The sequence below is a fragment of the Planococcus beigongshangi genome, assembly GCF_016820495.1.
GTDB lineage: Bacteria > Bacillota > Bacilli > Bacillales_A > Planococcaceae > Planococcus > Planococcus beigongshangi.
This window is the reverse complement of the sequence record NZ_JADHDU010000004.1, coordinates 1-56,778: the sequence shown is the minus strand read 5'-3', so window position 1 is coordinate 56,778 and position 56,778 is coordinate 1. Positions and strand designations below refer to the sequence as shown.

58 protein-coding genes, 7 tRNA genes and 1 riboswitch (1 of these 66 only partly in view) are annotated in these 56,778 nt (G+C 48.9%); of the genes, 13 read left to right on the top strand and 52 right to left on the bottom strand.

Annotation, left to right across the window (positions count from 1 at the left end; translation table 11 throughout):
- A protein-coding gene (locus IQ294_RS10300) for a phosphotransferase family protein (RefSeq protein WP_203333964.1) crosses the window boundary here: on the bottom strand, positions 1–847 show its 5' portion. Its footprint begins 107 nt before the window's first position; the window shows 847 of its 954 coding nt (coding positions 1–847); the start codon lies at positions 845–847; the stop codon falls past the left edge of the window.
- Positions 848–1,006: 159 nt separating this feature from the next.
- Here IQ294_RS10300 and IQ294_RS10295 point away from each other — a divergent pair, with 159 nt between their 5' ends.
- The 3 genes from IQ294_RS10295 to IQ294_RS10285 all read left to right on the top strand — a co-directional run bounded on the left by IQ294_RS10295 (position 1,007) and on the right by IQ294_RS10285 (position 3,661).
- Positions 1,007–2,311: a cytochrome P450 gene (locus IQ294_RS10295; protein ID WP_203333963.1), complete on the top strand. Its 1,305-nt coding sequence runs from the start codon at positions 1,007–1,009 to the stop codon at positions 2,309–2,311.
- 75 nt (positions 2,312–2,386) lie between these two features.
- Positions 2,387–2,434, top strand: a riboswitch (PreQ1 riboswitch).
- Positions 2,435–2,524: 90 nt separating this feature from the next.
- Positions 2,525–3,019, top strand: a complete 495-nt coding sequence (gene queF / locus IQ294_RS10290) for a preQ(1) synthase (RefSeq protein WP_203333962.1) — start codon at positions 2,525–2,527, stop codon at positions 3,017–3,019.
- Positions 3,020–3,031: 12 nt separating this feature from the next.
- The gene (locus IQ294_RS10285; RefSeq protein WP_203333961.1) at positions 3,032–3,661 is read left to right on the top strand and encodes a queuosine precursor transporter; all 630 of its coding nucleotides are present in this window, start codon (positions 3,032–3,034) and stop codon (positions 3,659–3,661) included.
- Positions 3,662–4,197: 536 nt separating this feature from the next.
- On the opposite strand, the gene IQ294_RS10280 is transcribed toward IQ294_RS10285, so the two are convergent.
- From IQ294_RS10280 to IQ294_RS10230, 11 genes are all read right to left on the bottom strand, one after another.
- Positions 4,198–5,031 carry an endonuclease/exonuclease/phosphatase family protein gene (locus IQ294_RS10280; protein ID WP_203333960.1) on the bottom strand — a complete coding sequence of 278 codons (834 nt, stop codon included), beginning with the start codon at positions 5,029–5,031 and terminating at the stop codon, positions 4,198–4,200.
- Positions 5,032–5,146: 115 nt separating this feature from the next.
- The gene (locus IQ294_RS10275) at positions 5,147–5,902 is read right to left on the bottom strand and encodes an endonuclease/exonuclease/phosphatase family protein (protein WP_203333959.1); all 756 of its coding nucleotides are present in this window, start codon (positions 5,900–5,902) and stop codon (positions 5,147–5,149) included.
- 114 nt (positions 5,903–6,016) lie between these two features.
- Positions 6,017–6,781: a MerR family transcriptional regulator gene (locus tag IQ294_RS10270; RefSeq protein ID WP_203333958.1), complete on the bottom strand. Its 765-nt coding sequence runs from the start codon at positions 6,779–6,781 to the stop codon at positions 6,017–6,019.
- Between the two features lie 179 nt (positions 6,782–6,960).
- Entirely contained in the window at positions 6,961–8,700 is a 1,740-nt protein-coding gene (locus IQ294_RS10265; protein ID WP_203333957.1) for an ABC transporter ATP-binding protein, read from the bottom strand.
- Between the two features lie 67 nt (positions 8,701–8,767).
- Complete coding sequence (locus tag IQ294_RS10260; protein ID WP_203333956.1) at positions 8,768–9,334, bottom strand: GNAT family N-acetyltransferase; 567 nt, start codon at positions 9,332–9,334, stop codon at positions 8,768–8,770.
- Between the two features lie 22 nt (positions 9,335–9,356).
- Positions 9,357–10,568, bottom strand: a complete 1,212-nt coding sequence (locus IQ294_RS10255) for an MFS transporter (RefSeq protein ID WP_203333955.1) — start codon at positions 10,566–10,568, stop codon at positions 9,357–9,359.
- 104 nt (positions 10,569–10,672) lie between these two features.
- The gene (locus IQ294_RS10250) at positions 10,673–10,978 is read right to left on the bottom strand and encodes a DUF3817 domain-containing protein (RefSeq protein ID WP_203334223.1); all 306 of its coding nucleotides are present in this window, start codon (positions 10,976–10,978) and stop codon (positions 10,673–10,675) included.
- A 152-nt stretch (positions 10,979–11,130) separates the two neighbouring features.
- On the bottom strand, positions 11,131–12,333 hold the full coding sequence (locus IQ294_RS10245; RefSeq protein WP_203333954.1) for a class I SAM-dependent rRNA methyltransferase: 1,203 nt from the start codon (positions 12,331–12,333) through the stop codon (positions 11,131–11,133).
- Between the two features lie 411 nt (positions 12,334–12,744).
- A complete protein-coding gene (locus IQ294_RS10240; RefSeq protein WP_203333953.1) occupies positions 12,745–13,116 on the bottom strand; it encodes a SpoIIAA family protein in 372 nt (123 codons plus the stop codon).
- Positions 13,117–13,258: 142 nt separating this feature from the next.
- On the bottom strand, positions 13,259–14,632 hold the full coding sequence (gene brnQ / locus IQ294_RS10235; protein ID WP_203333952.1) for a branched-chain amino acid transport system II carrier protein: 1,374 nt from the start codon (positions 14,630–14,632) through the stop codon (positions 13,259–13,261).
- 271 nt (positions 14,633–14,903) lie between these two features.
- Positions 14,904–15,602: an AIM24 family protein gene (locus IQ294_RS10230; RefSeq protein ID WP_203333951.1), complete on the bottom strand. Its 699-nt coding sequence runs from the start codon at positions 15,600–15,602 to the stop codon at positions 14,904–14,906.
- Between the two features lie 154 nt (positions 15,603–15,756).
- Here IQ294_RS10230 and IQ294_RS10225 point away from each other — a divergent pair, with 154 nt between their 5' ends.
- The 3 genes from IQ294_RS10225 (at position 15,757) to IQ294_RS10215 (ending at position 17,586) form a co-directional block, all read left to right on the top strand.
- Positions 15,757–16,131: a CidA/LrgA family protein gene (locus tag IQ294_RS10225; protein WP_203333950.1), complete on the top strand. Its 375-nt coding sequence runs from the start codon at positions 15,757–15,759 to the stop codon at positions 16,129–16,131.
- Positions 16,131–16,826, top strand: coding sequence for an LrgB family protein (locus IQ294_RS10220; RefSeq protein WP_203333949.1), 696 nt, complete (start codon positions 16,131–16,133; stop codon positions 16,824–16,826). The genes IQ294_RS10225 and IQ294_RS10220 overlap by 1 nt, the downstream gene beginning before the upstream one ends.
- A 103-nt stretch (positions 16,827–16,929) precedes the next feature.
- Positions 16,930–17,586 (top strand): GntR family transcriptional regulator, encoded by a 657-nt coding sequence (locus IQ294_RS10215; RefSeq protein WP_203333948.1) that lies wholly within the window; start codon positions 16,930–16,932, stop codon positions 17,584–17,586.
- A 63-nt stretch (positions 17,587–17,649) separates the two neighbouring features.
- Here IQ294_RS10215 and brnQ (IQ294_RS10210) read toward each other — a convergent pair whose 3' ends face one another.
- From brnQ (IQ294_RS10210) to IQ294_RS10190, 5 genes are all read right to left on the bottom strand, one after another.
- A complete protein-coding gene (brnQ, locus tag IQ294_RS10210; protein ID WP_203333947.1) occupies positions 17,650–19,014 on the bottom strand; it encodes a branched-chain amino acid transport system II carrier protein in 1,365 nt (454 codons plus the stop codon).
- A gap of 288 nt (positions 19,015–19,302) precedes the next feature.
- Positions 19,303–20,082 (bottom strand): glucose 1-dehydrogenase, encoded by a 780-nt coding sequence (locus IQ294_RS10205; protein ID WP_203333946.1) that lies wholly within the window; start codon positions 20,080–20,082, stop codon positions 19,303–19,305.
- A 197-nt stretch (positions 20,083–20,279) separates the two neighbouring features.
- Positions 20,280–21,884, bottom strand: a complete 1,605-nt coding sequence (locus IQ294_RS10200; protein WP_203333945.1) for an ABC transporter permease — start codon at positions 21,882–21,884, stop codon at positions 20,280–20,282.
- Positions 21,884–22,783 (bottom strand): ABC transporter ATP-binding protein, encoded by a 900-nt coding sequence (locus IQ294_RS10195; RefSeq protein ID WP_203333944.1) that lies wholly within the window; start codon positions 22,781–22,783, stop codon positions 21,884–21,886. Before IQ294_RS10195 ends, IQ294_RS10200 begins: the two co-directional genes overlap by 1 nt.
- On the bottom strand, positions 22,780–23,418 hold the full coding sequence (locus tag IQ294_RS10190; protein WP_203333943.1) for a TetR/AcrR family transcriptional regulator: 639 nt from the start codon (positions 23,416–23,418) through the stop codon (positions 22,780–22,782). Before IQ294_RS10190 ends, IQ294_RS10195 begins: the two co-directional genes overlap by 4 nt.
- Positions 23,419–23,750: 332 nt before the next feature.
- Here IQ294_RS10190 and pxpB point away from each other — a divergent pair, with 332 nt between their 5' ends.
- Genes pxpB through IQ294_RS10175 form a run of 3 tightly spaced genes read left to right on the top strand, consistent with a single transcriptional unit; the run spans position 23,751 to position 26,165 of the window.
- Positions 23,751–24,449: a 5-oxoprolinase subunit PxpB gene (pxpB, locus tag IQ294_RS10185; RefSeq protein ID WP_203333942.1), complete on the top strand. Its 699-nt coding sequence runs from the start codon at positions 23,751–23,753 to the stop codon at positions 24,447–24,449.
- Positions 24,433–25,398 carry a 5-oxoprolinase subunit C family protein gene (locus tag IQ294_RS10180; RefSeq protein ID WP_203333941.1) on the top strand — a complete coding sequence of 322 codons (966 nt, stop codon included), beginning with the start codon at positions 24,433–24,435 and terminating at the stop codon, positions 25,396–25,398. Before pxpB ends, IQ294_RS10180 begins: the two co-directional genes overlap by 17 nt.
- On the top strand, positions 25,395–26,165 hold the full coding sequence (locus IQ294_RS10175) for a LamB/YcsF family protein (RefSeq protein WP_203333940.1): 771 nt from the start codon (positions 25,395–25,397) through the stop codon (positions 26,163–26,165). Before IQ294_RS10180 ends, IQ294_RS10175 begins: the two co-directional genes overlap by 4 nt.
- Positions 26,166–26,223: 58 nt before the next feature.
- Here the strand turns inward: IQ294_RS10175 and IQ294_RS10170 are convergent, their stop codons facing one another.
- Genes IQ294_RS10170 through IQ294_RS10160 form a run of 3 tightly spaced genes read right to left on the bottom strand, consistent with a single transcriptional unit; the run spans position 26,224 to position 28,208 of the window.
- A complete protein-coding gene (locus tag IQ294_RS10170) occupies positions 26,224–26,850 on the bottom strand; it encodes an NUDIX hydrolase (protein WP_203333939.1) in 627 nt (208 codons plus the stop codon).
- Between the two features lie 37 nt (positions 26,851–26,887).
- A complete protein-coding gene (locus IQ294_RS10165) occupies positions 26,888–27,658 on the bottom strand; it encodes a hypothetical protein (RefSeq protein ID WP_203334222.1) in 771 nt (256 codons plus the stop codon).
- A 46-nt stretch (positions 27,659–27,704) separates the two neighbouring features.
- Positions 27,705–28,208 (bottom strand): SRPBCC family protein, encoded by a 504-nt coding sequence (locus IQ294_RS10160; RefSeq protein WP_203333938.1) that lies wholly within the window; start codon positions 28,206–28,208, stop codon positions 27,705–27,707.
- A 496-nt stretch (positions 28,209–28,704) separates the two neighbouring features.
- Here IQ294_RS10160 and IQ294_RS10155 point away from each other — a divergent pair, with 496 nt between their 5' ends.
- On the top strand, positions 28,705–30,972 hold the full coding sequence (locus IQ294_RS10155; protein WP_238942771.1) for a bifunctional diguanylate cyclase/phosphodiesterase: 2,268 nt from the start codon (positions 28,705–28,707) through the stop codon (positions 30,970–30,972).
- Positions 30,973–31,020: 48 nt separating this feature from the next.
- On the opposite strand, the gene IQ294_RS10150 is transcribed toward IQ294_RS10155, so the two are convergent.
- The 10 genes from IQ294_RS10150 to IQ294_RS10105 all read right to left on the bottom strand — a co-directional run bounded on the left by IQ294_RS10150 (position 31,021) and on the right by IQ294_RS10105 (position 37,888).
- Positions 31,021–31,185, bottom strand: a complete 165-nt coding sequence (locus IQ294_RS10150; RefSeq protein WP_203333936.1) for a hypothetical protein — start codon at positions 31,183–31,185, stop codon at positions 31,021–31,023.
- The gene (locus IQ294_RS10145; protein ID WP_203333935.1) at positions 31,186–31,524 is read right to left on the bottom strand and encodes a zinc ribbon domain-containing protein YjdM; all 339 of its coding nucleotides are present in this window, start codon (positions 31,522–31,524) and stop codon (positions 31,186–31,188) included.
- Positions 31,525–31,617: 93 nt separating this feature from the next.
- Positions 31,618–32,139, bottom strand: a complete 522-nt coding sequence (locus tag IQ294_RS10140; RefSeq protein ID WP_203333934.1) for a hypothetical protein — start codon at positions 32,137–32,139, stop codon at positions 31,618–31,620.
- A gap of 65 nt (positions 32,140–32,204) precedes the next feature.
- Complete coding sequence (locus IQ294_RS10135; RefSeq protein WP_203333933.1) at positions 32,205–33,413, bottom strand: ABC transporter permease; 1,209 nt, start codon at positions 33,411–33,413, stop codon at positions 32,205–32,207.
- Positions 33,406–34,338, bottom strand: coding sequence for an ABC transporter ATP-binding protein (locus IQ294_RS10130; RefSeq protein WP_203333932.1), 933 nt, complete (start codon positions 34,336–34,338; stop codon positions 33,406–33,408). Before IQ294_RS10130 ends, IQ294_RS10135 begins: the two co-directional genes overlap by 8 nt.
- Positions 34,339–34,359: 21 nt before the next feature.
- Positions 34,360–35,205: an ATP-binding cassette domain-containing protein gene (locus IQ294_RS10125; protein ID WP_203333931.1), complete on the bottom strand. Its 846-nt coding sequence runs from the start codon at positions 35,203–35,205 to the stop codon at positions 34,360–34,362.
- A 3-nt stretch (positions 35,206–35,208) separates the two neighbouring features.
- Positions 35,209–35,598, bottom strand: a complete 390-nt coding sequence (locus IQ294_RS10120; protein ID WP_203333930.1) for a GntR family transcriptional regulator — start codon at positions 35,596–35,598, stop codon at positions 35,209–35,211.
- Between the two features lie 15 nt (positions 35,599–35,613).
- On the bottom strand, positions 35,614–36,336 hold the full coding sequence (locus IQ294_RS10115; RefSeq protein WP_203333929.1) for a hypothetical protein: 723 nt from the start codon (positions 36,334–36,336) through the stop codon (positions 35,614–35,616).
- 165 nt (positions 36,337–36,501) lie between these two features.
- Positions 36,502–37,371, bottom strand: coding sequence for a hypothetical protein (locus IQ294_RS10110; protein WP_203333928.1), 870 nt, complete (start codon positions 37,369–37,371; stop codon positions 36,502–36,504).
- A complete protein-coding gene (locus tag IQ294_RS10105) occupies positions 37,364–37,888 on the bottom strand; it encodes a sigma-70 family RNA polymerase sigma factor (RefSeq protein WP_203333927.1) in 525 nt (174 codons plus the stop codon). Before IQ294_RS10105 ends, IQ294_RS10110 begins: the two co-directional genes overlap by 8 nt.
- Before the next feature lie 140 nt (positions 37,889–38,028).
- Between IQ294_RS10105 and IQ294_RS10100 the strand changes: the two genes are divergently transcribed.
- On the top strand, positions 38,029–38,184 hold the full coding sequence (locus tag IQ294_RS10100; protein WP_203333926.1) for a hypothetical protein: 156 nt from the start codon (positions 38,029–38,031) through the stop codon (positions 38,182–38,184).
- A complete protein-coding gene (locus IQ294_RS10095) occupies positions 38,181–38,828 on the top strand; it encodes a DsbA family oxidoreductase (protein ID WP_203333925.1) in 648 nt (215 codons plus the stop codon). Before IQ294_RS10100 ends, IQ294_RS10095 begins: the two co-directional genes overlap by 4 nt.
- 65 nt (positions 38,829–38,893) lie before the next feature.
- On the opposite strand, the gene IQ294_RS10090 is transcribed toward IQ294_RS10095, so the two are convergent.
- The 15 genes from IQ294_RS10090 to IQ294_RS10020 all read right to left on the bottom strand — a co-directional run bounded on the left by IQ294_RS10090 (position 38,894) and on the right by IQ294_RS10020 (position 54,686).
- The gene (locus IQ294_RS10090) at positions 38,894–39,145 is read right to left on the bottom strand and encodes a hypothetical protein (RefSeq protein ID WP_203333924.1); all 252 of its coding nucleotides are present in this window, start codon (positions 39,143–39,145) and stop codon (positions 38,894–38,896) included.
- Positions 39,146–39,173: 28 nt separating this feature from the next.
- Entirely contained in the window at positions 39,174–39,563 is a 390-nt protein-coding gene (locus IQ294_RS10085) for a VOC family protein (RefSeq protein ID WP_203333923.1), read from the bottom strand.
- Between the two features lie 128 nt (positions 39,564–39,691).
- Entirely contained in the window at positions 39,692–41,128 is a 1,437-nt protein-coding gene (locus IQ294_RS10080) for a purine-cytosine permease family protein (protein ID WP_203333922.1), read from the bottom strand.
- A gap of 329 nt (positions 41,129–41,457) precedes the next feature.
- The gene (locus IQ294_RS10075; RefSeq protein WP_203333921.1) at positions 41,458–41,976 is read right to left on the bottom strand and encodes an NUDIX domain-containing protein; all 519 of its coding nucleotides are present in this window, start codon (positions 41,974–41,976) and stop codon (positions 41,458–41,460) included.
- Positions 41,973–42,176, bottom strand: a complete 204-nt coding sequence (locus tag IQ294_RS10070; protein ID WP_203333920.1) for a hypothetical protein — start codon at positions 42,174–42,176, stop codon at positions 41,973–41,975. Before IQ294_RS10070 ends, IQ294_RS10075 begins: the two co-directional genes overlap by 4 nt.
- 133 nt (positions 42,177–42,309) lie before the next feature.
- Complete coding sequence (locus tag IQ294_RS10065) at positions 42,310–44,742, bottom strand: ATP-binding cassette domain-containing protein (protein WP_203333919.1); 2,433 nt, start codon at positions 44,740–44,742, stop codon at positions 42,310–42,312.
- Between the two features lie 121 nt (positions 44,743–44,863).
- Complete coding sequence (gene glmS / locus IQ294_RS10060; protein WP_203333918.1) at positions 44,864–46,666, bottom strand: glutamine--fructose-6-phosphate transaminase (isomerizing); 1,803 nt, start codon at positions 46,664–46,666, stop codon at positions 44,864–44,866.
- A 426-nt stretch (positions 46,667–47,092) separates the two neighbouring features.
- Complete coding sequence (glmM, locus tag IQ294_RS10055) at positions 47,093–48,442, bottom strand: phosphoglucosamine mutase (RefSeq protein ID WP_203333917.1); 1,350 nt, start codon at positions 48,440–48,442, stop codon at positions 47,093–47,095.
- Between the two features lie 47 nt (positions 48,443–48,489).
- The gene (locus IQ294_RS10050) at positions 48,490–49,764 is read right to left on the bottom strand and encodes a CdaR family protein (protein WP_203333916.1); all 1,275 of its coding nucleotides are present in this window, start codon (positions 49,762–49,764) and stop codon (positions 48,490–48,492) included.
- A complete protein-coding gene (gene cdaA / locus IQ294_RS10045; RefSeq protein ID WP_203333915.1) occupies positions 49,757–50,593 on the bottom strand; it encodes a diadenylate cyclase CdaA in 837 nt (278 codons plus the stop codon). Before cdaA ends, IQ294_RS10050 begins: the two co-directional genes overlap by 8 nt.
- Positions 50,594–50,845: 252 nt before the next feature.
- The gene (locus IQ294_RS10040; RefSeq protein WP_203333914.1) at positions 50,846–51,481 is read right to left on the bottom strand and encodes an anti-sigma factor family protein; all 636 of its coding nucleotides are present in this window, start codon (positions 51,479–51,481) and stop codon (positions 50,846–50,848) included.
- A gap of 12 nt (positions 51,482–51,493) precedes the next feature.
- A complete protein-coding gene (gene sigW, locus IQ294_RS10035) occupies positions 51,494–52,057 on the bottom strand; it encodes an RNA polymerase sigma factor SigW (protein WP_203333913.1) in 564 nt (187 codons plus the stop codon).
- A 184-nt stretch (positions 52,058–52,241) separates the two neighbouring features.
- Entirely contained in the window at positions 52,242–53,150 is a 909-nt protein-coding gene (gene rocF / locus IQ294_RS10030) for an arginase (protein WP_203333912.1), read from the bottom strand.
- 69 nt (positions 53,151–53,219) lie between these two features.
- Positions 53,220–53,783: a GNAT family N-acetyltransferase gene (locus IQ294_RS10025; protein WP_203333911.1), complete on the bottom strand. Its 564-nt coding sequence runs from the start codon at positions 53,781–53,783 to the stop codon at positions 53,220–53,222.
- 12 nt (positions 53,784–53,795) lie between these two features.
- On the bottom strand, positions 53,796–54,686 hold the full coding sequence (locus IQ294_RS10020; protein WP_349291348.1) for a LysR family transcriptional regulator: 891 nt from the start codon (positions 54,684–54,686) through the stop codon (positions 53,796–53,798).
- Positions 54,687–54,783: 97 nt separating this feature from the next.
- Between IQ294_RS10020 and IQ294_RS10015 the strand changes: the two genes are divergently transcribed.
- Positions 54,784–55,863, top strand: a complete 1,080-nt coding sequence (locus IQ294_RS10015; protein ID WP_203333910.1) for a citrate synthase/methylcitrate synthase — start codon at positions 54,784–54,786, stop codon at positions 55,861–55,863.
- A gap of 70 nt (positions 55,864–55,933) precedes the next feature.
- Here IQ294_RS10015 and IQ294_RS10010 read toward each other — a convergent pair.
- From IQ294_RS10010 to IQ294_RS09980, 7 genes are all read right to left on the bottom strand, one after another.
- A tRNA-Ala gene (locus IQ294_RS10010) sits at positions 55,934–56,006 on the bottom strand.
- Positions 56,007–56,035: 29 nt separating this feature from the next.
- Positions 56,036–56,108, bottom strand: a tRNA-Lys gene (locus tag IQ294_RS10005).
- An 8-nt stretch (positions 56,109–56,116) separates the two neighbouring features.
- A tRNA-Glu gene (locus IQ294_RS10000) sits at positions 56,117–56,191 on the bottom strand.
- 17 nt (positions 56,192–56,208) lie between these two features.
- A tRNA-Tyr gene (locus IQ294_RS09995) sits at positions 56,209–56,292 on the bottom strand.
- A gap of 21 nt (positions 56,293–56,313) precedes the next feature.
- Positions 56,314–56,389: transfer RNA gene (locus tag IQ294_RS09990), tRNA-Val, on the bottom strand.
- Between the two features lie 119 nt (positions 56,390–56,508).
- Positions 56,509–56,583, bottom strand: a tRNA-Glu gene (locus tag IQ294_RS09985).
- 53 nt (positions 56,584–56,636) lie between these two features.
- A tRNA-Thr gene (locus IQ294_RS09980) sits at positions 56,637–56,709 on the bottom strand.
- Between the last annotated feature and the right edge of the window lie 69 nt (positions 56,710–56,778).

The following is a 56,778-nucleotide window of genomic DNA, read 5'->3' as shown; positions in this document are numbered from 1 at the left end:
CTTTTGGCGGTCCATCGAGGATATCCGTCAGCGATACCAGATCCCAATAAGGATCATAGGCAAAAGCAGGGCCGGCATGACGCATGTAACATTCCAAAAACTCATCAGCTGTCGCAATGCCGTGTGATTGGGCTAAATTGACCCGGCAATGGCCGACATCAACTCCGGCGGGCCCCACACAGGCATTGACCCAATCTACAACTCCCGTAATCCGATTTTCTTCCCAAAGTATATTTGCCGGATGGTAATCACGATGGATGAACCGGAGTGGGGCAGATGGTCTGACCCCTGCCACCACAAAGAATGCCCGCATCCACTCTGCAGGAAGTTTCGACCATAATTGTTTTTCCAGCTTTAGCGCATCGTTATAGGAATAATATTCAAAATTGAAACCTGTTGTTTCCACTGCGTGGATCCCGGCCAGCTGTTGGGCCATTCCGTCCAGCCAGCTATCTAGATCTGCCGCGTTCAAGAGCGGCTCTCCCGGCAGCTTCGACATCAGCACCGCCGGCATACCGCAAAACTCCCCAGACTCATCTCCATCAATAAATTCAGGCGTCGCTATTTTAGAGAAGGCTGCCCGCTTCAGGCTTTCACTTTCATGTCTGACGAGATCCGGTTCCTGCTGCAGCCATTCCTTGTTATGAAATAGCCGCAATATCAGCGCTTCCTGCCCGCTCTCTGCGGTGAACGGAATTTCAAAAACCAGTGAAGACGCACCTCCGGGCATGCTCTTTATTTGATCGGTGTCGATTTTTTGTCCAGTGCTATTTTCAATCCATGCCAGGCTCTGTGGCGTCGGTCTTCCAGAATTGTATAAGTTGATGGAACTCACCGCTTTCTTCATGCATGATTATTTTTTAATTCCCTTTCATCTTATATCACTTCAGCATAGGCGTCGCCTCTCCGCAGCCTGTGTTTAAGCCAAGCCAGTGCGGGTATGGGTTTTTATATAAACCTAATTGTTTTTAGCCAGTTCATATAATCCGAAGGAGGAAATAGATTCATGCGAGTAAAAAAGCCGATTCCGAGAGCAAAAGAATTCGACAGCACCCTGTCTTTGATCAACGAAGGATTCAACTTTCTGCCGAGCCGACGCAAAGAATTGAAATCAGATATCTTCGAAGCACGTTTATTGGGTAAAAAATCCCTTTGCATCGCCGGGGAAGAAGCGGCTGCCGTCTTTTATGACAATAAATACTTCAAACGGGCTGGAGCGGCGCCGAAACCGCTGAAAAAGACCTTACTCGGAGAAGGCGGACTGCACGGGCGTGACGGAGAAGACCACCATCATCAGAAGCGCATGTTTTTGTCCATGATGACGCCAGAGCGTCTTGAGGATATGAAGCGGTTGGCCATTGAGGAGCTGGACCGAAAAGCTTCGCAATGGGAAAGCATGGATGAAATTTTATTGCTGGATGAAATTGAAGAAGTTTTGGCTCGTTCCATCATGAACTGGGCAGGGTTGCCGCTGAAAGAAAGCGAAGTGGAGCAGCGGACCCTGGAACTTGTTGCAATGGTGGATTCTTTTGGCGGTATCAGCCGCTTCAAAGAAGGAGCGGAAGCGCGGAAAAGCCATGAAGCCTGGCTGAAAGGCATTATCCGGGATATCCGGTCCCGGGTTTATTCACCCCCTTCCCATACAGCCGCTTATATTGTGGCAATGCAAAAATCACCGGATGGCGAATTACTCGACCTTGATGTCGCTGCGGTCGATTTGAACAATGCTTACCGGCCGATCATCGCAGCAGCCTATCTGATCGTCTTCGGAGCGTTGGCGATCCATGAATATCCGGACATGAAACCGAAATTGCAGGCCGATGAAAATAATTTCAGCAAGCTTTTCGCCCAGGAAGTGCGCCGTTATTATCCGTTTGCTCCAGCGATGGCGGCAAAAGCGAACCGCGATTTCGTCTGGCATGGCTATCATGTGAAAGAAGGCATGCTGGTCGTATTGGATCTGTTCGGTACGAACAGGCATCCCGACCATTGGGAAAACGCCGATGAATTCATACCGGAACGCTTTGAAAACTGGAAAGGCAGCCCGTTTGCTTTCGTACCGCAGGGCGGCGGCGATGTCCATGCCGGCCACCGCTGCGCAGGCGAGTGGATGACGGTGATGGTCATGCAGGCATTCTTTAAATACTTGACGGAAAACATCACCTACACCGTGCCGGAACAAGATTTAAGTTATGATATGGCGCGGATGCCGACGATGCCGAAGAGCCGTTTCATCATCAGGAATGTCGTGAAAATCCGGCAGTCGCATGATAATATCATCAACCACCGACACAGCCAGACGGTCATGTAAAATAGAAAAGCGAAGCGGGATTGACAGCAATCCCCTGTTCTTATAAGATGAATGAGGAAATTAAATAACCCGGCAACGGGAGAGGTTCATAGCATTTCACCCTCTATAAAAAACTATGGATTTTGAAACTCAGCCGAATCCACATGCGATTCGGCTTTTTCTTTTCCTTTTTTATAGCCTCTTCCGAAGCCCAATTCAAGGAGGCTTTTTTTAATGGCAGGAAGAAACGAAGATACATTGGATCATTTAACGCTGCTCGGCAATCAGGATACCAAATATAAGTACGAGTATGCACCGGAAGTGCTGGAAGCGATCGACAATATGCATACGCGGGATTATTTCGTGAAGTTCAACAATCCGGAATTCACATCGCTGTGCCCACAGACCGGCCAGCCGGATTTTGCGACGATTTACCTGAGCTTCATTCCCGATAAAAAACTGGTTGAAAGCAAATCACTGAAATTGTATTTCTTCAGTTTCCGCAATCACGGCGACTTCCATGAAGATGTCGTCAACATCATCATGAACGATTTGATCGACTTGCTGGATCCCCGTTATATCGAAGTATGGGGCAAGTTCACTCCGCGCGGCGGCTTATCGATCGACCCGTATACGAATTACGGCAGACCTGGAACAAAATATGAGGAAATGGCATCGTACCGGATGATGAATCACGACATGAATCCCGAAACGATCACCAACCGATAAGGGGCCTGGACCATGTTACTTTATTTGAACGGCGCATTTGTCGGTTTATTGATCCTCTCCAACATCCTGGCGGTGAAATTATTCAGCATCAATGAATGGCTCGTACTTCCGGCAGCCGTCATCGTCTATGTTTTTACATTCCCGATAACGGATACGATTGCGGAAGTCTACGGGAAAGAAGCTGCCCGCAAAACGGTTTTTGCCGGATTTATCACCCAGCTTGCCGCGCTGGCGTTTATCTTTTTCGCCATCCATTTGCCGGCAGCTCCATTTTTCGGCGACCAGGCTTCCTTTGAATCCATCTTTTCAGCAGGCTTCCGTGTCACTTTAGCCAGCCTGGTTTCTTATTTCATCAGTCAGAACCTGGATGTGACGATTTTCCACAAATTAAAAGAGCGTCACGGCGAATCCAGGTTATGGGTCCGCAATAACGCTTCGACGATGGTCAGCCAACTCGTTGACACGACGATTTTCATCACCATCGCATTTGTCGGAACCATGCCGACTGGCGCATTGATCGCCATGATCTTCACGCAATACCTGTTCAAATGGGTTGTCGCAGCTGCAGATACACCACTCGTCTATCTGCTCGTCAAAATTTGCCGCCGCGAAAAGACGGCTGGACATGCAGTTTACAGCTGACAAACAAAAGGGAGAGCCCCGATGGCTCTCCCTTTTTAGGCTGTCAAAAAACATAATCTTCTGTAACCATTCCGCTGCAGCCGGACGCTTTCCGCAGGGAGCTGCCTGAGCCTCCTCGTCGCTTCGCTCCTGTGGGGTCTCAGGACTAGCTCTTATTCCTGCAGGAGTCGCCGCCTGCTGCTGCATTCTGGATCTGTAGAAAAAAGCTATATTTTTCTCAGTAAACCCACATATGCAGATTCGCTCTTTATAGAAGATTATTGAGATATGGAGCAAAACAGCGAAGACTCCCTTTCGAGTGAAGTGTAACGAGTCCAAGTTAGCTCAGCGCGAGCCAAGCGCGGCCCAGGCTCCTCCGGCCAGCGCTTTGCGACGAAGCTAGCGTTAGCGATGCAGGGACAGGGACAGAGACAGGAGCACGGGTTTCAGGAAAGCGCAGCTATTTTGCGCAATATCGTTTCCTTACTTCCAACTCTTTCTCAAAAAATAAAAAGAGAGCCCCGATGGCTCTCCCTTTTTACGTCTATATAGAGTCATCAGGCTTTTGCTTTTGAACGTTTTTCTTCCGCCGGCTGACTCTGCTTTGTTCTTGCCAGCACCAAATCCGCCACGATCGGCAAGTGATCGGATACATCGGTTGAAATCGCCGCTGTCTGCATCACTTCCAGCTCCGGGCTGATGAAGATATAATCGATGCGGGTGACCGGTTTTAAATCGACCCCCGTCTTGATGTATGAATAATTCGCTGGATATGTGTAAGCATCCCCGTTCTTCATTGCCAGAAAAGAGTCTGTAAAATGACGGCCCATCTTCTGAATCGGCGCATAAAACGGCGGTGCGTTGAAATCCCCCATGATGATGCATGGAAATTTACTTTTCTCTGTCAGAGCCAAAATTTCGTCGACGCTGACTTTCAGTTCTTCATCTTTCAAGGAAAGATGGGCATTGAACACATTGACCGCCCTGTCATCGATTTCGATGACCGCTTCCAGTACTCCGCGCTGCTCATCATTTCCGTACCATTGTTTTACGGGTGTCATATGATGATTTTTCGTATAAGTTATCGGATATTTACTTAAAATTGCATTACCGTATTGCTGGTTCGGCTGCCCCGGCTCATCTGAGACAAAATCCAGATTCGCTCCGTAAGCGGTATACATGCCAAGCCGTTCCCCCAGCCATTCCACCTGGTCCATAAACGAACTGCGTTCTCCAAAGAATCGATCGACCTCCTGCAGGCCGACGATGGTTGCGCAGGAATCTTCTATAACAGCAGCCGTTCTTTCAATGTCTGTAACTCCATCCATTCCTAATCCGTGGGCGATGTTAAAAGACATGACTTTGACAACCGGCAGTTTCCTGTTTTTCATGAATTGCTCTCCTTTTCTATGGGCAAGCTTTATTTACTGGATTAATTTCGACTTCAGTATAGCAAGTCCCACAGAGAAATACTGTATCAAGGGTGTAAAGTTTTGTAAAGGTTTGTTAAGCTTCCGGAGGAAATTTCAGAATAGCAAGAATTGGCCAATGATCAGATGCTTCTGTTTCGATTCTCTCCATGGACAGGACTTCCCAGTGCCTGCTGCAGAAGATATAGTCGATCTTTTGCCCATGATCCCCTTCTTTTTTATACGTTTCCGGCTGCTCGGCAGCTGTTTCAAAAACATTATTGAGCTCTTCTTCCACCCGTTTGATATGGGGGCTATCCGGTGCTGCATTAAAATCCCCCGTAAGGATTGCCGGCAGCTTTTTCTGGCGGATAATTCCGAGCAGCTCTTCAATATTCAGCTTCAATTGCTTTCGGTTCAATGAAAGATGTGTATTGAAAAACGCAATCGACTCCCCCTCCACTTCTATTGTCGCTTCCAGCAAACCGCGCTGCTCGCTTTCCGACCCCAACTCCAATTTTTCCAGCAGGTGATTCCGGTAACTTTTCACCGGGTGCCGGCTGAAGGTCGCATTGCCGTATGCCTGCAAGGGAAACCGGTCGATCGATGGATACGCAATCAGGTTCGGGCCGAAAGCGGCATGCATGCCGAGCCGGTTCGCCAGCCATTTGACCTGGTCTGTGAAATCGGTGCGATCCGAGAAGTTTTGATCCACTTCTTGCAGTCCTGCGATATCGGCTCCTGACTTTTCGATGACAGATGCAGTCAGTTCCAGATCGAGGCTTTCATCCAATGTCAGACCTGAAGAAATATTAAAGCTCATTACGCTGAGCGTTTTTAATGTCTCCGCCATCGGCACAACTCCTTTTTAACAGCTTTTCCCTGTCAGCTTCAGATGAAACTAACAGGAGCAATTTATTGCAAATAAATAAAAGCCGGTTGCGAACAAGAAGCTCGCAGCCGGATCTTATTGGTCCAAACCTGTATAAATCAGTATGGCGTCCCTTAAAAACTTCGCGCCGCCTTCACACGCTTTCTCGTAATAAGCAGCAAAGCGCTCATCATCGACATACATTTGCGCGAGCCCGGCATGTACTTCCTTGCTGTAGGACGGCCAAGTGAAATTCAGCCATTCTTTATGAAGTGCCGCCGCTTTCCGGGCCAGCTCTCCAGCCGGATCTCCCGCCTTACATGCTTCCGCTAATGTTGACAGCACTTCCTGCTCAAGACGCCGGAACTCTTCATATTTCTCTTCGCTCATATTGAGCATTTTCGCATTCGACTTGTCGACTGCATCGTCGCCGTATTTCCCGCGGATTTCTTCTCCATACTGCCGCTCGTTGTCATCGACCAGTTTTTGCTTGAACCCTTTGAATTTTTCATTGTCAGCCATTGTGCTCTTCCCTTCTGCTGCAGAAATCGTGGATTCCACATTAATGATCAGGAGATCCAGCTGCCGGCGCCGGGCGAGGAGTTTTTCCCGGTGCATCCGGAGTGCCGCCGGTCCGTCGAAGGAAGGATCTGAAATGATTTTCCGGATACTGTCCAGGTCCATCCCGAGTTCACGGTAGAAAAGAATCTGCTGCAGCTTATCGACTTCTTCCCTGCCGTATATCCGGTATCCCGCTGAATTTTTCCTGGCCGGTGCCAATAACCCGATTTCGTCATAATACCGAAGCGTCCTTGTACTGACTCCCGCCAATTTCGCCAGCTTCTGAATGGTATATTCCATCTCCTCACCTCCTGATAAAGTGAAATTTCATTCAGTGGGTGTACTTTTCCACTGAATGTTAGTTGAACCGATCGGGCTTTTACAGCCAGTTGACATCCCACTTCTTAAAGTGGGGTTGTTGTTAATGCGGGATAAGTCCACGTTACACCTTTACGCAACGTCAAGGTCAAGCATAAAATCTACGTCAATTGCTGTTCGGCAAATTCGCGGTAAAGCGAGTGGGATGCAGTCAATTCTCTATGTGTCCCCATTCCGGTCACACGGCCTTTTTCAATAAAGATGATTTTATCGGCATCCACGATGGTGGACAGGCGATGTGCAATCACAAGCGTCGTGCGCCCTTCCATCAGACGGCTGAGCGCCTGTTGGACAATCCCCTCTGACTGGCTGTCGAGGCTTGCCGTCGCTTCATCCATCATCAAAATTTTCGGATCGCGCAGGAATGCCCGTGCAATGGCGATCCGCTGGCGCTGTCCGCCAGACAATTTGACGCCGCGTTCCCCCACTTGTGTATCCAGGCCGTCCGGAAATTCCCTGATGAAATCTTCGGCATATGCCATGCGCGCGACATTCCACAATTCTTCATCCGGAATATTCTCTGCGTCCGGCAGCCCGTACGTCAAGTTGGCGCGGACCGTTCCGCCCATCATTGCCGATTCCTGGGACACGTAACCGATCTGATCACGCCACGCATTCATCGAAAGTTCCTGAATCGGCACATCGCCGATCAGGATCTGTCCCTGTTGCGGTTCATAAAAGCGTTCCAGTAAACCGAACACGGTCGTCTTGCCGCCGCCGCTCGGTCCGGCGAACGCGATCATTTCGCCAGGCTGCGCTTCAAAGCTTACATCCCGCAGCACAGGCTCCCCGGTTTCATAGGAAAATGTCACGCCGGAAACACGCAGCGCCTTGCCGGAAATGTCCATTTCCTTGCCCTTTTGCCCCTCTTCAAGAGGCAACTCCAGAATCCCGATGATCCGCTCCGTCGCCCCTTTCGCTTTTTGAAGTTCCGTAAAGAACATCGCAAACGTCGTAACGGGCATGATGATCTGGAATAAATACAGAAGAAATGCCACAAGTGAACCCGTCGACATCGTGCCTTCCGCTACACGTATCCCGCCGTAGCCGATGATCGTCACAATGACCGCCATCATCACCACATACATGAGCGGCGCAATGATCGCATAGATCTTCGCTTCTCTCATACCCGTCTTGAATAGCTGTTGAATACCATTCAGGCCTTTACGCTCTTCCACCATTTCAGCAGTGGAAGATTTCATCAGACGGACTTCACTGATCGTCTGCTGGACATGGCCTGTGAATTCGGCGGTCTCATCCTGCAGCGTCCGCGAAATTTTAGCCATGCGCCGGCCAAGAGGGATCATGATCAATACAGTGACAGGCACAGCAAGCAGCATGATCAGCGTCATTTTCCAGTCAAGTATCAAAAGAATCGTAACAGCACCGACAATGGACACGATGCCTGTGATGAAGTTCGGGAAATGGTCGGTGATCAGGTTTCTTACTACACCCGTGTCACTGACCACCCGGCTGACCGTCTCACCGCTTGCATGCTGATCAAAATAGCCGACCCGCAAGCGGATCAAGTGAATCCACATCTTGTCGCGCAGACCCGCCACAATCCGCTGCCCCACTTTACTCAGCAAGTAAATCGATACGCCATTGATGATGGCCTGGATGATGAATGCGGCAACAATGCCGATGACCAGCGGGGCACTTAATGATTCAACCGAAAATCCATCGACCAGATTTCTCGTCAATAACGGCACAACAAGGCCGACAAGCGTCGTGATCAAACTTGCGAGCAAACCGAAAATCAAAGCGGCCTTCGGTAGTTTCAATGATAATATCAGGGAAATGAACGGCTTTAAACCGACTTTCTCTTCTTTTTTCTCCATAATTTCAGACCCCTGTCGTTTTTTATTCAGCTTAGATGAAGAAAACGTTCTCTGGATGATAATTTCATTATTGGCATTTGGCGTAGATGCATGTATCCGTCAATCTTTTCCCGTCTACAGACATCTCATCATTCTTCAGAACACCTTCCAGCGTATAGCCCAACTTCTCAGGAACTGCACGGCTTTTCACATTTTCCGCATCACAGCGGATTTCAACCCTCCGGCAGCCGAAACCGGTCAGCGCCAAGTCCGTCAATGCACTTACCGCTTCCATCATATAGCCTTTTCCGCTGTGTACAGTGGAGATCCAGTAGCCGATCTCCATTTTCGGGATTTCCCATTCGATATCATGAAAACCGGTCGTGCCAATAAATTCACCCGTTTCTTTATCAAAAATCAGGTAGCGCAGGTTTTCACGTTTTAAAAACAGGATATGCGACTCCATCGCATTGATTTCAGTATCCTGCGGTGTCGGCTCTTCCTGCGCAAAACCGAGCCATGGCTTCAATTCATCCATTGATGCTTTTATAGCTGCATTGACGGCTTTGCCGTCACCAGCTTTCGGCATACGCAGTTTCAACCGTTCAGTAAAAAATTCCTCCGGCACTTCCGGCAACTCCTGTTTTTTCTTCATCCAACCCTCATCCTTCCCCTTATCAAGCTGCTTTAACTTTTCGATCCTTCGGCAATCCAAGTCCTGCAAGTCCGAGAATCGGCAGGAATGAAACGACGACCATCGTTTCATAAACCCCGATCGAATCCATCAGGATACCAATCGCAACGCCGCCGATCGCACCCATTCCAAAAGCAAGGCCAACCGTGAGGCCCGCCATGGTGCCGATTTTGCTCGGCACGAGTTCCTGTGCGTAAACGACAGTCACAGAAAAGCTGAGCATGATGAAAAATCCGATCAGCCCGAGCAGAAGCAAAACTGCGAACAGCGGTACATACGGGAGAACCAAAGCAAGTGGAATCGGCACAAGCAACGACAGCACGATGACGTTTTTGCGTCCGATCCTATCTGCCAGCGGTCCGCCAAAGAACGTGCCCGCCGCACCCAGACCAAGAAACAGGAAGATATAAAGCTGTCCCTGCCGGATGGTCAGGCCATAAGCCTCCATCAGATGAAAAATATAGAAGCTGGTGATATTCGTCACGTAGAAAGAGCGGGCAAAAATGATGACCAGCAATAAAGCCAGCGCAGTGCCGACCTGTTTCCGCGTCATTTCCGGCAGGGATGACAGCAGTATCCGCTTCACTTTCTGCAATTTCTCCAGTTCCAATTGCTCTTTATACCAACGTGAGATCTTACTCAAAATGAAAATGCCCAGAGCTGCGACGAACAGAAACAACGCAGCACCTGTTTGGCCGAGCGGTACGAGTATGAAAGCGCTGATGAGCGGTGCCAGGGCCTGTCCGGAATTTCCCCCGACCTGGTAAATCGATTGGGCAAGTCCTCTTTTCGGACCCGCCGCCATGTAGGAAACGCGCGAGCCTTCCGGGTGGAAGACAGCTGAGCCGAAACCGAGGAAAACGACGGATACGAGTATCATCCAGTATTCTGTCCCAAAAGCGATGCCAGCGATGCCAGCGAACGAACTCGCCATGCCGATGGGCAAAGCATAAGGCATCGGCTTTTTATCGCTGATATACCCGATGACCGGCTGCATGAATGAAGATATGATATTCAATACAAAAGCGATCAGGCCCAGTTGTGTAAAGGTCAAGCCCATGCTTTCTTCAAGAATCGGGAACATGGCCGGGATGACCGATTGCAGGGAATCATTCAGCAAATGGCAAGCGCCGATTGCGAACATGACCGGATATACCGGATTTCCCGCCATAGATGTCTTTATTGCGTTCGCCATTGCAGATCCTCCGTCACGGGTTTATTTATGTGCAAACACTGATTCTTCTATTATAAAACAGTTGATAAACAAAAAGACACCTGGGGAACTCATCCCCAAGTGTCTTATGCAGCTTTCATTTGCTTCCAGTTTTCAAGTTTTCTGTCCAACACGAAATTACCGAAAGGGATAAATGCCACTGCTATCGCGCCGACAGTAAAGCGGAACGGCCATCTTACGGCAAATGTAGCATAAATCGTGATCAGTACGTAAACAGTAAACAGGCCGCCGTGAACGGCACCTACCACACTGACCACTTCAGGCATACCGAAAAAGTATTTCAACGGCATCGCGATAAATAATAACAGCAGCAGCGAGCCGCCTTCTATGATTCCCATAAAACGAAATTGATTTAATGCATTCTTCAATATCTTCTACTCCTCACTCACTTATATCCCCATTATAGGAGAGAAGCTTCTGGCACCACAAGCGGACGGCATAAAAATGGCACAGAAAAAACCGGCAGGCCTGCAAAGTTTCGCCACATTTACCCTCACGCAACGTAAGAGTCTGGGCTGGCGATTTAGATTCGTTCACCCAGTTTCACAAACAGCACTTTCAAATAATTGCCTTCTGCAAATTTCGGATCAACCCGGAAGTCGGCTGGGAGTGAACGTTCTTCAACGATGCTGTATTTTCTTCCAAGGTCCTTGAACGCTTTATCAATAAACACTTTGAATTTTTTCATGCCGAACGAAGCACTGTTCGTCGAAGCGACGATGATTCCTTTGTCTTCCGTGATGGCAATCGCTTCTTTCATCAGGTTCGTATAATCCTTCGATGTGCTGAACGTATATTTTTTTGAGCGTGCAAAGCTCGGCGGATCGAGGATGACCACATCGAATTTCAGTTCTTTGCGTTTGGCGTATTTGAAGTAGTTGAAAACGTCCATGACGAGAATATCCTGGCTCTCGTAATCGATGGCGTTGACGCTGAATTGCTCAATCGTCTTCGCGGAGCTTCTTTTGGCCAGATCGACGCTTGTCGTCTTACTTGCCCCGCCCATTGCCGCTGCTACAGAAAATGCCCCCGTATACGAGAACGTATTCAGGACCGTCTTTCCGGCTGCATAATTTTCTTTGATCGCCTGCCGGACTTCACGCTGATCCAGGAAAATTCCGGTCATTGCTCCGTCATTCAAATAAACCGCATAATTGACGCCGTTTTCTTTGACGATCAATGGGAATTCTCCGCGCTCACCTGTGACAAAGTCATCATCTTCAATATATTGGCCTTTGGTATCGAAGCGCTTTTTCTCATAGATCCCTCTGAACTCAGCTATATTCTGCAGCGCAGCCACCAGTTGTTCTTTGAACTGATAGACGCCTTCGCTGTACCAGCTGATCAGGAAAAATCCATCATAATAATCGATGATGACTCCCCCGATGCCGTCACCTTCGCCGTTGAACATACGGAACGCTGTCGTTTCCGGATCATCGAACATCCCCGCGCGATGGCGCAGCGCACGCGTCAGTCTCCGTTCGAAGAATGCCTGATTGATCTCTTCGGTTTCATCGCGTGTCAGTACCCAGCCGATGCCTTTGTTTTGATTGCCGTAATAGCCTTTTGCGACAAAACGCCCCTGTCTGTCCTCCAGTTTCAGGATAGCCCCTTCTGTTGTCAACTGGCTGCTATCCTCCAGCGAATCTTTCGTCAATAGCGGATAGCCCGCTTTAATGCCTTCTTTGTATTTATCATTCAATGTAATTGCCAGTTCCTGTTTCATCTATGATCATCCCATCTGCAAAAGCTCTTTTTTATCCCGTCTCAACGGTCAGCGGAAAATGCAGCCCCGCTGAATGGCATTTCTCTTCATCTTATCTTCAGTGTAATACAAAGCTTGCCGCAAAACACTCTTTCCATAGGAAAAGCGCCTCACACTTTTATAGTGTAAGGCGCTTTTCTTATTGTCCAGACTCCGGCGGCCCAGCTCTCCGGATCCTAAGCCGGCTCAGCTGTGCGGCTGAAAAGATGCCGATTCGCTTTTCCGTCTTATGTCTGTCAGAGCTTAACGGGCGCCTTCGCTTTTCTTATTGTCCAGACGCCGGCGGCCCAGCTCTTCGGGTCATAAGCCCGCCCAGCTGCGCGGCTGAAAAGATGCCGCTTCGCTAGCTTCGTCGCAAAGAGATGCCCCAAATTACATTTGGCTCATCTCTTCACTGATCCATTCCCAGCCTGCTTCCATCTGGTCGATGCCGAAATGCTTCGTTTTGACCGAAGGGAGCAGGTCACCCGCTTCGACAAACTTCTCAATCTTTTTATCATCGCTGATGACAGCCAGTTTATTGTACTGACTCCAACGTTTCACATCAATTTTCATCTCTTCCACCAATGCTTTAAAAGAAGGGCCCTCAAAATAATAAAGGATGGCATAGACGTTAAATTCTCCTTTATCGGCAAACTTTTCCTGTATAACTTTATCAAGTTTCAGTAAATCGTCTTCGTTTACCCGACCTTCGATTTCAACAGCAATAGTTTTCATGTCTTTACTCGGCACTAGAGTCAGCATCTTTTTACCCCTTCCTGAATATTATTGTATTATCCTATTCCCTAATCTATCCTCGTCAAACAGGGGTTGGGGAGCAGCATTTCCCCCAAATTAAAAACTGTTTCGGCACCCTCGGGTTACGGAACAGTTTGGATGCACCTTTTTAATGGTTTGGATGGTTTGCTGAGACCGATCCCTCTTTACTGCTGAAACGGGCAATGATGCCAGTGATGAGAATAGCCGCCAAAGCCGGCAGCAGCCAGCCGAGCCCTTCATTGTACAAAGGCAGATTGGCAGCATAAAAGTCGATGATCCCCTGCAGCCAGCCCGGGTTTTCCACTTCAATCGAATCTGTAAGGGCTTTCATGCCATCGATGATGGCGATGAAAAAAGTGACAATGGTAACCGTCGCATACACAAATCTGCGGTGTTTGAATAATGGGGACAGAAAAGCGAGCAGGATCAAAACGATAGCCAGCGGATACAGGAACAGCAGGACGGGAATTGAAAAAGCGATGATATTGGCAAGCCCTGCATTCGCGACAATCAATGAAAAAACAGAAAAAATCACGACAAAGATCTTATAATTGATCCTCGGCATCAGCTTGTTGAAAAATCCGGCATTTGCCACGATCAGTCCGACGGCTGTCGTCAAACAGGCCAGTGTGATGATGACTGCCAACAGCAGCATGCCGAATGTCCCGAAATAATGGGAAGATGCTCCGCTTAACACAGGTCCGCCTGTGTCGAAAAAGCCCAGCGTGTCAGTACTTGTAGCTCCCAGATAAGCGATTCCGCCGTAAACGGTGGCTAATAGCGCAGCCGCAATTATGCCGCTTTTCATCGTCGCCGCCAGGACACCTTTTGCCGAGCTCACTCCGAGTTTACGGACGGAGGAGATTACAATGATGCCAAAAACGAGGGATGCGAGTGCATCCATTGTGTTATAGCCTTCCAGAAATCCGGTCAGGAAAGCATTGTCCATATAATTGTTCTGCGGCGTTCCGATACTCCCCATCGGCATGATAAAAGCGGCCACAAGCAATACCGCTAAAGTTACCAGAATAGCCGGCGACAGGACTTTACCGATCTTATTGACAATTTCCAGGGGATTCAATGACAGCGCCAGCGCAATTGTAAAAAAGATGAGAGAAAAGACAAGCAGCGCAGTTGCACTTGAACCGCTGCCTGTGAACGGCGCGATGCCAATTTCATAGGCCACCGCTCCGGTACGCGGCAAGGCAAAAAACGGGCCGATCGTCAAATACAGCATAGCCGTAAAGATCAACCCATAAATCGGATGGACGCGGCTTGAAAGGTCGCGCAGATCGTCGCTCTTTGAAAATCCGAGCGCTAAAATGCCGAGCAACGGCAGTCCGACTCCGGTAATCAGAAAGCCAAGAATGGCGATACCGACTTCCGTCCCTGCATATTGCCCGAGTTGCGCAGGGAAAATGAGGTTTCCAGCTCCAAAAAATAAAGCGAACAGCATCATGCCGATTATAAGATAAGTTTTAAAGTCCAATTTTGTATCCATCCGGGTTCCTCCTGTGGACGTAAGCATTTAGATTGAACAGTCCTTGCACCTTCTGATTCAATGCATTACATTAGCCATGTTACAAATACTCAAAGTAAAAAGCAACTGATGAAAAGAGCAATTTCAAAAATGTCTGTCTTTTTTAAAAACGGTAAGCTGAATGAATTTACAGATTGTTGATAAGATGTAAAAAGCCGGAGAAATCACAAGCATTTCCCCGGCTTTTTCAATCATTCATTTTATTCCCTCATTTTATCGTGCCGAAACGGATTCAGGAAGAACCGTTTGATGCCGTATACACTTCCTCAAAAGGCTGGACGATGACAAATCCGTCCCCCTGGAATTCCATTTGGATCGATTCCCCGCTGCCGCGTCCGATGAACGTACGGAAACTGACGTCCGTGCGGAATTCCGGTGTCAGATTGCCGGACCAGGCGACTGTTGCGTTCGGATCCGTGATGACAGGCTGCCCCGGCTTCACCAATAATGTCAGCGGTTCATAATGGGACGTGATCGCCACGCGCCCTTTGCCTTTCAAGGTAACGTTGGAAAGACCGCCGGCCATCATCCCTGCCACTTTGCGCATCAGTTTTATCTCCCATTCGATGCCGGGCTCAAAAGCCAGCAGGTCATTGCCGTTCACCGTGATAGTTTCGTTGTTCAATTCGAAAATGGTGATTTTCTTGCCCTGATCCGCCAGATATAAGCGCCCTTGCCCGTTCGCTTTCATCAATGATGTGCCTTCGCCCGTCAGCGCTTTTTTGAACATGGTGCCGAGTCCGTGTTCCATGACACCTTCACGCGCAAATTTAATCTGGCCGGTATAGGAAATCATTGAGCCTGTTTTAGCCCATACCATGCCGTCCAGATTCACTTCCAGGATCCGCTCCGTCTCCAGCTCGAAATAATCGTTTTCACGTTCATCCTGCCTTGTCTTTTCAATAAATTCCCGGATCGTATAATTGCTCATGTCCATTCCTCCATTCGTTTTTCTACTATACGGTTCTAATGAAAGGAAGTTTCAGTCAGAACTCAATTCCCGTTTTCGTTCTATCGCTTTTCAAAGGGAATGGGGTAAAATAGCTTATTAAGGTTATCCATCACTCAGGAAAGGGGCGGCCACTTTGAAACTGCTTGTATTATTGCTGCAGATCGGTTTTCTATACGGTTTTTTCATATTGGGGCAATTGCTGCGCGAATTATTCAGCATCCCGCTGCCAGGCAGCATCCTCGGTTTGATACTGATGTTCACCGCATTATCATTGAAGCTTTTCCCCCTCCGCTGGGTGGATTCGGGAGCCACTTTGCTGCTGGCTTTTTTGCCGCTGTTCTTTATCCCTGCCACAGTCGGTATCGTGGATTACTTCGATGTATTCACCGGCAAAGGGGTCTTACTGATCGTCGTGCTGATTCTGAGCACTATACTGACGATGGCCGGCTCCGGATTGACCAGCCAATATTTAAGCCGGCGCTCTGAAGCAGGAAAGGAGCTCAGCTGATGCAGCCATTCTTACTTGCCGTTTTTTTCATCGCGTTAACTGTCGGCATTTATTTTTTCATGAATCTGCTTTATCTAAAATTCCATTACTCGGTGTTAATGCCGGCGCTGACTGCAACATCCCTCATCATCCTGTTCCTTTCGTTCACAGATGTTTCGTACAATGCCTACATGGTTGGAGGCGAATGGATCGACCGGCTTCTCGGGCCTGCTGTCGTTGCCTTGGCGATCCCTTTATATAAGCAGCGGAAATTGCTGTTCGAGAATCTCATGCCGATTTTCACCGGCACGCTTGCCGGCGTGATGATCGGTCTTACTACGGGCATTACCCTGGCAAAATCATTGGGTTTTTCCGATGTACTCGTTTCGTCCCTGCTGCCTAAATCAATCACTTCACCCGTGGCCATGGAAATAGCCGAGCAAATCGGCGGCATCCCTTCCCTTGCGGCAGTGTTTGTCATGATTGCCGGATTTACGGGCATCATCATCGGCCCCGCTGTTTTACGTTTGCTGCATATTGACACAGCCATCGGCCTCGGCATGGGCTACGGTGCTTCCGCACACGGGATCGGCACCGCGAAAGCGCTGGAATACGGAGCGCGTGAAGCTTCCGTCAGTTCTGTCGCCATGTCGCTGAGCGCGATTTTCGGTTCATTTCTTGCGCCCTTGTTCGCCTGGCTGTTTCACCTGATTTAAATGAACGAAAATTCGCGATATACTGCATATTCGTGACTGCTATTTCTTTTCCTGTAGCGTATAATAAAGAGTAACAGCTGTTTTTAGAAAGGGAAGATTTCGCATGCCGATTCCAATAAACCATTCAAAGCCTGTCCGCATGAATGCCAAAGAAAGTGCTTATTACCAATTGGAGCAATGGATCATCGATGGCACCCTGCAGCCCGGCGAAAAACTGACTGATATCGAGCTTGCCCAGGCGCTGAGTTTGAGCAGGACACCTATCCGTGAAGCGCTTCAGCTGCTCGAAGTGGTGGGCTTCGTGAAAATGATTCCCGGCAAAGCCACCACCGTCACCCAGATCCAAAAAGAAGACATCAAGCACCTGCTGCCTCCTCTTGCTGTATTGCAGGCATTAGCCGCAGAGCTGGCAGCTCCCAATATCAATGAAGAACAGATTGGGCGGCTTGAAGAAGCGAATCGGCGCCTCGCCGAAGCGATCAAACAAAAAGATGGCTTCAATGCGCTGAAAATCGACGAAGAGTTTCACAGGGTCATTATTGAAGCGGCCCAAAACCCTTATATCACGACTATGCTCAGCCGCCTGCAATCCCATGTCAGAAGGCAATTCTTCCATTTTTCATTGGAACTGTCTGATGCTTCGCGGATTGAACATGACCAAATCATCCAGGCTTTCAAGGATAAAGACGTCGAAGGCCTGTCGTTACTGACCAAAAATAATTGGATCCGTTCAATTGAAGAATTGAATGCAAAGAATTGATCTCTGCACAAAAAAGCTGTCCGGGAAGCATCTGCTTCCCGGACAGCTTTTTCATTATCATTTTTAATTTCTTACAGCTTGCACTCTTGCCGCTTTACTGCCCGGAACAATCAGCGCTGTGACGATGATTGTTGCGACAGCCGGCAATAACCACCCAAGCCCTTCATTGTACAATGGAAGAATTGCGCTGTACGTGTCGATGACCGCCTGCAGCCAAGCTGGATTTGCCACTTCAAGCGTGCCAGTCAAAGTTTTCAGTCCATCAACGACGGCGATGAAGAATGTAACCGTAATCGTCGCTACATAAACGGCACGTGCGTGATTGAACAGCGGTGACGTGAATGCCAACAGGATCAGCACGATAGCCAAAGGGTAGAGGAACATCAACACAGGAATCGAGAATGTGATGATATTGGCCAAACCTGCATTCGTAACGACCAGTGCGAAAACAGAGAAAAAGACGACAAATACTTTATAGCTTACTTTAGGGATCAGTTTATGGAAATACTCCGCATTGGCGACAATCAGGCCAATGGCTGTCGTCAAACAGGCAAGTGTAATGATGACAGCGATCAATAACGCACCGAACGTGCCGAAGTAATGAGCGGAAGCGCCGCTGAGAACCGGTCCGCCCGTCTCAAGCAAACCTAGTGTACTTGTGCTCGTCGAACCAAGAACAGCGATTCCCGCATAGACGACTGCCAATAAAACAGCGGCCACAAGCCCGCTTTTCAGTGTCGCGCTGAGAACGCCTTTTGGTGAATTGACGCCCATTTTACGGATAGCCGCGATCACGATGATGCCGAATACCAATGAAGCCAGCGCGTCCATCGTGTTATAACCTTCAAGGAAACCGGTCATGAACGCATTATCGAGATAGCCTCCCTGAGGAGCACCCGCTTCGCCCATTGGCGCGAAGAATGCGGCAACCAGCAGGACCGCCAACGTCACCAGGATCGCCGGCGACAGGAATTTGCCGACACTGTTGACGATTTTGGAAGGATTCAATGAGATAAATAATGCAATGGCAAAGAAAACAAGTGAGAAAATCAGAAGGAATGTGCCGATTGAACCGTCACTGACGAACGGCGCGATTCCCACTTCATAAGCGACTGCTCCCGTTCTTGGAAGTGCGAAGAACGGTCCGATTGTCAAATAGAGCAGTGAAGTGAAAAGAACACCATAGACCGGATGTACACGACTCGACAGATCCTGAAGATCATTGCTTTTCGAATAGCCGATCGCCAGAATTCCCAGAAGCGGCAAACCTACACCTGTGATCAAAAATCCGAGAATCGCCACCCACACCGCAGTTCCTGAATACTGGCCCAATTGTGCCGGGAAAATCAGGTTACCTGCTCCAAAAAATAATGCGAACAACATCATTCCAACAACTGCATACGACTTAAACGATAATTTACTGTCCATCTTCATTCCTCCCGAGTTCTTTTCTCCTTTGCTTGCCTGAATTCCTTTATACGATTTTAGTATAATAAAAGAATTTAGAAAACGTTATGCGATATATTGCATAATGTAATAATACATGCTTTATTTAAAAAATCAATCATTTTTGATCAATTATTTCTACAAATCTGTCTATTCCAACAAATTAGGTACTTAGTTCATATCCAGTTGTAATTTTATTGAAATAATAATAAATAAAAAAGCCGAGTAGCGGTACCCGACCGCTTCTTCAGCTTTTCATTAGCATTTCCACTAATTATTCAATTGTGAAGGATAAAGCGTCATGCCGCCATCCACAAAAAGCGTCGCCCCTGTGACATAATCTGCTTCCGATGAAGCAAGCCAGGCTGCCGCTGCCGCTATCTGCGCCGGCACACCCACTTTTTTCATCGGGATTTTCGCCAGCGTCTTCTCTTTCTCCTCTTCATCTTGTTCATGAACCGGATTCGCCGGCGTATCGATTGTCCCCGGACCGATGGCATTGATCCGGATCCCCTGTGCTGCATATTCCAAAGCCATCGTTTCCGTCAGCATCCGGAGGCCGGCTTTGGTGACGCCGTAATGTGCATTTTCCACTTTCGGAATCGTTTGGTGAACACTGGTGATATTGATGATGCTTCCTTTGATGCTATGGTCCGTCATATACTTGACGGCTTCGCGGCTCGCTATGAAAGCGCCGGTCAGATTGACATCGAGAACGCGCTGCCAGTTTTCCAGCGTCAGCTCTTCTGTCGGGGCACCTTCGCTGAACCCGGCGTTATTGACCAATACATCAAGCGAGCCGAATTCGCTTATGGCGGTCTCCATCAATTTCCGGACTCCTTCTTCTCCGGATACATCCGCCTGCACCGTGACGGCCTTGCCGCCATTAGATTCGATAGTTGCTTTTGTATCTTCCGCACTGGCCGGATCCGATAGATAATCCACGATGACATTCATCCCTTCTTTGCCGAAACGTTCGGCAATCCCTTTGCCAATGCCTTTCGATGCACCTGTGACAATCGCCGTCTTGCCTGCCAAATTCGGATACATACGATCAACTCCTTTGGAATGATGGATTTAATACCTGAGGGCTGCAATGGATTTACTGATGGTAAACCGGCTAATCCCGTTGTTCATCCATACCCGTTTTCAGGCCGGCCATTACCGGTTTATTCCTCTTTTTCCCCCAAAAAATAAAAACTGCCTTGAAACGCAGTTGCGCTTCGTGGCAGCTTCAATTGAACGATTCAATTGCCGATATCCCTTTTATTGTATCCAATGAACCCGGCAACGATCAGCACGGCGGCGACTCCAGTCAGCAGCGCTGCCTGAAGCCAGTCGAAGCCTTCCAGTGGAATAGCGGAAACGTAGCCGAAAGGCGTCCCTTTTTCCACCCACTCAGGCAATTGGAACAAGCTTCCGAGATAGATGACGAAGAAAGAGAAAGTCAGATACAGCCAGATGAAACCGGTGAATTTCGGCAGCCAGCCAATCAGCAGCACAGTCAGCCCGATCATCACCCATACAGCCGGCAGATAAGCGAGGGCCGCCTGAAATGCCATGGCCACATCAAAGCCTTCCTCCATCATGGCATCCGCCACGGTTCCGAGACCTAACCCCGCCAGGGACAGCATCACGAAGCTTGCCATTATCGAAATGAGCAAGTAGCTCCCAAGCAAACGATTTCTCGATACGGCTCTGCCCAAGACATGTTCGATCCGGCCATTTTTCTCTTCGCCTTTCAACTTCAAAATGGCCATAAGAACCGGAATCGTGCCGATGATCGTCATGACAGCCATCAGCGTCGGAACAAATTGCTCAACAAGGGAAAAGCCTTCCATCGGAACAAGCAGATCTTTCATAATTTCAACATCTGCAAAGAAGGATTCCATATCGCCCATCACAGAGCCGTAGGAAGCACCCAGCACATACATGCCGATTGCCCAGGCAATAAAACCGGTGCGCTGAAGCCGGAATGCGAGCCCGAACGGTCCCTGCAAAAACCGGGATGCGTGGACTTTCCCGGCTCTCGCCGGAAGAAAACCGGCACCCAGATCGCGGATGGAATTCAGATACATCGCGAGACCGCCGAGTGCAACCGCTGCTCCCACCGTCAATAAAATCGGCCACCATAAATTATTGACATACACTTCCGACCGGACAATCCAGCCGAGCGGCGAGAACCAGGAAAGGAATCCGTTTCCTACATCGCCGATTCCCCGGATGATATAGGCCGCCAGCAAAAAGCCGATTGACAATCCGAGCGCACTTCTGGCGTTGTGTGAAAGCTGGGCGAAGACCGCCGTCATCGACGCGAAAACCATGCCGGTTGCACCGAGCGCCGCACCGTAAAGAAAGGAGCCTTCCAGATCCATGCTCTCGATATTCAGCGCATACAGACCGATTCCTGTGAGAACCGCCAGCACGATGTTGATCAGAAACAAGACGGCTAATGTCGCTGTGACATTGGCCAGCCGGCCCACCGGCAGCGACCGCACCATTTCAATGCGGCCTTCTTCTTCATCTGTCCGTGTATGGCGGATCACGAGCAGCACGCTCATCAGCCCGACGACCACTGCGGTCATCAGCAGCATCTGGTGCGCCATCATCGCCCCGGCCGTGTAATTGTCGAGACCGTATCCCGGGCCGACCATCGCCGTCATCGCCGGATTTTCCATAGTGGCCGCTATGGTCTGCCGCTCCTGCGCATTTTCATAAAGGCCGATAAAAGCGACCGCAATGACGACCGTCGCGAAGACAAAACTGAAAATCCATATCGGCATGCGGATTCTGTCGCGGCGAAGGATAAAGCGGCTTAAGCTTCCGGTGCCGCTGAAATAATGATTATCCATCAGACTGCGCCTCCCGTTCCTGCCCCTTCATAATGACGCATGAACAATTCTTCCAAAGTCGGCGGCGCGCTTTCCATGCGGACGATACCGAAGCCGCTGACGTAGCGGATGACATGATCCAGCTCCTCCTGATCCACCTGGAACGACAATGCCCCGTCTTTTTGTTCGATGCCCCGGACGCCTTTCAGTTCATGCAATTGCGGCATCGGTTCTTTCGTTTCCACCAGCAGCATGGTGCCCGTCAAATGCCGCAGTTCTTTCAGCGTGCCTGTTTCAATGATTTTTCCTTGCCGGATAATCGCCACTTTGTCGCACAGCTTTTCGACTTCCGATAGGATATGGCTCGACAGCAGGATGCTTTTCCCTTCCGCTTTCGCTTCGCTGATACATTCCTGGAAAACCCTTTCCATCAACGGATCAAGCCCTGAAGTGGGTTCATCCAGAATATACAGATCCGCATCAGAGGCAAGGGCAGCGACGAGCGCAACTTTCTGGCGGTTCCCTTTGGAATACGTCCGGCATTTCTTGCCCGGGTCGAGATCGAATCTGCGAATCAATTCTTCACGACGTGATCCATTGTTGCCGCCGCGCAATTTGATGAACAGGTCGATGACTTCACCGCCCGTCAGGTTCGGCCAGAGATTGACGTCACCCGGAACATAAGCGACGCGCTTGTGAATTTCGACAGCATCCTTCCAGGCATCTTTGCCGAAAATCGTCGCCTGGCCTTCTGTCGCTTTCAAAATGCCGAGCAGCACACGGATGGTCGTCGATTTTCCCGCTCCGTTCGGGCCGATGAAACCGTATACCTCTCCTTCCCCCACTTCGATATCCACCCCGTCAAGCGCAGTGAAATCCCCAAACTTCTTGGTCAAGCCGGCCGTTTTCAAAACAGTCATTGTTCCCGCTCCCCTTCTTTATAGAAACTTTTTTTCAGAATCTCCATATAAGCGTAAAACTCTTCCCAATACGGCGCGAAATCAACCTGAGCCATATTCTGTCCTTGCAGGCTGTGCAGCAGTTCATTCTGGTAGCCTTCTATCGACCAGCGAATCAGCTTGAACGCTTTCTCCACGTTAACGTCATCCCGGAACAATGTCAGGTCAATTCCTTCATAAATCATTCTGTTCCCCATCTCCTGCATATATTCGTATTTCTTCTGCAGACGAGCCGGCACTTTGATTTCTGTTGAAAGCATATACGTACTTAAAAAATTGAAGACATTCCTATTTTCTGTCTGGGCCTTCGTTTTCACCTGCGCCGTTTGTTTCAAACGTTCAATGAAATCGGTCTCGCTGGTATCCACCTGATTAAAGTATTTTTCAACAGTGAAATCCAGGCTGTATTCCACCAAATATTCATAAAGATCTTTTTTGCTGTTGAAATAATAGAACAGCATCCCTTTGCCGATGCCGGCTTCTTTCACCATCCGGTTTGTCGAAGCCTTTTCATATCCATGCTCGGCAAATTCCTTTAAGGAGGCATCCAGGATTTTCTGTTGCTTTTCTTCGTCAAGGCCTTTAAATTTCTCCATTTACTTCACCCGCCTCTTCAGTAGACCACCTTGGTCGACTTCATTATATACCCAGTCGACCAGGGTGGTCAATTTATATTTACAGAAAATACAGATATTTTATTCATATGGAATAAAACCAAGGCCGATTGGCTGCCGATTTTGGATTTACGATCGACTCGGCAAAACAGTAGCAAAAAGATGAACCGGGAGGGCTCCTCTTTTACGGATTTTTTATTTACTCCCAACTCGCCAAAATTAATGAATTTCTTCCTTACTCTTCCTTCCACCTGCTTTCCAATAGCTCTATACTTAAAGAATAGTCAAATAATTTTAGAATGGAGAGTTGCTTAATGGCTTATTCATTTTCCCCACTCGGCGACCAGGCCATTATCATTGAACTCGGCAATGCCATAAATGAAGATACGCATAATCAAATAAAAGCCATCACATCTGTGCTCGAAGCGAATCCACCCCACTGGATGACTGAATTTATTCCAGCGTTTACTACCATAACGATTTTTTATAACCCACTTCTCCTCCTGTACAATGAAGCAGAAACCGATCTGGCAGCGCTTCTGGAGAAAGCTTCCGAAATGAAGCCGCCTTTGTCCCGCACCGTCGAAATCCCCGTCTGCTACGGCGGCAGCTATGGCCCTGACCTTGAATTTGTGGCACAGCATAACGGCTTGAGCGCCGAAGAAGTGATTCGCATTCATCTAGAAGAAACATACACAGTCCATATGATCGGTTTTGCCCCCGGGTTTCCTTATCTCGGCGGCATGTCTGAAAAAATTGCGGCACCGCGCAGGGAAACGCCGAGAATGCAGATTCCCGCGCGCAGCGTCGGAATCGCCGGCAACCAGACAGGCGTCTATCCGATTTCCACTCCTGGCGGCTGGCAGCTGATCGGACGCACACCACTTCCTCTTTTTACGCCGAACAAGAAGAATCCAGGCCTGCTGCGGACTGGAGACAAGATCATTTTCCGGCAAATTTCAGAAGATGTATTCCAGACGATGGAGGCCGATATAAATGCTGACGATACGTAAGGGTGGCTTGCAGACAACTGTACAGGATCTTGGCCGCAGCGGGTTCCAGAAGTACGGAGTCGTAGCAGCCGGCGCAATGGATCCTTTTGCATTCCGAATCGCCAATCTCCTGGTCGGCAATGAAGAAAATGCGGCGGCTATCGAGATCCAATTGATCGGCCCCGAAATCCAGTTTGAAGAAGACACCCTCATTGCCATTTGCGGGGGCAACCTGAGTCCTCAATTAGACGGAGAAACTGCTGATTCATGGCGGCCAGTTGCAGTCGCAAAGGGCCAAACCCTGACGTTCGGTAAGCCAACAGCCGGCAGCAGATGCTATCTGGCTGTTGCCGGAGGCATTGATGTTCCGCTAGTGATGAACAGCCGCTCCACTTATCTGCGGGCGGCAATCGGTGGTTATCAGGGGCGTGCATTAACCCAAGGAGATCGTTTGGCGGTCGGCGGGGAAAATGGCAGAAACGAATCCAGCGACCAAAAAACTGCCTGGTCGGTCCCAGCACCGGTCTATTCTGCAGAACCCGTAATCCGCGTGACCGCTGGCCGCCAATTTGACTTGTTTGCAGCAGACAGCCGGAAATGTTTCTTTTCAGAACCATTTTCTCTAAGTCCCCACTCCGACCGCATGGGTTGCCGGCTCAACGGCTCTCAATTGGCTCTCTCGGAAAAACAGGAACTGGTTTCGGAAGCCGTTGCTTTCGGTTCGATCCAGGTGCCAGCTGACGGCAACCCGATCATCCTGATGGCAGATCGCCAAACGACCGGCGGCTATCCGAAAATCGCAGAAGTCATTACCGCCGATTTGCCGCTCGTCAGCCAGCTGAAGCCGGGCGATTCCATTCGTTTCAAAAAAGTGAGCGTAGAAGAGGCACAACGTCAGCTGCGTTTGCAGGAAAGAAGGATAAGCTGCCTGAAAAGGGCGATTCGATTGAAATGGGAGGCATTGAAATGACCTTTAAAGTGGACTTGAACTGCGATATGGGAGAAAGCTTCGGAGTTTACAAATTGGGGCAAGACGAAGAAATTCTCGATTATGTCACTTCCGCCAACATTGCCTGCGGTTTTCACGCCGGCGACCCGGCGACCATGCGAAAGACTGTCCGGCTGGCGCTTGAAAAGGATGTAGCCATCGGTGCCCATCCCGGATTCCAGGATCTGCCGGGTTTCGGACGCCGCAATTTCCAATTGCCGGCACAGGAAATCTATGACCTCATTGTCTATCAGGTTGGTGCTTTATCCGGATTCGTCGCTGCAGAGGGCGGGCTCATGCAGCACGTCAAAGCCCACGGCGCCCTGTATAATACGGCTGCCCGAGATCCTCTGTACGCCGAAGCCATTGCCGAAGCGGTCTATGACGTGAATCCGGCACTGATTTTATTCGGGCTTGCCGGCAGTGAATTGATTGCAGCTGGCAAGAAAGTCGGATTGCGTACCGTGAGCGAAGTATTTTCCGATCGCAGCTATCAGGCGGACGGCTCATTGACGCCCCGTTCAGAACCCCATGCCCTGATCACCAGTCCAAATGAAGCAATCGACCGAGCCATCCGGATGGTCCGTGAAGGAAAAGTAATGACTACCGCTGGAACAGAAGTTTCCTTAAAGGCCGATACCATCTGCATTCACGGAGACGGTATAAATGCTTTGGCAGTTGCCGAAAAAATAGCCAAATCGCTGCAGGAAGCCGGCATCGTGCCGACGAAGGTTTCGGAAATTGTTTAAGCGCACATGAAATAAGACAGCCCGAATCCCTTTTCCTTGGACCGGGCTGTCTTTCATTTCATCGGTGAATCAGCAGCGCTTTTTGAATCCTGTCGACTACTTCCTTCAAATAAGCCGGTTCGTGCGGCACAAGATCCGACAGTCCGATCTGCCGGCGCAGCAATTTGCCAGCTGCTGAAATCTCGCCTCTGCTTTCAATATGTGCCACGTGGCCACTGCTCAATTCAATAAATTCCAGAAAGTCGAATTTGAACATGCCCGCCACTTCTTCTTTCTGGAACTCATATTTATTGTCCAGCCCTTCTTCCGTCTTATATAAGAAGACATGGCATCTTTCGTTGTCGATGAAATTTTGCACGGTGAGCCGGTCTTTGATGATTCCGAGCGGGATCAGCTCATCAAAGCCCACTTCAATCCCGAGCTCTTCAACGATCTCACGTACGCCGTCTTCAACCGTTTCATGTGCCAGGATATGGCCCGCGGCACTGATATCCAGCAAACCCGGAAAATCCTTTTTGTCGCTGCTTCGCAATTGCAGGTGAATCAAGGGCGCTTCGTCCGTCATTTCCACAATCCAGCAATGGAACGTTTCGTGCCACAAGCCTGTCCTGTGGATTTCATCACGCGACCTCACTCCAATTGCTTTGCCGTTTTCGTCACAGGCGGCAATCCGTTCCATCTCCATTCCATCAGCCTCTTTCTGTTTCAAATCCCGAACGGCTTCAGGAAGCAGTTTCTTTTCTGAGCTTCTTGAAATATTCCAGTGATTCTTTCAAGACCGCCTTGTCAAAGCCTGTTCGGTCATGAATCCGTCCCACCCAGTCATCGACGGTATAGAGGGGCGGATCTTCGTAAAGCCCTTTGCTCGTGCTTAAAAAACTTTTCCAATCATCGAACTCCCAGTGGGCGGTCTCATTTTCCCATGGCAAACGCACTTCCAGCAACGGCTTTGGGTACACGTTATTCTGTGAAATTTCAGCGGCTGCCAGGAAATCTTTCATGGGCACTGGCTCAGACGAATAAACCTGAGTTGAAAATTTGCCGTTCGGCCGGTGATAAATCACTTTGAAATTTTCTTTCCCCGAAATCAGCTGCACTTCTGCCCCGGGGAAAAATCCCGACAATTTCTCATCCGTATAAGCCGGGTCATCGCCGTCAATGAGAATCGGCTGAAGCCACTGGTCACCCAAATCGCACAGGAACCTGCGCCCCTTGCCGTCGACAGCCATAACCGCTGCATGATCATCCCCCGTACCGAGCTCACTGCCGATTGGATACGCCTCGATTCCCCCTTCCTTAAAGGCTTCCAGCAGCCAGATGGCCAAGTCAAAACAATTGCCGGTGATGCCATATTTTTCACGATGCCGCTCCATCGTTTCGACGTCCCGCTGTCCCGGAACCCCTTTTGCATGCGTCCACGCTTTCGTCAGCGTTTCCATTGGAAAATTGTCAAATTGCCGCCATACAACGAGTATATCTCTCGGCGCTTCCATTTCTTCCACCTGCTCTTTGCAATTTATTCCATCAGCCTTTATGGCTTCAGCTATTTTCACCCATCCGGATTTCACCGGTTTCCACCAATTGCTTCAAGTTCTCAAACATCCGGTCCCAGCCTTCTTCCGACGCTCCGCTGAATTCGTTCATCGCATTCTGAAGATCTTCATCTGTCCAGCCGTCTTCATGCGGCACGACGATTTCCTGTTTGAACGTCATTTCGCAGGCATCCTGGACAGGCGAAACCCAGACGATGATCCTGTCCTGCAAGTCATTGAACTGCGGCATTTCAAAACTGAATATGAGACGGTGCGGCGGGTCGATCTCCAGATATTCACCTGTAGCCCGGTATTCCTTGCCTTCCCGGAAATCGACGATCTCCCATCTGCCGCCGATCTTAAAATCATTGCGCGCCATCCGGTTCGTTTCTTCTGCCGTAAACAGCCACTTTTTCATCAGCTCCGGTTTCGTCCAGGCTTTATACACATCTGCCGGACTCGCCTGTAAACGCCTTGCCATCGTCAGCACCACCGTAGATGTCTTCTTCATCACATCTGCCTCCTGAATAGTTGAAAGAATTTTCCGTTAACTCATTTTATCATAATTGCTGTCCCGAAAGACGGGATTACGCATTTTGGCGGATGGCAATGAAACCGATAGAATAAACTCATATTTCCAGACAGCTTAAAATAAATCAACTTAATTTATATTTATTTCTACTCAAATAGTGAAAAAAGCCCATACCTGTGCTATCTTATGTAAGCTAAACACTTCTTAAAAGCAAATAACCATTAGTGCAACTTAAAAACATCCATATTATTCCCAAAAAATCATTAGGTCTTCCATTTGCCATGAATTATATCCTTTAATGCAGAAAGAGTTGTTTATTATCGAGACTTTATCATTTTCATATAATTGGCCACTGGTTTTTTTATCCATCGCTATTGCCATCTTCTCTTCCTTCGTGGCCCTTGATATCAGCAGCCGTTTGGCAATTTCCAAGAATCGCGCGAAATGGAAATGGATAATTTCCGGTGCCCTTGTCATGGGGCTCGGAATTTGGTCTATGCACTTTATCGCCATGCTTGCTTCTCATATGTCGATGGAAGTCACCTATAGTGTACCTGTCGTCATCCTTTCAACTGTACCGGCCTTGGTATCCTGCTGGATTGCTTTTTACCTTGTCAGCCGTCCCCCAGTTTCGGTGAAACGGCTTCTGATCGGTGCAGTATTTATTGGCACGGGGATTATTTCGATGCATTATATCGGGATGGAAGCGATGCAGATAGGGGCTGCCATCACCTATAACCCTGTCCTTTTTTCACTTTCTGCTGTAATTGCCTTTACCGGCTCCCTCGCAGCGCTTTTCTTATTGTTCCGTTTGCGCCAACTCACGGGGTTTCATTGGCAGAAAGTCGGCAGTGCCGTCCTGATGGGATTTGCGGTCATCGGCATGCATTATATCGGAATGGCGGCAGCGACATTCACTCCCCTTGTCGACCACGGGCACAGAGAGGCCTCTTCTATCAACAGCTTATCTCTCGGCTATACTGTCGGACTTGGCACATTGCTACTGCTGATCCTTGCCCACAACAGTGTGCGCATCGACCGTCGGATTTCAGCTCAAACCGATGAATACGAACTGAAATTCCAATCCGTCATCGAATCGGCAAAAGACGCCATCATCGTAACGGATCATAAAGGCCTCATTATCCAATGGAATCAAGGCGCTGAACGCATTTTCGGCCATACCAAAGAAACGGTGATCGGTGAAAGCCTGCAAGTGATCATCCCTGAACGTATCCGTAAAAGACATGAAGCAGGAATGACACGTTATTTCGACATGAAACAACCTCGCGTCATCGGCAAAACATTGGAACTCGAAGGGGTTCGGAAAGACGGGAGCGAATTCCCGATCGAAATGTCCCTCGGCACTTGGGAAACAGAAACAGGTGTGTTCTTCAGCGGCATCATCCGTGATATTACGGAACGGAAACAGGCGGACGAAAAAATCAGCAGCCTTGTCTATCTTGATCCGCTGACCGGCTTGCCGAACCGCCGTCTGTTCAATGACCGTCTAGACACTCTACTTGTCCGGGCAGCCAGAGATCAGCAACTGTTTTCGCTGCTTTATCTGGATATCGACCATTTCAAACTCGTCAATGACATGCTCGGCCATGCAATCGGCGATCAATTACTCAAGGAAATAACCGAACGTCTGCTGCATCAGGCTTCGGAAAAAGACACGATTTCACGTCTTGGCGGAGATGAGTTCATTCTTTTATTGCCTGAAACAGATTATACTCAAGCTTCAAATTATGCACGACAGATTCTGGAATGCTTTAATAAACCCTTCCATTTCAGCGGTGAAGAATTGTTCATCACGCCTTCGATCGGCATAAGCCTGTATCCTTCAGACGGGCAGGATGCGGAGACGCTGATCAAAAACGCCGATCTCGCACTGTACCGGGTGAAAGAGGAAGGCAAGAATAATTTCCAGTTCTTCACAAACAAAATGAACGAAGAAGTGGCGCGCCGGTCGAAAATCGCCATCGGTCTGCGAAAAGGACTTGAACGCGGAGAGTTCACCATCAATTATCAGCCGCAAATCGATATCAACTCAGGTGATATCATCGGTGTTGAAGCCCTTGTCCGATGGCTCCACCCGCATATGGGACCGATTTCTCCGGGTGAATTCATCCCGATTGCAGAAGAATCGGGGACGATTATTCAACTCGGCGAATTCGTGATGCGCAACGCTTGTCTCCAGAACAAAGCTTGGCAGGATGCGGGCCTGCCGAAGTTTCGCGTGGCCATCAATATTTCAGCGCGGCAGTTTTCTCAAGCGAACTTGTGCGGCCTGGTCCAAAGCGCGTTGACGGATTCTGGCCTTGAACCGCAATATCTGGAACTTGAGCTGACAGAAAGCAGCATCCAGGGAGCAGCGAGTGCGGTCAAGACCATGAATGAGCTGAAAGCAATGGGCGTCCATTTAACGATCGATGATTTCGGCACCGGCTATTCGTCGCTCAGCTATCTGAAGCTGTTTCCGATTAACACCTTGAAAATTGACCAATATTTCACGCGCAATATTCATCTCGACATGAAAGATGCCGCTCTTGTCGACACCATCATCCGTATGGCGCATAATCTGGGATTGAATGTTATCGCAGAAGGTGTCGAAACCGATGAACAGCTGAACTTCCTGAAAGAGCGCAGCTGCAATCAGGCGCAAGGCTATCTGTTCAACCGGCCGCTTCCGGCGGCAGATATTGCGCGGCTATACGGGAATCCAGCACCAGCCGGAATATAATAGAACACACGAAAAAGAGGCTGATTCCATTTCGGAATCAGCCTCTTTTTAATCTTTCCGCTTTTTCTCCAAATCCCTTGAAAAAAAGATAAGCATAATCGCTGCCGGAATCGCCGGCACGATTGCCAGCCAGGTTTTTGGTGTATACGTATTATATAGATAGCTCAATGCTACAGTTATGGCGAAAAGGATAATATACTTCAGAATCCCCATTTACCCCTTCTTCACAAACTCAGACTTCAATTTCATCGGTCCGAAGCCGTCGATCTTGCAGTCGATATCGTGGTCACCGTCGACCAGGCGGATACTTTTCACACGTGTCCCCTGTTTCAGCACAGACGAACTGCCTTTCACTTTTAAGTCCTTGATGACCGTGACGGAATCTCCGTCCTGCAGCACGTTGCCATTCGCATCTTTGACGACTTTCGTTTCTTCAGACGCATTTTCTGCTCCCGGTGTCCACTCATGCGCACATTCCGGGCACACTAACAATATTCCATCTTCATAGACATATTCTGAGTTGCATTTCGGGCAATTCGGTAATTCATTCATTGAAATAACCTCCAATTGTTAAATAAACTTGATCCAATAAAAACACTCTCAGGAAAAGCTTATCCCAAGAGTGCCGGAAAGGCCATAGGTGAATCAGTTTTCTTCCTGCTGCAGCCATTTCGGCGGGTACATATCCGCCGGAGCAGCCGCGAACCAGGTGTGATGTTCTTCTTCTTCCCGATCCTGCAGCTCTTTCCACGCCACCCCAAACGGCAGCATGAAATCCTCTCCCGCGGGAATGCCGTCAATCTGCAACGTAATTCCGTGGTCCAAGTATTCCACTTTCGTCAACTCCACTTTCCGCAACACCCGGAGCCAGTCTTCGTCCACCGCTCCCAGACTCCATTTCAAGTTACCGCTGAACCAGCTTTTCAGTTCCAGCGCTTCACCTGTTTCGATGTCTGTATCGGAAATAATCAGAGAAGGCGTGAAACGGATGGTGAAAACATGGCGCTGTGTCTCTTGCGGCGTCATCCGGACTTCAATCAGCCACCGGCCATCCACCGGAAACCGCTCCTCGATTTCTTTTTCTCTAAAAGCAATGTCCGCTTCAATCGGCCGCCAGTCCTCGTCACTCACCAAAACCTGGACCTTTCCAAAAGGGGTTTCCAGCATCCGCCCTTCCTCCTTCAATTCCTTATTTTTCCCATTATCATACCGGAATCCCTTCTTTTATTCCATCATGCACGGATCCATTTCCAGATTTCACCCGGCGTGGCGTTCTTGCCGTACATGAGAATGCCGGTCTGGAAGACTTTACCGGCGAGTTTCATGAAGATCCATACGCTGACGATGAGAACGGCGATGGCGATGATGATTTCCACCCACGGCCATTCCTCAAGCAGCGACAGGCGCAGGATCAGGACGCCCGGCGACGTAAACGGGATATAGCTGCCGAGCTGGGCAAAGAATCCGCTCGGATCGCTGAATACGGGACCGATGAACAGGAATGGGCTGAACGGAAGCATCATGACGAAGCCCTGGAAGTTTCCGGCCGTCGACATGTCGGCCATCGTTGCGCCGATTCCGACAAACAGCGCCGCGTACAGCAGGTAGCCGAGAATCGCAATGAGCAATAGCACCAACAGTTCCGGCACAAGCAGATACTCGATGACCGGAAAGTCGATTTTCCAGATGAGCACCGGCAGCGCGATGACGATAAAGACGACGACTTGCACGAGTCCGAGGACGAAATAGCCGATGATCTTGCCTTGCATCAAGTCCGCCGGTGTCAGCGATGACAGGATGATTTCGGCGATCTTATCTTTTTTCTCCTGGGATGCGCTTTGGAAGATCGCCATTCCTGTGAAGACGATGGACAGCATCACGACTGCGGCGAACGCACCTGGAATCACGCGTTTCAGCATGTTTTCGCTGAACAGGCCTTCGTCGTCCGATGCTACAGCCGCGTCTTCAAAGACGATTCCTTGCGCGACAATCCCTGCTTCTTCAGGGGTCAGGCCCAGCTGTTCAATCTGCAGCATCTGCAATGGACCGCCGAGAATCTGCACTTCGTCCATGAAAGCGGAGCTTGTTTCTTCATTGGTATAGACCGTGACTTGGCCGGTTTCGACCGATTCTTCATCGATGAAGACATAGGCGGCATCTTCTTCGGTACCAAGCGCCGCTTCCGTCTCTTGTTCCGTCACGTCCGTCTGTTCCATCCGCCATTCGGTATTGGCCGCGGCCGCTTCCAATTGCTCGTAAACACCGAGCTCTTCATTGACATAGACTTTCGTTGTTGCCGCTTCCTCGTCTGAGCTGAATAAATCCGGCAGCAACAGGAACGCCAGGAAGATGATCGGCGTCAGGAACATGCCGATAATGAACGATTTGTTTTTGAGGTTCCGTTTGATTTCCCATCTGGCGACTTTCATCGTGTTACGCATGCAGTTCAGCCCCTTCCTTCAGCAAATTTTTATCCGTGGCGATATCGATGAAGATTTCATGCAGTGAAATCCGGTCGATCGACAATTCCTGGATGTCCAGTTCGGCTGGAAGGTTTTTCAGCCAGACAGCAGGCTGGATGTGTTTGGACAGATACAGCACAGCCGATTCACCGTTCTGCTGAACCCGCTCGACTTCCGGCAGGCTTTCGAGCAGCTCCAAGCTGTTGGTCCCGTTGATCGAGCATTTGAAATTGGCGTATTCCTTTTTAACTTCGCTGAGCGGTCCGTAGATGACGCGCGTGCCGCGGTGGATCAGGAACAAGCGGTCCGCCATTTCTTCGACGAGATTCATCTGGTGGGATGACAATAGGATTGCTGTGCCGTTTGCTGCCAGTGAACGGATTTCTTCTTTGAACAGTTCCTGGCTCACCGGGTCGAGCCCTGAAAACGGCTCATCCAGGATCAGCAGTTCCGGCTCATGAATAATGGCTGCGATGAACTGCACTTTCTGCCCCATTCCTTTTGACAGTTCTTCGACCGACACTTTGTCTTTTCCTTCAAGGCCGAACTTCTTCAAATAATCGAGCGCGCGCTGTTTGGCGCGGTCGAGCGGATAATCTTTCAATTCCGCCAGATACAATAAGATATCCATGACTTTGACGTTCTTGTAGAGCCCGCGTTCTTCCGGCAGGTAGCCGATTTTATTCCGCGGGATCCCTTTCCCTTTACTGTTATGGAATGTGATCGATCCTTCATCGGGATACATGATGCCCATGATGTTGCGGATCGTCGTCGATTTGCCCGCTCCGTTCGGCCCGAGCAGCGCCATGATTTCCCCTTTTTTCACTTCGAATGAAATATTCCCGATGATCCGTTTGTCTTTGAACGATTTGCCGAGCCCTTCCACCGTTAACATCGTTTCCATTTTCCTCATCCTCTCCCATTTCTATCTCAGCAGCAGGCTGATGATTTCTTCCAGTTCCAATGGTTTATGGTTTATAACATCAATGCTTTGTTCCAATAAATACTGTTCCGTTGCGTCAGGGTTTCCTGACACCAGCTCACTGCCGCTGCGGGAATGTTCTCCCGGCACCGGTCTCGCCGGCATTTCACTCAGCCAGTAACGGCGGTAGCCCGCAGCAAGCGCATCTTTCTCAAAATGGCCAACCGGCTTGCCGTCCTGCATCAGAAACAAGTAATCAGCCAGTTTCCGCAAATCGTCCGCCTGATGCGTCGTCACGATGACAGCTCGATCTTCCTGCTCCATCCAGTCGACCAGCAGCTCCATGAACTGTGATTTCGAAGGGATGTCAAGAGACGCAGTCGGTTCATCAAGAATCAGGATATCTGTGCAGCGCGGTAATGCGAACGATAAGCTGAGTTTCTGCTGCATGCCGGGTGACAATTTGCCGTAACGTTTATCCAGCGGAATATCAAACAGCCTGATCATCTGCATGAAAAGTTTATCGTCCCATTTCGGATATAACGGCGCGATCAGCCTTTTCAGTTCGTCTCCCGTATAGGCATTCCAGCCAATCTGTTTCTGCGGCTGGAATGTGACATGCTTTTTCCAGCTCTCGTCTTTGCCGTCAACCAGTTTGCCGAGAATATGGATGGCTCCCCCGTCCAGATTCGCCAAATTCATCATCAATTTAAGCAATGTGCTCTTGCCGGAACCATTATTGCCGACAAGTGCCGTAATTGTGCCCGGTTCAATCTTCAAATTGATCGGTCCGAGACGGAATTCGTCAATTTTCTTGCGTACATCCTGTATCTCTATCCATGCAGGCATCTGTCATTCCCCTTTCGTGAGTTTCTTTAAAATCTCTTCAAACACATTTTTTATTTCATCGGCTGTATAGTCGTAGTCAATCGCATTGCGGATGGCGCGTTCGAATTCGGTCTGGACAGAAGCCGTCATCGTCTCTTCTTTTTGGCTGCTGTGCACTTCTTTGACAAAGGTCCCTTTGCCGTGAAGCGTTTCAATAAAGCCTTGTGCTTCCAGGTCCTGATAGGCCCGGCGTATGGTGATAACGCTGATCTCAAGGTCTTTTGAAAGTGCCCTTATCGATGGAAGCGGAGTGCCCGCAGCCAGCTGTCCGCCTGCAATCAGCGCTTTAAGCTGTTTTTCAATCTGATGGTAAATCGGTTCACGCGAATCTTTGGATAAACGAATCGGCAGCAATTTCAGGCCCCCCTCTCACAGATAATCTGTTTTCCGGATCATTTTTCTCATATCGGCCTGCCAGTAGTTCCAACCCGCAACACCGATAACTGCAGCCGCCGCAATCGTCAGCCATGTCCAATCTGCCGCGAGGGTCATCGTCCAGCGGATAAACCCGCCATCTGCAAACAGGAAAAGCAGCACATATACTACCCCGATGCCTGCCAGCATATAAATGAATGACTTGACGAGTGCGCTCGTTTTGTAATTGCCTCCCGCTTCACTCGCCGCCATCATGAATCCGACCGCAATCGACAGCGCCAGCCAAAACAGTACAAGTGCTACATAGGTGAACGGCGACATCATTTCCCGGAAATTCTCTGACATCAGCGGCATAGCCGCAAGCAGGATGAACTGAAGGGGAAATGAACAAACCGCGTGGATAATGAAGCGGCTTTTGATGATGACATCTCTTGGAACCGGCAGCTGTTGCAGCATGACCACCGACGGCACCGTCCACAAATCCCCATCCATTTTCTGCATCTGGAACTCTTTGCTCTTCATCCAAGCCGGGAACAGGAAGAAAATCGCGAGGAACAATAAATCAAAAAGCATAAATCGCTCCTCCAGATAAAGGTCGAACGACATCATGACCACGAGGCTCATGGCAATATAGAAAACCATTATGGCAAGTAGACTTTTCCTCGAAGCTTTCAGCTCAAAAGCCGCCAGCCGGTATGCTTGTTTCCATTCATTCATTTATATACACTCCTTTTTAACTGTTATACTGTTCATACTCATATACACAGTAACAAATCCTTTTTGCAGTTGTCAATAAGTTTGCAGAATATTTTATTCAAAAAGAAGAGCATCCCTTTAACAGCAAGGGATGCTCTTGGTGAGCAATCATGAAATTGATCGAACTCAGTCTCCGAAGTATTCAGATATCGTAACTTTTAACACCTGTGCATCTTCCGACTCCGATCCAGCGGTGACAACATAGCGTATATTCTCCAGCACAAATTCACCGGAAATTACTTCTCTGTTCAAAATGTTATTAAAATAGGCTTCTATCTCAATTTCCTGACCGATCACTTCTTCAATCTGCGAGACAGTCAACTGATTGAAGTCTTTAAGAATGATATGGTTGATCGTCGTTTCAAAGTAACCGTGAATCACTACAAAGCTTCCATAATCGATCAGAAGTCCGCCTTCAACTTCCCCTTTCTCACTCCAATTCGGATAATCGCTTTCAATTTCCGCTACTGCATCTCCGAGTTCAATCCCAGTCTCGAAAAATTCATGATCGAAAAGCTGAATAAGTCCATCTTGCTTTGTCAGCGGCGGACTTTCCACCTCCACATTTTCGTCTTCCATACTTTCATCCGTCTGATTTGACGACTCTTCTGTATCTTCCACATGCTCATCTGCTGCATCTTCCGTCTGTTCCGTATCTTTTTCCAGCTCTTCTTCGATATCCTGTTCTTCATCGACGGGTACCAGCACTTCCGGATCCTCATTATTCCCCTCGGCAGGCAATTCGTTTTCTTCACCCGTTCGAGTCTCTCCTGGAACGTCCGCACCGTCTTCCATCAAATAGGGATAAGCAAGCACACCGGAAATACCGATCACCGCCACACCTGCAAGCGCCGGCAATAATTTCGGCACTCTCGATATTTTGCGACCGCCGCCTCTCTCCTGCGCCGCTCTTAAGATCTGCTGTTTTTTCGCCTCTGACAATGTCACATCTGCCGGCACCGTCTTATCCAGCTCCTGTTTCAAACTCTCACGCATGGTCAATCCCCTCCTCCGTAAATGTGACACCAGCTTGCTGCCGCGCTCTTGCCAGCCGCGTCTTCACCGTATTGGCCGGCACTTTCAATACTTCACTGATTTCTTTCACCGACAGCTCAGCATAGTAATAGAGCCAGATGACTTCCCGATATTTTAGCGGCAGCTTGCTGATCGCTTCTGCCATGTCACTGCTCTGTTCCGAAACCAGCGCCAGATCTTCAGCAGACTTGCCTGTTTGAAGCATCGGAGCCAATTTATCCTTCAATTCGATTTTCCGGTATGCCCAGCTGCGGAAATAATTATGGCATTCGTTTACGGTAATGCGGTAAAGGAATGTCTTAACACTGGAACGTCCTTCAAAATTCTCCAGGTTAATGTAGTAGCGGATGAACACATCCTGCACAATATCCTCTGCTTTCGTCCTTTCCTTCACGAACGAATACGCCAATCGCACCAAATAATGCCCGTATTCATCCATCGCTTCCGTCAGCAGCCGGTCCTTCTCCCTCTTCTCCAAGCCCTCGCCCCCTTTTTCTCTAACCGTTAGACAACGCTGGGATTCTTTTGGTTTCATTTCATCCCGGTTCAATTATTAGAAGTTCTTCGCCTTTTCCTATACCATCAATGATAAACGTATATCTCGAGGAGGAGTATAAAATGGAAAAAGAAATAAAAAATGAATCAGCCAATACACTGCAGAACTTGAGCGGGCTCAAACTGGTGGAGTTCGGCGATTCCACCGGCTTTTCCTGCGATGTCGAAACCGGTTTCTGCGGGCCGATCGATTCCAAAAAGGAGGAAAATGATAAATGAAGATAACCATCTGGTCAGATTTTGTATGTCCATTCTGCTTTATCGGCGAAGCCCATCTGAACGGGGCGCTGGAGAAATTCGAACATGCGGAGGATGTGGAAATTGAATACAAGAGTTTCCAGCTGATGCCGGACGGAGATTATGTGCCTGGCAAAGGGTACGCCGAGACCTTTTCGGCTATGAAAGGCTTGCCTGTGGCACAGGCTGAAGCCATGCTGAAAAATGTCACAGAGTCGGCAAGCCGCTCAGGCGTCGAAATCAATTACGATATCGCGAAACTGGCGAATACATTTGACGCCCACCGTGTTTTCCAATATGCGAAAGAGCAAGGCAAAGGAAATGAATTTTTCCAGCGTGCCTATGTGGCGCATTTCACGGACGGTGAAATTTTGAGTGACACGGACACCATCGTCCGCCTGGCAGAAGAAGTTGGCCTGAACGGCGCTGAAGTCCGTAGCATTGTGGAAAACAAAGCGAACGCTGAAAAAGTCGAGCAGGATATTTCCCAGGCGCGTGCAGTCGGCGTGCAGGGTGTTCCGTTTTTCGTCATCGACAATAAATACGCAGTTTCCGGTGCGCAGCCGGTTGAAGCGTTCAGCCAGGTATTGAATCAGGTATGGGAAGAAGAACACGCGAAAAAGTAAGTAAAGAAAATGCCCTCCCGCTCTTCTGCCGGGAGGGCATTTTCTGTTCTGTTTTCATTGGAAGCTTATTTCCCTTTCGCTTTACCCATCCGCTCATTGCCGCGTTTGAAGTTGCCGGTCGCTTTCGCCAGCAGCAATTGCTCTTTTTTTGGATCGCCTTCAGCCGACAGCAGTTTCGCAGACAGCCGTTCCGCTTCTTTCCCTTTCAGCGTCACCACTGTTTTTCCTTCATAGGCGATCAGTACCGTCCCGCTTTTCGCCAGCTGATAGGCAAACGGTTCTTCGTCCAGCCGGCCATTTTTATCGATTTCGCTCAATATTTCCACTCCTCAATTCAGCTCATCCTTACATTAATTGAAGGTTCTCATAGATTTCAAGCAGGTTGCCCGCCGGATCGCGGAAATGGGCCACTTTAATGCCCCAGGTTTCCTGCACGGTCGGCTCCGTGATAAAATCGACTTTCTTCTGGAGCTCCCGGTATTTCGCTTCCACATCATCGACTTTAAAAATGAGCGCCGCCTTATCCGACCGTTTCCGCAGTATATGGTATTCCGCTCCTATCGCATCAGCCATCTGTTTCCGTTCAAACAGGCTTAAGGTGATTCCCTTAAACTCGAAATCCGCGTAATTGGAATCTTCATCTCCCCAAATAACCTTGAAATCCAGCACATTCCGGTAGAACATAAAACATGCTTTGTAATTGTCCACCAATAAACGAATATTTGTCAGTTCCAATTAAATCCCCTCCCGCCACCGCAATTTACTTTCTTTACCTTTCTCCAGTGATTGCCGATTTTCCTCTATCATAAACAAACAAAAACAGCTCCCGCGAATTTGCGGAAGCTGTTCCATCTTTTATTGCATCAGGCAATATAATCTTCTTTCGGAATCACTGTCGATTCCGCTTTCTGGTAATAACGCCCTTTTGTCGCAAGTGCCAGAACCACGGTCAGAATCGACGCCAGAATCAGTGAGAAGAACGCCGCTGTGCTCTGCAGGAACGTACCCATATAACCGAGAGCGGCAATTGTTCCGATGGCCGTCGGCACTAGCAGCGAAATGACGCCGACCGGATTCCACTTGAACAAGTTCGACTGTTCAGATTCGTAATAGCGCGGACCGATCTTCAGCCACTTCTTGACGATGAGCGCGTCGGTCACCAGAATCGAAGCCCAGCTCATCAAAGCGACACCCTGGAACGTCATCGCCGTATCCAGGTGATCGATGATGCCGCCAAGCATCAACGCCATCGCGACAACACCGGCTACGACTACCCAGAAACGTCTTCCGGGTGTGAATTTGAACATGTTTTCAAAGAAGCTCGACAGGGAAAGCGACGAGCTGTAAATATTCGTGATGTTGATGCGAATCTGTGTCAGCACCGTAAACAGCACACCGCCCAGTCCAAGCAGGACGACGATGTAAACGCCCGGATTTGATTCGGCCATAATAACGCCGAACCAGATGCCAAGGCCGCCCATGACACCGAAACAGAAAATCTGCGGGATGAAACCGATGGCGATCGAACCGATTTTCAGGTCCTTCGGCTTCAGGAAACGCGCGTAATCGGACGCGATCAGCATGGTTAATCCCATGATGCCGTGCTGCATCCCGATGCAGAGAAGCAGCGCCGTGCCGCCGATCTGCACACCTTCCGGCAGATAGCTCCAGAAAGTGCTTCCGTAGACAGACGGCTGATTAAAGGCCATAACGATTGCTGCGATCAGGAAAACCCCGAAAATCGGCAGCGACCATTTTTGAAGCTTGTCCAATTGCTTGATGCCAAACCAGTTTAACGGAATGACGATGGTACCGAAAACGACAATCAGAATCCACAAGGGGATTGCGGGGAAGTATGCATGGATTGCGGATACCAGGATCATGCCTTCGAAGGCACAATACATGATGAAATTCGATGCGTATATCAATGAGGTGAGTGAGGCGCCTATATAGCCGAAGCCTCCGCGGGATAATAGATTGACGTTCATGCCTGATTTGGCGGATAGATAAACAATGATGGAACCAAGGATTCCTGCGACGATAATCGCATAAACAGCTGAAATGATGGCGTTCGCTGCTCCGAATTGAAGCGCCATGACACTGCCCATCTGGAAATAGAAAATTGCGGTGGCGATGCCGAATGTGATATTCGTGATGCTCAGCCAGCCCATTTTCCGTTCTTCCCGCGGCACCCGGTCAAACGTGTAATCATTCGTGGGCTCTGTTACTGTTTGTGTTCTTTCTCGGGGTTTATAATCCTTTTCGCGCTCTCTGTGATCTGCGGTAATCTCAGATCTCATGTTATCCTCTTCTTTCTTATTTAGTTTTCTGCACGCTCGATTTGCAGATATAAAAAAGCAGGTGGCCTTATCCCTGTCGCGGCCAGAAGCCGGAAGGAATAAAAACACTTGCTTTAAAATTATAACATATATTATATTCAAATATTTCGACTGGCGAAAGACTCGTTCTTAAGAGCTGTAATTAAGTAAATAAATGGAATATTTTATTATTTGAAATTTACTGAGAATCACAATTCCGAATCGCCGCCAGCGATCTGTCCTGCTTTAATAGGCAGCACCGGAATCATGCCTTCCTTGCAGGGGAATGATTGATCTTTCTGTCTCCAGTTTCATTTCGTACCAGCTACTCCGCTTCCCGTTTTCTGGTTCAGCGCTTCTTTCAGCACCAATAATGCAATTTCATGGTCATCCATCACATAAGGAACTTCTTCCGGCTCCACCCAGATGCGTGAAAGCGTCTCGTTCTGCCGCATGAAGGGCAGGCATTCGGTGATGTCCATCCGGTAGAACAATTGATAGCCGATGCGCGGGTATTTTCCGCCATCCACGAACTTCTCGTTTTCTGTGTGGTCGACCCGAACTGCGCCAATATACGCAAGTTCCCCCGTAACGTAAGCCTCCTCGTATACTTCCCGGAGCAGCGCCTCTTCCGGGGTTTCACCCGGGTCGATGTGGCCGCCCGGAATGTTGAAGCCCCGGTCCTTTACATGGACGAGCACAATTTTCCCTTCGTAAAAGCAGTAGCTATGGACACTTGTCACCACGTCCGCCGGATCTGCTTTCCGGTGCGGCTCCCACATCAGGCTGATCCTGTGGCCTCTCCAATTTGCATACGCCTGCCGGTTCATTTGGCCGCTCCTTCCGCTCCCGCTTTTGTCACTTTATCCGCTTGTCTGATACCGAAAAACAGCGTCCATAACGCAGCCAATACGAACAGCACCCAATAGCCGTTGTCATTCACTGCAAATATCACTGCCATTACGCTCAATAAAATCGAGAGGATCAATCCTGCCATTGTTTTCTTGCTTTTTAAAACTGCACGATTCATATGTGAAAACCCCCTTTTTTACATTAATCATACCATTCAAAATGACGGAAAGCCGTGAATATTTCAATTTCCTTCCTACCTTTTCAGTATCTGCGTATTAAAAAAACCGGATCTCAAAGGATCCGGTTCCAGTTTATAAATAGCTTCCCGTCACAGAAAGCGGATTATTTTTGATGTCTTCCAGCGCGCCTTCCGCAATCACTCGACCGCCTTTTACTCCGCCTTCCGGCCCCAGATCGATCACCCAGTCGCTTGCACGGATCATGCGGAGATTGTGCTCCACCATAACGACGGAGTTGCCCTGGTCAATCAGTCGATTGAACAATTCCAGCAGGTACTTGATATCATACGGATGCAGTCCTGTCGAAGGTTCATCCAACAGGAACAGTGTCTTCTGCTTCGCCTTCTTCATCAGCGAAGTCGACAGTTTCAGGCGCTGCCCTTCGCCTCCTGACAGCGTCGTCAATGACTGGCCCAGCAGCAGGTAGCCGAGTCCGATCTCTGTCAATAATTGCAGCGTCTTTCGGATTTTCGGCTCTCCCTTGAAAATTTCCGCCGCTTCTTCAATGGAAGCTTCCAGGCAGTCGTTGATCGAATGGCCGGCGTACTCGACGCGCAGCACATTGTCTTTGAAGCGCTTGCCTTTGCACGTCGGGCACACCACTTCCAGGTCATTGAAGAACAGCATATTGCTCATGACGTAACCCAATCCTTCGCACGTCTCACAGCGCCCGCCACTCGTATTGAACGAGAAATGCTTCGACGTCAGCCCCTGCGCTTTGCTGTCATCCAACTTGGCATACAGATTGCGGATGTCGGTGAATAAATTCGTATACGTCGCGACGTTCGACCGCTTCATCCGTGAGATGCTGGTTTGATTGATGGTGATGACTTCTCCAAATTGTTCCAGCCCCGACACATTTTTCGCGCGTTCTCCGACTACATCGAAAATTAATGAAGATTTTCCTGAACCCGAAACACCCGTCACACTGACAAGTGACTCCGCCGGAATGGCGACCGTCACCGAATCGAGGTTGTGATGGGTTGCCGCTTCCACGTGAATCGCGGCGGCCCCGTGATTTCTGACTGCTTTTTTCGGCGCATCTGTCACGGCCACGTATTCCCTGATCAGCGAGCGCTCATTTTTCTGAAGATCTTCCAGCGAACCCGTTCCGATCAGTTCACCACCGAAACGGCCTGCTTTCGGTCCAATTTCAATCAGATGATCCGCCTGCTTCATGACATCGGTATTGTGCTCGATGACGATCACCGTATTGCCTTTGTCTCGCAGCTTTTTCAGGATGTCCATGATGCCTTCCGTGTCTTTGGCATGCAGACTTGCCGTCGGTTCATCGACGATGTAGACGATGTCCGTCAAATCCGAATCGAGAATGGCCGATAAGCGGATCCGCTGGCTTTCGCCTCCGGATAACGTGCTTGTTCCCCGCTCCAGCGTCAGGTAGCCAAGGCCAAGCCGCTTGATGCGTTTCAGTTTCGTTTCGATATCCTGAAGATATACATCGACCACCGCCAGCTCTTTCGGCTCCAGCTCAGCGCGTATCTCATCCACCCAACCCATCAGCTGTTCCAGGTCGAGCGCCGAAATATCCGCAATCGAGCGGCCTTTCACTTGGACGCTGCGGCTTTCTTCATTCAATTTCGTGCCGCTGCAGTCAGGGCAGGTGTCACTGAAGAAAAAAATTCCCTCCCTGCCCATGTCGCCGCTTTTTTCCTGGTACTTGCGCCAAAGGTTTGTCATGACCCCTTCAAATTTGCCGTCGCCGACTGTTTTAGGTTCTTTGATGTCCGTCAGTTCCTGAACTTCCTTGCTTCCTGTGCCGTGGCACAGCAGCGCGTATTGCAGCGGGCTGAACTCTTTCACCGGCTTGTTTTCCTCAAGCGGTTCGCCGTAATGTTTCATTGTATTCCTGAGATTTTCCAGCTGGTAGTCGAGGTATCTTCCCTGCCACAATCCGATGGCACCTGATTCGAGCGTCAAATCCTTATTGCACAGCTCATCTGCATTGATTTGGATGACTTGCCCGATCCCTTTGCATTTCCGGCAGGCGCCGTCGACAGTGTTGTAGGAAAAATAGCTGCGTGTGAGCTTTTTATATTTCTCTGAACAATGCGGACAAATCTGGAATACCGTAAACTCGCCTTCCGCGTGCTCGGTTTCTTCGATGGCCTGTATCGGGTCAACATCTTTACCGCAATGCCGGCAGGGCCGGATGCCGAGTTTTTCATAAATCATCCGCAGCCCCGTATACATCGCCGTCTTTGTGCCGACCGTCGATCGCGGATTCGACGACGTCTCCTGCTGCCGCAGGCTGATTGCCGGAGATGCCCCGCTGATCTGTTCGACTTTCGGCTTTTCGATGCCCTGCAGCCCCATCGCCTCCAGGTATTGCCGCTGGGATTCATTGAACAGGATATCGTGCGCAAGCGTCGACTTTCCTGATCCAGATATCCCTGTGATCACCGTCAATTTGCGCTTCGGAATCTTCACACTGATGTCTTTCAGATTGTGTTCATTGGCGTCTTCGATACTGATCCATTCTGCCATTTCAACCGCCCCCTTCATTGACTAGAGCCATACTATACAGTTAATCATAAACACAGGCAAGCTTAGTTCCAATAAAAAAAGCCGGACCCCGGAGGATCCAGCTTCTGAATTATAGAATGTTTTATTCAACCGTAACCGATTTCGCCAGGTTGCGCGGCTTGTCGACGTCACAGTCTCTGTGAAGCGCTGCGTAATAGCTGATCAATTGCAGCGGAATGACCGATACAAGCGGCGTCAACAGTTCATGAACCGTTGGCAGCACATGGCTGTCGCCGTCTTCGCTTTGGCCTTCCATTGAAATGATCATCGGGTTCGCTCCGCGCGCCGCCACTTCCTTGACGTTGCCGCGGATGTTCAGGTTGACGGATTCCTGCGTCGCAAGTGCGATAACAGGCGTGCCTTCTTCGATCAATGCGATTGTCCCGTGCTTCAGCTCGCCGCCGGCAAAGCCTTCAGCCTGGATGTACGAAATCTCTTTCAGTTTCAACGCGCCTTCAAGGCCGACGAAATAATCCATCAAACGGCCGATAAAGAAGCAATTGCGTGTTGTTGAAAGGAAGTCGGAAGCCAATTTCTCGATTTCTTCCTTCATGTCCACCTGTGACTGAATAGCGTTCGCCACGATGCCCATTTCCTGGATCAGGTCGAAACCAAGATCACGGCCGCGCGCTTCAGCCGTTACAGCTGCCAAAATAGCAAGAACCGCCAATTGGGCTGTGTAAGCTTTTGTTGAAGCAACAGCGATTTCAGGACCCGCATGCAGCAGAAGTGTATGATTCGCTTCACGCGACAGCGTAGATCCCGCTACGTTCGTGATCGTCAATGACGGGAAGCCAAGTTCTTTGATGCGCACCAATACCTGGCGGCTATCCGCCGTTTCCCCTGACTGGGAAATGAAGATGAACATCGGACGCTCTGATAATAGTGGCATATTATAGCCGAATTCGCTCGCTACATGCACTTCCACCGGAATGCCCGCCATTTTCTCCAGATATTCCTTACCGATCAGTCCTGCATGGTAGCTTGTTCCGGCTGCGATGATGTACAGGCGGTCAGCTATCTGCAAAGCATCCAGAATTTCCGGTTTGATGGTCAATTTCTCATCTTCCCCTTGATATGCCTGGATGATTTTGCGCATTACTGCCGGCTGTTCATCGATTTCCTTCAGCATATAATGCGGGTACGTACCTTTGTCGATGTCGCTCATGTCGATTTCAGCAGTGAATGGCGCACGTTCCACCGTTTCTCCTTCAAGCGTCAGGATTTCAACGCTGTCTTTGCGGACAATGACGATTTCCTTGTCCATCAATTCGACGAACTGGTCGGTCACCTGCAGCATCGCCATAGCATCAGACGCTACAACATTGAAGTCTTCTCCAAGACCGACAAGCAGCGGGCTCTTGTTTTTTGCAACGAAAATTGTTTGTGCTTCTTCAGCGTCAAGCAATGCAATCGCGTAAGAACCTTTCATCAATTTCAAAGCTTTACTGAATGCTTCCTGTGTCGACAAACCTTCTTCAACGAATCTGCCGATCAATTGCACGATGATCTCCGTATCCGTATCCGATTCCATTTCCACGCCCGCTAAATAATCGCGCTGCAAGTGGTGATAGTTTTCGATGACGCCGTTGTGCACAAGCGTGAAACGATCAGATGTATTCTGGTGCGGGTGCGCATTTACGCGGCTTGGTTTACCATGTGTCGCCCAGCGCGTATGCCCGATTCCCGTATTTCCTTTCACATCTCCGTCAACTGCGCCGCGCAGGTCCGCAATGCGGCCTTTTTCCTTGAAAACAGTGATGCCATCGCCATTGCGAACAGCAATTCCCGCTGAATCATAGCCGCGGTATTCCAAACGCTCAAGGCCTTTCAATAGGATCTCTTTTGAATCTTTTTCTCCAATATAACCAACAATTCCACACATAATTAATGTTCCTCCAATTTTCAACAATATTAAAATAAGCGTTCGCTTTTGCGCGGACGCATTCACGAGCCCGTTCACCTTGTTGTCCAGCCGATCACTCACCTGTTTTGCAGGCAAACATAACGACCGGGCTTCGCGGCCGGGAGGTATCCGCCGAAATCTCGATACTCCTCCTCCTCGTCTACTGGAAAATGACTTGTCCGTCCGATTTCCCCAGTACAGGCGCTTCAACTAGTTTCCTTTTACGCTTTATCTATCCCCCTTTATCAGCGGTCCTAAACAGACATACCTATCATACCCTGCCGCATATAAAAGAGCAACTGCATCAAAGGACTCATTCGAATTAAAACTATTCTCTTTTTTCAGTTAAAAATGTCCGCGAACAAAAGAGTTCGCGGACAATTAATTATTATAAGGCTAAATTATTTAGTTCATGCCCATTTCTGCACGAACAACTTCTGCGATGCGCTCCACATAGTTTTCACAGTCTTCTTCAGAAGCTGCTTCCACCATTACGCGCACCAATGGTTCTGTACCGGACGGACGCACAAGTACGCGGCCGTTGCCGTTCATTTCATTTTCAACTTCAGCGATTTCAGCTGCCACTTTTTCATTGTCCGTCACCGCGTGTTTGTCTGTGACACGGATGTTGACAAGCTTTTGAGGGAAAATCGTCATTTCACCTGCAAGTTCAGACAATTTTTTGCCTGTCACTTTCATGATGTTGACCAATTGAAGGCCTGTCAATAACCCGTCGCCAGTTGTGTTGTAGTCAAGGAAGATAATATGGCCGGATTGCTCGCCGCCCAGATTATAACCGTTTTTACGCATTTCTTCCACGACATAGCGGTCGCCCACTGCTGTTTTGACACTTGTCATGCCGTGGGTTTCCAGCGCTTTATAGAAGCCCATATTACTCATGACAGTTGATACGACCGTATCTTTATTCAAGCGGCCTTCAGACTTCAAATATTTTCCGCAAATATACATGATCTGGTCGCCGTCGACGATTTGGCCTTTTTCATCAACTGCAATCAGGCGGTCACCATCACCGTCAAACGCAAGACCGATATCGGCATTTTTTTCATTAACCAATTCCGCCAGCTTTTGAGGATGTGTCGATCCGACCTGGTCGTTGATATTCAAACCGTTCGGCGAAGCACCCATTGACGTGATATCCGCATCCAGGTCGGCAAATACGTGTGTCGCCAGTGTAGATGTGGCACCATGTGCACAATCCAGCGCCACATGGATGCCGACGAAATCTTCATCGACCGTCTGTTTTAAATACTGGAGATACTTCTGGCCGCCTTCATAATAACTTGTGATGGCTCCAAGATCTCCGCCAGTCGGGCGCGGCAATGTATCTTCTTCCATATCCAGCAATGCTTCGATCTCAGCTTCCTGGTCGTCTGATAATTTGTAACCATCCGAACCGAAGAATTTGATGCCGTTGTCTTCAACCGGATTATGCGATGCTGAAATCATGACGCCTGCTTGCGCACTCATGACACGTGTCAGGTAAGAAACCCCTGGCGTGCTGATGACGCCGAGACGCATTACTTCCGCTCCTACACTCAGAAGCCCTGCTGCCAATGCGCCTTCAAGCATCTCACCTGAAATACGCGTGTCGCGTCCGATCAAGACTTTCGGTTTATCTTTTGAACTTTTCGTTAATACGTATCCGCCGAAGCGGCCCAATTTAAATGCCAGTTCCGGTGTCAACTCACTGTTTGCAACTCCGCGGACACCGTCTGTACCAAAATATTTACCCATGCTGTTATTCTCTCCTTAAATCCAATTCACTTATCGGATATTTATGCCTATCTTATATGAACAATTGCATTGATGGACGAAATCAGCCAATCGGCTTCATCCGGCCCTTCAACTTCGACAGCCAATTCATGCTGCCCCAATTTTTCCGCTGCATCTACATATACCACAAAATCTTTTATGTTCAAACTTTCGAGTACCTTTTCAGCCCCATAAGCGACCAACGCCACCGTTCCTTCTTCAGGATTCAGGAAATCGGCTTCATTGCCATTCGGCAGCCCCCGCACTTCAATCGGAATACTGCTGAAAATCCGTTTGTTCGCATCCTCTCCGGAAGCGGCAACGGCTGCACTGATGTTTTCAGGAGCCAGCACTGTTTCGTCCACGCTGATTTCAGCATCGACAATTATATTCTCAGGATCGACCGAACTCGTCCCTTCCGGTGCCGGAAGTTCAACTTCAATCGCCGTGTCCGTCATCGTGACGCCGCTGACATTCACTTCCACTTCGTATTCCGTGATCGCATCCACGACACTGCGCGGCCCAAAAATCTTGACCGTCGAATTCTTGCTTTCAATTTCGTCCACCGTGATGCCTTCACGAGCAGTGCCCGTTTGAATGAGCGTTAATGGAACTTCTTTGCTGTATTCTTCAATGACAGCTTCGACTTCCACCACTTCCGGCTCAATGGTTACATTATCAAGTTTCGTCAGGTCATTGGCCAGTACACGGACGCGCGCTTCTTTCGTGACAGAAGAATTCAATCCTGGCTCTTCCGTAACCGTCGCTTTCACAAAGCTGATGGCATCAATGACGCTCTTCGGCCCGCTCACTGTTACGGTGTCCGGATCTGCAGAAATGCTCTTCAGCACATAGCCTTCCGCAAGCAGACGCTCGTTCAGCTCAGGGTCAATCTTGAATTCCTGCGACACCCGTTCTTCGATTGTGACATCCAGGAACGTCGGATCGATCCGGACACCCAGCTGTTCGGAAATATTCTCCGTTTGCACACGGACGCGGTGTTCTCCAAGCGCCAGGTTGCGCAAATCCACAAAGACTGTAAAATCCTTGATCTGGCGTGTCGTCTGGACCATGCTGTTAGGTCCCGTAATATGAACGTCAACGGTATCAGGCACTCCGCTGACCATTAAACTTGTATCATCGTAATAGACTTCCAGCGGCACATCTTCGATAACCTCGGTCATCGTATTGCTTGCCGCTGAATTGGCATTCTCTTCATCCGCCTTCACGGAAAAGAACATAAGAAAGGCAAGCAACAGGGCTGTAATCCTTAAAAACCAGGGATTATCCATCATTTTATCCATTCTTTTTTCCCCTCCAGTTCCACCAGGAAGAAGTTTGGTTCTGTTGTTCTTCACCAAACCAGATACGGCGAAGTTTCACTTCAAAATCCTCGAGCGACAAATTGCGATGCAAATCACCGTTGGCCGTCAGACTGATTGCTCCAGTCTCTTCGGAAACGACAATGGTAATGGCATCGGTCACTTCACTGATTCCAAGCGCTGCACGGTGACGGGTCCCCAATTCCTTTGAAATGAACGGACTTTCCGATAACGGAAGATAACAAGCCGCCGCCGCAATTTTATTTTTCTGTACAATAACAGCTCCATCATGGAGTGGCGTATTCGGGATAAACAGGTTGATCATCAACTCTGACGTAATGTCTGAGTTCATCGGAATTCCGGTTTCGATATATTCACTCAGCCCGGTCTCACGCTCTATCGATACCAATGCACCGATACGCCTTTTCGCCATATAACTGACGGATTTCGTCATGGCTTCGATCAGTCGATTGCGCTCTGATTCCTCATTTAAAGTACTGCTCGAAAACAACTTTCCGCGCCCCAGTTGTTCAAGCGCACGCCGAAGTTCCGGCTGAAAGATGATGATGATTGCAAGGAAACCCCAATTGAGCACTTCCTGCATGATCCAGCCGAGCGTCTGCAGATTCAATGCCTGCGTAATCAGCTGGGCAATGACAATGACAAAGATCCCTTTTAATAACTGAACCGCTTTTGTTCCTTTGATGATCGTGATCAATTTATATAAAACGAACCAAACAAGTAATATATCAGCTAAATTAATGATAAGTTCAAGTGGTGTTAAGTCAGTGAAGTTCTCCAAAAACGGCATCTGCAACCCTCGCTTTTCTACATCTGCATGAAATAAGTATATCATAATCAGGTGGCTATTACCTTTATCGAAAAGCGACCGTGCCCGTTAAACTCTGAAAGGCATAAGACAGAACAGCAAAGTGGAATTTTCCACGCAGATGAGCTGGCTTATGACCCGAAGAGCCGGGCCACAGGAGTCTCGACATCGAAAAGCGGGGACAACCGTCAAAACCTGCCATTAAAAAAATCCGCCCCCCAAGGGACGGATCTTTTACTCGTTCGTTGTCGGATTATCCTTGTTGAAGATGGAGGCCGCATCTTTGAATACGCCTTTGATGCTGTACCATAGCCAATCAAAGACCTGGTCTATTTCTTCAACTTCACCGGTGATGACACCGCTTGAGGCCATATATTGCCCGTTCACTACAGTCACGTCTCCGTGGATTTCACCATCAACCCGTAAGTCGCCGTTCCGGACTTTGATGTCCCCGGTCACCACTTCACCTTCAGGCACAATGACCGTATTTCCTTCAACAACCATATTCGGCTGCTTTGTAAACGAGAATTGCTGGTCGTTATTGAAATCGGAGAATAATACAGCGCTCATCATCACGACAAAAATAGCGGCTGCCGACAGCAATGGGTGCTGTCTGAACCAGCGCTTCGCACCTGTCCGCTGCGTTTGTTTCGGCAATTTCTTCATCGTAGCCTCCACAAAACCTTCCGGCGCTTCTATATGAGATGCACTCTGGACGAATGCAATGGTCTTGGTCAATTCATGATATGTTTTCCGACAATCTTCGCAGGTCGCCAGATTTTCTTTCAACACCCGTTCTTTGGATGGTTCAAGGTCACCGTCTAAATAATCGTTCATGTACTGGACGATGTAATCCGGACACGTCTTCATCCTGCTCGCCTCCTACAAATTGCTTAATTGCTTCCGCAAGGCTTCCCGCCCGCGGTGTATGCGTGTTTTCACAGTCCCAAGGGGCAAATCAAGAATTTCGCTGATCTCTGCCAGCGGCAATTCTTCTATATACTTCAATACAATCGCTGCCCGGTACTTATCCGGCAAACGGCTGATTTCATACTGTACCCGCTCCTGGACTTCCATCTTCACCAATTCATCTTCGGGAAGTTCGTCGTCATTGGGAATACTCGAGTACATAGTCAAACCTTCCGCCCCGCGCACTTCCGCATCTAAATGATAATCCGGCTTTTTCTTTCTGATCCGGTCGATGCAGAGATTTGTAGCAATACGATAAAGCCAGGTGGAAAATTTCCGTTTTTGATCGAATGTATGAATATTGACGTAAGCACGCATAAAGGCTTCCTGCGCTATGTCTTCAGCCTCGTGTTTATTGCCGAGCATACGATAGCAAATTTGATACAGCTTATGCTGATACAATTCCACGATCTCTGCGAATGCGTCCTGGTCGCCCTTCATGACTTTAGCTATTCTCTTGTTCACTAACGCATCCATGATCTCATTTCCCTCCGCCTATGCGGCTATGTTTTATATACGAATGACTCAATGAAAGGTTTCATTATTTTTCTCCTTTCTATCGTATCAAATTTCAGCCAAATAAATCCATCTTATTTTTATTTGAAAAATTCTTAGGTTTTATAATTTTTTGGGAAAAATAAAAAACAGGCTTTCGCCTGTCTTAAAGTAATTTCTCGCCGAGCAATGAACCGATAAGCGCAACAGCAACATCCGCCGTGCGGTTCTTTTCATCCAGGATCGGATTGACTTCGACGAATTCGGCAGATGTGATCATGCCCGAATCGTGCAGCATCTCCATCGCCAAATGGCTTTCGCGGTAGCTGATGCCGCCCGGAACCGGCGTTCCGACGCCTGGTGTGTAAAGCGGATCGATGCCGTCCAGGTCGAGTGACAGATGGACGCCGTCCGTATTCCGTTCTTCAGTCAAATAACGGATGGTATCTTCAATTACAAAATTCATCCCCATCTTATCGATTTCGTGCATACTGTAAACTTTTATACCGCGTTCGCGGATCAATTCGCGTTCACCCGGGTCCACTGAACGTGCGCCGATGATGACAATATTCTCCGGTTTCACTTTCGGTGCGAATCCGCGGATATGCGTCAATTTCTCATGTCCGTGCCCAAAACTCGCAGCAAGCGGCATACCATGGATATTTCCTGAAGGCGATGTTTCACTCGTATTCATATCGGCGTGCGCATCATACCAGATGACCCCAAGATTTTCATGATTTGGTGAAATGCCTGCCAGTGTTCCAATCGCAATACTGTGATCTCCACCCAGTACAAGCGGAAAGTTGCCTGTTTTCGTCACTGCCTGCACTTTTTCACCCAATGCTTCCATCGCTTCCGTAATGACTGTCAGATTACGCAGGTTATTATCCGTCTCCACTGTACCGTCTGCCTGGCCGACTTGGATGTCCCCTTCATCCTTGACGGTATGTCCCAGATTTTCAATCCGCTCGACAACTCCTGCGTAACGGATGGCGCTCGGTCCCATATCAACACCCCGGCGGTTTTGGCCATGATCCATTGGTACCCCTATAATTGACACATTTAATTTATTCATTTTTTATGCCCCCTTGTTTGATTAAACCTATTGTAACCGCTAACAAAGTGCTGGCTCAACCGTACAAGATTACGTATTTTTATTCATCCGTTTTAGCAATACCCCTTTTACCTCCAACCATTCACTGTCGATAATCGAGTAGACTGCTGCATCTCTCGCTTTGCCGGTGGAGCGAATGCGTTCATTGCGCAGAACCCCTTCTTTTACTGCTCCGATTCCTTCAAGCGCCCGCTGCGAACGCAGATTTTCTGCATCCGTTTTGAACTGCACCCGGATCATTCCCCGTTCTTCGAAACAATAGGCGAGCAGGGCATATTTCACTCGGCTGTTCAATCCGCTGCCATGCAGATCTTCCGCATAAAATGTCGAACCGATCTCACAGCTTCGATTCGTTTCATCGATTCCATAAATCCGCGTCGTGCCGACAATCCGACCTGTACCCGGCTGCTCCACAGCGAACATCAATACATTCGATCGATTCAGCCCGGCCTCCAGCCAGTCCGTCAACTGCTCGAATGTCTCCACTTTCGTCAGCATATGTTCGAAAATCCCGGGCGTATACAGTCCCCATAAAGCTTCAAAGTCCTCCCGTTTCATCAACCGCAATCGGACACCTGGCTGTTCAAGAATCATTTTTTCTCCTCCTCAACTAAAGTAAACGGCCTGCATCCGGCCCAGGAACTCTTTTTCAAGCTCCCCCATCTCTCTACACACAAAATAATTGACCACCTTCGGCAACGGAAACAGATCGAATGGTGCCTCCAAGAGACGCCCTTCCGTCAATTCCCGGCGCACTATCGATTTCGGCAAAAAAGAGATCCCTAAACCTTCCTGGATGAACCGCTTCGCAATATGTGCCTGAGTCACTTTCATTGTCCGCAGCCCCTTTTCTTTCATCCGCAGCCTAACCAGCAGTTCTTCCCAGAATACCGGATGATGATGCGTAAACAGATAATGCGACCGCAGCATCCCTTCCGCAGAAATAACGGGTCCTGATTCATCGTCATAAGCATCGATCGGCACCACGAAAACAAGCGGGTCTTCATAGACGATTTCACTTTGCAGGGTCCGGCTTATCGGCCGCATAGCCGAAATGCCGGCAGCCACTTCCCCTTTTTCAACCAGCGCTTCGATTTTCTCTGAATCTTCCACGCGGATGACCAGCTCCAAATCTGGATGATGGCTTGTGAATGCTTTTAAAAGATACGGCAAAACGGTCTCTGCCATCAATGGAGATATTGCGAGTACCCATTTTCTCCGGTAGCCTTGCGCAAAAGCATGTACACTTTCCACACTCTTCTCCAATTGCCGCAGCAAGTTAGCCGCCTCTCTTTTGAATAGCTTGCCTTCTTCCGTCAATGTCACCCGATTTTTATTGCGCTGGAATAAAACAATCCCCAGGCTTTCTTCCAATAAGCGAATGTGAACAGTTACATTTGGCTGCGACATCAGCAGCCTTTCCGCGGTCATACGGAAATTCAATGTTTCCGATGCATCTGCAAAAGTTTTCAGCCACGCCAGATCGATCGCAATCACCTTCTTATCAATTAATTTTTTGAATTGATTTAATTATAAATCATTAATTTTCATAATCAATACCGGCGGGTAAACTAAAGAAAAAGGAGGAGTCACCATGTTCCGAAAAGGATTGAAAGATGTTGTAGCCGTACAGACTGCCATTGCTTCTGTAGAGGGAGATACAGGGGAACTGCGCTACCGTGGGAAATTGGTGGATGGAGCCATTGAAAACCGCAGCTTTGAAGAAACGGCTTACTTCTTGTGGAATGGGGAGTTTCCGGCAAAGTCGCAATACGCGGAATTGAAAGCCGAATTCACAAAGTATCGGAAGCTTCCTGGTTATATAGAAGGGATTGCTCAGGAACTGCCGAAAGATATGCTGCTCATGGACGCTATGCGCACGCTGATTTCCGCATATGCCACTAAAGAATTTTCAGCTTTACCAGTCATTAAGCAAGCTGCTGCAATTACAGCCGCCTTGCCTGTAATAACAGCCATGCTTTATCGGATCCAGACCGGCCAGCAAATTATCGCCCCTGCCGACCATCTTTCCCATACCGCCAATTATCTGTGGATGCTGACGGGCAAAGAACCGGCTCCTGCTCAAACCGAAGCGCTGGAAACGTATTTAAAATTAACGATGGAACATGGTATGAACGCTTCCACTTTCGCAGCACGCGTGACTGTTTCAACTGAATCCGATATGGTGGCCGCGGTTACATCCGCACTTGGCACCATGAAAGGGCCCCTGCACGGCGGTGCTCCGTCCGGAGTAATCGACTTGCTTAATGAAATCAGGACTGCAAATAACTTGGACCGTGTCATCCTTACTAAACTCGATAACGGCGAAAAAATTATGGGCTTCGGACACCGCATTTACAGAACGGAAGATCCACGCTCCATCCTATTGCGGCAAAAATGCCTCGAACTGCAAGGACATGACGATTGGCTTGACCTCGCAGTGGATGCTGAAAAGCGGATCGTCCATCTGCTGAACGAACGAAAACCCGGCCGCGCCCTCTACACGAATGTCGAATTCTACGCAGCGGCCATCATGCGTTCTATCGAGATGCCGCCTGAATTGTTCACACCGACTTTCAGCATCGCCCGAATTGTTGGATGGACGGCGCACATTATGGAACAGCAATCCGATAACGTCATTTTCCGTCCACAATCGGAATACGTTAAAAACTAAAAAAATCCCGTATCCAATTGAATGGATACGGGATTTTTACACATGGATAGTACTAATACACATGGAACAATGGAGCCTAGGGGGCTCGAACCCCTGACCTCGTCACTGCCAGCGACGCGCTCTCCCAGCTGAGCTAAGGCCCCGCGCTGAACAGGCGCAAGGAAATTAAAGATGAGCCATGAAGGATTCGAACCTTCGACCCTCTGATTAAAAGTCAGATGCTCTACCAACTGAGCTAATGGCTCATAAAAAATGGCTGGGGTACCTGGATTCGAACCAGGGCATGACGGGATGAAAACCCGTTGCCTTACCGCTTGGCTATACCCCAATATTATCTAAAAAAACTGGTGGTGGGGGGCAGATTCGAACTGCCGAACCCGAAGGAGCGGATTTACAGTCCGCCGCGTTTAGCCACTTCGCTACCCCACCGATATGAATTTTGAAATTACATGGTGGAGGATGACGGGATCGAACCGCCGACCCTCTGCTTGTAAGGCAGATGCTCTCCCAGCTGAGCTAATCCTCCATTTATTTTAAAAATATCATCTGGTATGATTTGCAGACTGCGCTTTTCAGAAGTTAAAGGAAATGCTCCTTCCTCTCTTCGCTGCGTCGTCGCAAATTACCTATCTTCGTTTGGTAATTTGGTGACCCCTACGGGATTCGAACCCGTGTTACCGCCGTGAAAGGGCGGTGTCTTAACCGCTTGACCAAGGGGCCTTGATAATTTTATTCCTGCAACCCATATCGAGAAACTTCATTTAAAAAATAAAAGCTTCCAACCGGGTTCGAACCGGTGACCTCTTCCTTACCATGGAAGCACTCTACCTGCTGAGCTATGGAAGCAAGGCAAAAGAATCTCGGAACAAAAATAAAACATAGAATAGCCCAGCGACGTCCTACTCTCACAGGGGG

Excerpts from the sequence above, each read along its gene's own strand:
- IQ294_RS10295 (WP_203333963.1), top strand. The coding sequence starts at position 1,007 with ATGCGAGTAAAAAAGCCGATTCCGAGAGCAAAAGAATTCGACAGCACC.
- queF (WP_203333962.1), top strand. The coding sequence starts at position 2,525 with ATGGCAGGAAGAAACGAAGATACATTGGATCATTTAACGCTGCTCGGC.
- IQ294_RS10285 (WP_203333961.1), top strand. The coding sequence starts at position 3,032 with ATGTTACTTTATTTGAACGGCGCATTTGTCGGTTTATTGATCCTCTCC.
- IQ294_RS10280 (WP_203333960.1), bottom strand. The coding sequence starts at position 5,031 with ATGAAAAACAGGAAACTGCCGGTTGTCAAAGTCATGTCTTTTAACATC.
- IQ294_RS10275 (WP_203333959.1), bottom strand. The coding sequence starts at position 5,902 with ATGGCGGAGACATTAAAAACGCTCAGCGTAATGAGCTTTAATATTTCT.
- IQ294_RS10270 (WP_203333958.1), bottom strand. The coding sequence starts at position 6,781 with ATGGAATATACCATTCAGAAGCTGGCGAAATTGGCGGGAGTCAGTACA.
- IQ294_RS10265 (WP_203333957.1), bottom strand. The coding sequence starts at position 8,700 with ATGGAGAAAAAAGAAGAGAAAGTCGGTTTAAAGCCGTTCATTTCCCTG.
- IQ294_RS10260 (WP_203333956.1), bottom strand. The coding sequence starts at position 9,334 with ATGAAGAAAAAACAGGAGTTGCCGGAAGTGCCGGAGGAATTTTTTACT.
- IQ294_RS10255 (WP_203333955.1), bottom strand. The coding sequence starts at position 10,568 with ATGGCGAACGCAATAAAGACATCTATGGCGGGAAATCCGGTATATCCG.
- IQ294_RS10245 (WP_203333954.1), bottom strand. The coding sequence starts at position 12,333 with ATGAAACAGGAACTGGCAATTACATTGAATGATAAATACAAAGAAGGC.
- IQ294_RS10240 (WP_203333953.1), bottom strand. The coding sequence starts at position 13,116 with ATGCTGACTCTAGTGCCGAGTAAAGACATGAAAACTATTGCTGTTGAA.
- brnQ (WP_203333952.1), bottom strand. The coding sequence starts at position 14,632 with ATGGATACAAAATTGGACTTTAAAACTTATCTTATAATCGGCATGATG.
- IQ294_RS10230 (WP_203333951.1), bottom strand. The coding sequence starts at position 15,602 with ATGAGCAATTATACGATCCGGGAATTTATTGAAAAGACAAGGCAGGAT.
- IQ294_RS10220 (WP_203333949.1), top strand. The coding sequence starts at position 16,131 with ATGCAGCCATTCTTACTTGCCGTTTTTTTCATCGCGTTAACTGTCGGC.
- IQ294_RS10215 (WP_203333948.1), top strand. The coding sequence starts at position 16,930 with ATGCCGATTCCAATAAACCATTCAAAGCCTGTCCGCATGAATGCCAAA.
- brnQ (WP_203333947.1), bottom strand. The coding sequence starts at position 19,014 with ATGGACAGTAAATTATCGTTTAAGTCGTATGCAGTTGTTGGAATGATG.
- IQ294_RS10205 (WP_203333946.1), bottom strand. The coding sequence starts at position 20,082 with ATGTATCCGAATTTGGCAGGCAAGACGGCGATTGTCACAGGTGCATCG.
- IQ294_RS10200 (WP_203333945.1), bottom strand. The coding sequence starts at position 21,884 with ATGGATAATCATTATTTCAGCGGCACCGGAAGCTTAAGCCGCTTTATC.
- IQ294_RS10195 (WP_203333944.1), bottom strand. The coding sequence starts at position 22,783 with ATGACTGTTTTGAAAACGGCCGGCTTGACCAAGAAGTTTGGGGATTTC.
- IQ294_RS10190 (WP_203333943.1), bottom strand. The coding sequence starts at position 23,418 with ATGGAGAAATTTAAAGGCCTTGACGAAGAAAAGCAACAGAAAATCCTG.
- pxpB (WP_203333942.1), top strand. The coding sequence starts at position 23,751 with ATGGCTTATTCATTTTCCCCACTCGGCGACCAGGCCATTATCATTGAA.
- IQ294_RS10180 (WP_203333941.1), top strand. The coding sequence starts at position 24,433 with ATGCTGACGATACGTAAGGGTGGCTTGCAGACAACTGTACAGGATCTT.
- IQ294_RS10175 (WP_203333940.1), top strand. The coding sequence starts at position 25,395 with ATGACCTTTAAAGTGGACTTGAACTGCGATATGGGAGAAAGCTTCGGA.
- IQ294_RS10170 (WP_203333939.1), bottom strand. The coding sequence starts at position 26,850 with ATGGAGATGGAACGGATTGCCGCCTGTGACGAAAACGGCAAAGCAATT.
- IQ294_RS10165 (WP_203334222.1), bottom strand. The coding sequence starts at position 27,658 with ATGGAAGCGCCGAGAGATATACTCGTTGTATGGCGGCAATTTGACAAT.
- IQ294_RS10160 (WP_203333938.1), bottom strand. The coding sequence starts at position 28,208 with ATGAAGAAGACATCTACGGTGGTGCTGACGATGGCAAGGCGTTTACAG.
- IQ294_RS10155 (WP_238942771.1), top strand. The coding sequence starts at position 28,705 with ATGGGGCTCGGAATTTGGTCTATGCACTTTATCGCCATGCTTGCTTCT.
- IQ294_RS10150 (WP_203333936.1), bottom strand. The coding sequence starts at position 31,185 with ATGGGGATTCTGAAGTATATTATCCTTTTCGCCATAACTGTAGCATTG.
- IQ294_RS10145 (WP_203333935.1), bottom strand. The coding sequence starts at position 31,524 with ATGAATGAATTACCGAATTGCCCGAAATGCAACTCAGAATATGTCTAT.
- IQ294_RS10140 (WP_203333934.1), bottom strand. The coding sequence starts at position 32,139 with ATGCTGGAAACCCCTTTTGGAAAGGTCCAGGTTTTGGTGAGTGACGAG.
- IQ294_RS10135 (WP_203333933.1), bottom strand. The coding sequence starts at position 33,413 with ATGCGTAACACGATGAAAGTCGCCAGATGGGAAATCAAACGGAACCTC.
- IQ294_RS10130 (WP_203333932.1), bottom strand. The coding sequence starts at position 34,338 with ATGGAAACGATGTTAACGGTGGAAGGGCTCGGCAAATCGTTCAAAGAC.
- IQ294_RS10125 (WP_203333931.1), bottom strand. The coding sequence starts at position 35,205 with ATGCCTGCATGGATAGAGATACAGGATGTACGCAAGAAAATTGACGAA.
- IQ294_RS10115 (WP_203333929.1), bottom strand. The coding sequence starts at position 36,336 with ATGAATGAATGGAAACAAGCATACCGGCTGGCGGCTTTTGAGCTGAAA.
- IQ294_RS10110 (WP_203333928.1), bottom strand. The coding sequence starts at position 37,371 with ATGCGTGAGAGTTTGAAACAGGAGCTGGATAAGACGGTGCCGGCAGAT.
- IQ294_RS10100 (WP_203333926.1), top strand. The coding sequence starts at position 38,029 with ATGGAAAAAGAAATAAAAAATGAATCAGCCAATACACTGCAGAACTTG.
- IQ294_RS10095 (WP_203333925.1), top strand. The coding sequence starts at position 38,181 with ATGAAGATAACCATCTGGTCAGATTTTGTATGTCCATTCTGCTTTATC.
- IQ294_RS10080 (WP_203333922.1), bottom strand. The coding sequence starts at position 41,128 with ATGAGATCTGAGATTACCGCAGATCACAGAGAGCGCGAAAAGGATTAT.
- IQ294_RS10075 (WP_203333921.1), bottom strand. The coding sequence starts at position 41,976 with ATGAACCGGCAGGCGTATGCAAATTGGAGAGGCCACAGGATCAGCCTG.
- IQ294_RS10070 (WP_203333920.1), bottom strand. The coding sequence starts at position 42,176 with ATGAATCGTGCAGTTTTAAAAAGCAAGAAAACAATGGCAGGATTGATC.
- IQ294_RS10065 (WP_203333919.1), bottom strand. The coding sequence starts at position 44,742 with ATGGCAGAATGGATCAGTATCGAAGACGCCAATGAACACAATCTGAAA.
- glmS (WP_203333918.1), bottom strand. The coding sequence starts at position 46,666 with ATGTGTGGAATTGTTGGTTATATTGGAGAAAAAGATTCAAAAGAGATC.
- glmM (WP_203333917.1), bottom strand. The coding sequence starts at position 48,442 with ATGGGTAAATATTTTGGTACAGACGGTGTCCGCGGAGTTGCAAACAGT.
- IQ294_RS10050 (WP_203333916.1), bottom strand. The coding sequence starts at position 49,764 with ATGGATAAAATGATGGATAATCCCTGGTTTTTAAGGATTACAGCCCTG.
- cdaA (WP_203333915.1), bottom strand. The coding sequence starts at position 50,593 with ATGCCGTTTTTGGAGAACTTCACTGACTTAACACCACTTGAACTTATC.
- IQ294_RS10040 (WP_203333914.1), bottom strand. The coding sequence starts at position 51,481 with ATGAAGACGTGTCCGGATTACATCGTCCAGTACATGAACGATTATTTA.
- sigW (WP_203333913.1), bottom strand. The coding sequence starts at position 52,057 with ATGGATGCGTTAGTGAACAAGAGAATAGCTAAAGTCATGAAGGGCGAC.
- rocF (WP_203333912.1), bottom strand. The coding sequence starts at position 53,150 with ATGAATAAATTAAATGTGTCAATTATAGGGGTACCAATGGATCATGGC.
- IQ294_RS10025 (WP_203333911.1), bottom strand. The coding sequence starts at position 53,783 with ATGATTCTTGAACAGCCAGGTGTCCGATTGCGGTTGATGAAACGGGAG.
- IQ294_RS10015 (WP_203333910.1), top strand. The coding sequence starts at position 54,784 with ATGTTCCGAAAAGGATTGAAAGATGTTGTAGCCGTACAGACTGCCATT.